The sequence below is a fragment of the Halobacteriovorax sp. genome (genome assembly GCF_048381875.1).
In the GTDB taxonomy this organism is placed as follows: Bacteria; Bdellovibrionota; Bacteriovoracia; order Bacteriovoracales; family Bacteriovoracaceae; genus Halobacteriovorax_A; species Halobacteriovorax_A vibrionivorans.
The window spans coordinates 829,299-886,969 of sequence record NZ_JBLXBP010000001.1 but is presented as its reverse complement, the minus strand read 5'-3'; the positions used below and the strand labels follow the sequence as shown (position 1 = coordinate 886,969).

Annotated in this window: 53 protein-coding genes (2 of these 53 cut by a window edge); 30 read left to right on the top strand and 23 right to left on the bottom strand. The window is 36.1% G+C overall.

The window, feature by feature from the left end; translation table 11 throughout:
- The 3 genes from ACN5L8_RS04115 to ACN5L8_RS04105 all read right to left on the bottom strand — a co-directional run.
- Window positions 1–354 carry the 5' portion of a hypothetical protein gene (locus ACN5L8_RS04115; protein ID WP_115363665.1) on the bottom strand. The gene continues 258 nt to the left of window position 1, outside the view, so only the first 354 of its 612 coding nucleotides appear in the window; the start codon lies at window positions 352–354; its stop codon lies beyond the left edge, outside the window.
- A 98-nt stretch (window positions 355–452) separates the two neighbouring features.
- Window positions 453–1,796 carry a tetratricopeptide repeat protein gene (locus tag ACN5L8_RS04110; protein ID WP_120405114.1) on the bottom strand — a complete coding sequence of 448 codons (1,344 nt, stop codon included), beginning with the start codon at window positions 1,794–1,796 and terminating at the stop codon, window positions 453–455.
- Window positions 1,789–2,226 (bottom strand): hypothetical protein, encoded by a 438-nt coding sequence (locus ACN5L8_RS04105; RefSeq protein ID WP_115363660.1) that lies wholly within the window; start codon window positions 2,224–2,226, stop codon window positions 1,789–1,791. The genes ACN5L8_RS04110 and ACN5L8_RS04105 overlap by 8 nt, the downstream gene beginning before the upstream one ends.
- 192 nt (window positions 2,227–2,418) lie before the next feature.
- Between ACN5L8_RS04105 and ACN5L8_RS04100 the strand changes: the two genes are divergently transcribed.
- Entirely contained in the window at window positions 2,419–2,676 is a 258-nt protein-coding gene (locus tag ACN5L8_RS04100; RefSeq protein ID WP_199506668.1) for a hypothetical protein, read from the top strand.
- A 38-nt stretch (window positions 2,677–2,714) separates the two neighbouring features.
- Here ACN5L8_RS04100 and hisS read toward each other — a convergent pair whose 3' ends face one another.
- Window positions 2,715–4,058 (bottom strand): histidine--tRNA ligase, encoded by a 1,344-nt coding sequence (hisS, locus tag ACN5L8_RS04095; RefSeq protein WP_419172377.1) that lies wholly within the window; start codon window positions 4,056–4,058, stop codon window positions 2,715–2,717.
- Between the two features lie 104 nt (window positions 4,059–4,162).
- On the opposite strand from hisS, the gene ACN5L8_RS04090 reads away from it, so the two are divergent.
- From ACN5L8_RS04090 to ACN5L8_RS04060, 7 genes are all read left to right on the top strand, one after another.
- The gene (locus ACN5L8_RS04090) at window positions 4,163–5,122 is read left to right on the top strand and encodes a M23 family metallopeptidase (RefSeq protein ID WP_419172376.1); all 960 of its coding nucleotides are present in this window, start codon (window positions 4,163–4,165) and stop codon (window positions 5,120–5,122) included.
- Complete coding sequence (locus tag ACN5L8_RS04085; RefSeq protein ID WP_115363654.1) at window positions 5,122–6,336, top strand: DNA recombination protein RmuC; 1,215 nt, start codon at window positions 5,122–5,124, stop codon at window positions 6,334–6,336. Before ACN5L8_RS04090 ends, ACN5L8_RS04085 begins: the two co-directional genes overlap by 1 nt.
- 244 nt (window positions 6,337–6,580) lie before the next feature.
- Window positions 6,581–7,045: a hypothetical protein gene (locus ACN5L8_RS04080; RefSeq protein WP_115363652.1), complete on the top strand. Its 465-nt coding sequence runs from the start codon at window positions 6,581–6,583 to the stop codon at window positions 7,043–7,045.
- A gap of 139 nt (window positions 7,046–7,184) precedes the next feature.
- The gene (locus tag ACN5L8_RS04075) at window positions 7,185–8,603 is read left to right on the top strand and encodes a hypothetical protein (protein ID WP_419172375.1); all 1,419 of its coding nucleotides are present in this window, start codon (window positions 7,185–7,187) and stop codon (window positions 8,601–8,603) included.
- A gap of 28 nt (window positions 8,604–8,631) precedes the next feature.
- A complete protein-coding gene (locus ACN5L8_RS04070) occupies window positions 8,632–11,469 on the top strand; it encodes a hypothetical protein (RefSeq protein WP_419172374.1) in 2,838 nt (945 codons plus the stop codon).
- A complete protein-coding gene (locus ACN5L8_RS04065) occupies window positions 11,470–11,916 on the top strand; it encodes a hypothetical protein (RefSeq protein ID WP_115363646.1) in 447 nt (148 codons plus the stop codon).
- Between the two features lies 1 nt (window position 11,917).
- On the top strand, window positions 11,918–12,892 hold the full coding sequence (locus ACN5L8_RS04060; RefSeq protein WP_158536924.1) for a PilW family protein: 975 nt from the start codon (window positions 11,918–11,920) through the stop codon (window positions 12,890–12,892).
- On the opposite strand, the gene ACN5L8_RS04055 is transcribed toward ACN5L8_RS04060, so the two are convergent.
- Together ACN5L8_RS04055 and ACN5L8_RS04050 are read right to left on the bottom strand one after the other, a co-directional pair.
- Complete coding sequence (locus ACN5L8_RS04055; RefSeq protein WP_115363642.1) at window positions 12,889–13,140, bottom strand: BolA/IbaG family iron-sulfur metabolism protein; 252 nt, start codon at window positions 13,138–13,140, stop codon at window positions 12,889–12,891. The two genes, ACN5L8_RS04060 and ACN5L8_RS04055, sit on opposite strands and share 4 nt — an antisense overlap.
- A 13-nt stretch (window positions 13,141–13,153) precedes the next feature.
- Complete coding sequence (locus ACN5L8_RS04050) at window positions 13,154–13,552, bottom strand: hypothetical protein (protein ID WP_334678291.1); 399 nt, start codon at window positions 13,550–13,552, stop codon at window positions 13,154–13,156.
- 111 nt (window positions 13,553–13,663) lie between these two features.
- On the opposite strand from ACN5L8_RS04050, the gene ACN5L8_RS04045 reads away from it, so the two are divergent.
- Window positions 13,664–16,564: a helicase C-terminal domain-containing protein gene (locus ACN5L8_RS04045; protein ID WP_419172373.1), complete on the top strand. Its 2,901-nt coding sequence runs from the start codon at window positions 13,664–13,666 to the stop codon at window positions 16,562–16,564.
- Window positions 16,565–16,570: 6 nt separating this feature from the next.
- Here ACN5L8_RS04045 and ACN5L8_RS04040 read toward each other — a convergent pair whose 3' ends face one another.
- Window positions 16,571–17,311, bottom strand: coding sequence for a hypothetical protein (locus tag ACN5L8_RS04040; protein ID WP_419168321.1), 741 nt, complete (start codon window positions 17,309–17,311; stop codon window positions 16,571–16,573).
- Window positions 17,312–17,356: 45 nt separating this feature from the next.
- Here ACN5L8_RS04040 and ACN5L8_RS04035 point away from each other — a divergent pair, with 45 nt between their 5' ends.
- From ACN5L8_RS04035 to ACN5L8_RS03970, 14 genes are all read left to right on the top strand, one after another.
- On the top strand, window positions 17,357–17,863 hold the full coding sequence (locus ACN5L8_RS04035) for a potassium channel family protein (RefSeq protein ID WP_419172372.1): 507 nt from the start codon (window positions 17,357–17,359) through the stop codon (window positions 17,861–17,863).
- The gene (locus ACN5L8_RS04030) at window positions 17,860–18,213 is read left to right on the top strand and encodes a SirB2 family protein (RefSeq protein ID WP_115363632.1); all 354 of its coding nucleotides are present in this window, start codon (window positions 17,860–17,862) and stop codon (window positions 18,211–18,213) included. The genes ACN5L8_RS04035 and ACN5L8_RS04030 overlap by 4 nt, the downstream gene beginning before the upstream one ends.
- A gap of 16 nt (window positions 18,214–18,229) precedes the next feature.
- Window positions 18,230–19,540 (top strand): MATE family efflux transporter, encoded by a 1,311-nt coding sequence (locus ACN5L8_RS04025; protein ID WP_419172371.1) that lies wholly within the window; start codon window positions 18,230–18,232, stop codon window positions 19,538–19,540.
- On the top strand, window positions 19,537–20,199 hold the full coding sequence (locus ACN5L8_RS04020) for a class I SAM-dependent methyltransferase (protein WP_115363628.1): 663 nt from the start codon (window positions 19,537–19,539) through the stop codon (window positions 20,197–20,199). The genes ACN5L8_RS04025 and ACN5L8_RS04020 overlap by 4 nt, the downstream gene beginning before the upstream one ends.
- Window positions 20,200–20,211: 12 nt before the next feature.
- Complete coding sequence (locus ACN5L8_RS04015) at window positions 20,212–20,694, top strand: YchJ family protein (RefSeq protein WP_115363626.1); 483 nt, start codon at window positions 20,212–20,214, stop codon at window positions 20,692–20,694.
- A gap of 172 nt (window positions 20,695–20,866) precedes the next feature.
- Entirely contained in the window at window positions 20,867–22,210 is a 1,344-nt protein-coding gene (locus ACN5L8_RS04010; RefSeq protein ID WP_120405106.1) for a Na(+)-translocating NADH-quinone reductase subunit A, read from the top strand.
- Window positions 22,210–23,415 carry an NADH:ubiquinone reductase (Na(+)-transporting) subunit B gene (locus ACN5L8_RS04005; RefSeq protein WP_120405105.1) on the top strand — a complete coding sequence of 402 codons (1,206 nt, stop codon included), beginning with the start codon at window positions 22,210–22,212 and terminating at the stop codon, window positions 23,413–23,415. Before ACN5L8_RS04010 ends, ACN5L8_RS04005 begins: the two co-directional genes overlap by 1 nt.
- Window positions 23,416–23,425: 10 nt before the next feature.
- Window positions 23,426–24,199 (top strand): Na(+)-translocating NADH-quinone reductase subunit C, encoded by a 774-nt coding sequence (locus ACN5L8_RS04000; RefSeq protein WP_419168323.1) that lies wholly within the window; start codon window positions 23,426–23,428, stop codon window positions 24,197–24,199.
- Window positions 24,199–24,816, top strand: a complete 618-nt coding sequence (locus tag ACN5L8_RS03995) for an NADH:ubiquinone reductase (Na(+)-transporting) subunit D (RefSeq protein ID WP_115363618.1) — start codon at window positions 24,199–24,201, stop codon at window positions 24,814–24,816. The genes ACN5L8_RS04000 and ACN5L8_RS03995 overlap by 1 nt, the downstream gene beginning before the upstream one ends.
- Before the next feature lie 13 nt (window positions 24,817–24,829).
- Window positions 24,830–25,441 (top strand): NADH:ubiquinone reductase (Na(+)-transporting) subunit E, encoded by a 612-nt coding sequence (gene nqrE, locus ACN5L8_RS03990; RefSeq protein WP_115363617.1) that lies wholly within the window; start codon window positions 24,830–24,832, stop codon window positions 25,439–25,441.
- Between the two features lie 25 nt (window positions 25,442–25,466).
- Complete coding sequence (gene nqrF, locus ACN5L8_RS03985) at window positions 25,467–26,693, top strand: NADH:ubiquinone reductase (Na(+)-transporting) subunit F (RefSeq protein ID WP_115363615.1); 1,227 nt, start codon at window positions 25,467–25,469, stop codon at window positions 26,691–26,693.
- Window positions 26,694–27,299: 606 nt separating this feature from the next.
- A complete protein-coding gene (locus ACN5L8_RS03980) occupies window positions 27,300–28,580 on the top strand; it encodes a sensor histidine kinase (RefSeq protein ID WP_158536923.1) in 1,281 nt (426 codons plus the stop codon).
- A 53-nt stretch (window positions 28,581–28,633) separates the two neighbouring features.
- The gene (locus tag ACN5L8_RS03975; RefSeq protein WP_115363611.1) at window positions 28,634–29,494 is read left to right on the top strand and encodes a hypothetical protein; all 861 of its coding nucleotides are present in this window, start codon (window positions 28,634–28,636) and stop codon (window positions 29,492–29,494) included.
- 74 nt (window positions 29,495–29,568) lie between these two features.
- Entirely contained in the window at window positions 29,569–30,963 is a 1,395-nt protein-coding gene (locus ACN5L8_RS03970; RefSeq protein WP_115363609.1) for a sensor histidine kinase, read from the top strand.
- 62 nt (window positions 30,964–31,025) lie between these two features.
- Here ACN5L8_RS03970 and ACN5L8_RS03965 read toward each other — a convergent pair whose 3' ends face one another.
- Complete coding sequence (locus ACN5L8_RS03965; RefSeq protein WP_120405101.1) at window positions 31,026–31,652, bottom strand: iron-containing redox enzyme family protein; 627 nt, start codon at window positions 31,650–31,652, stop codon at window positions 31,026–31,028.
- Window positions 31,627–32,313 (bottom strand): hypothetical protein, encoded by a 687-nt coding sequence (locus ACN5L8_RS03960; RefSeq protein WP_419168324.1) that lies wholly within the window; start codon window positions 32,311–32,313, stop codon window positions 31,627–31,629. Before ACN5L8_RS03960 ends, ACN5L8_RS03965 begins: the two co-directional genes overlap by 26 nt.
- Window positions 32,314–32,488: 175 nt before the next feature.
- Between ACN5L8_RS03960 and ACN5L8_RS03955 the strand changes: the two genes are divergently transcribed.
- Together ACN5L8_RS03955 and ACN5L8_RS03950 are read left to right on the top strand one after the other, a co-directional pair.
- Window positions 32,489–33,871, top strand: coding sequence for a sensor histidine kinase (locus ACN5L8_RS03955; protein WP_419172370.1), 1,383 nt, complete (start codon window positions 32,489–32,491; stop codon window positions 33,869–33,871).
- Between the two features lie 54 nt (window positions 33,872–33,925).
- A complete protein-coding gene (locus tag ACN5L8_RS03950; RefSeq protein WP_115363601.1) occupies window positions 33,926–35,680 on the top strand; it encodes a DEAD/DEAH box helicase in 1,755 nt (584 codons plus the stop codon).
- On the opposite strand, the gene ACN5L8_RS03945 is transcribed toward ACN5L8_RS03950, so the two are convergent.
- Window positions 35,675–36,283, bottom strand: coding sequence for a hypothetical protein (locus tag ACN5L8_RS03945; RefSeq protein ID WP_115363600.1), 609 nt, complete (start codon window positions 36,281–36,283; stop codon window positions 35,675–35,677). The two genes, ACN5L8_RS03950 and ACN5L8_RS03945, sit on opposite strands and share 6 nt — an antisense overlap.
- 73 nt (window positions 36,284–36,356) lie before the next feature.
- Between ACN5L8_RS03945 and ACN5L8_RS03940 the strand changes: the two genes are divergently transcribed.
- The 4 genes from ACN5L8_RS03940 (at window position 36,357) to ACN5L8_RS03925 (ending at window position 41,238) form a co-directional block, all read left to right on the top strand.
- Complete coding sequence (locus ACN5L8_RS03940) at window positions 36,357–38,597, top strand: toprim domain-containing protein (RefSeq protein ID WP_419172369.1); 2,241 nt, start codon at window positions 36,357–36,359, stop codon at window positions 38,595–38,597.
- A gap of 25 nt (window positions 38,598–38,622) precedes the next feature.
- Entirely contained in the window at window positions 38,623–40,089 is a 1,467-nt protein-coding gene (locus ACN5L8_RS03935) for a DNA gyrase subunit A (RefSeq protein WP_115363596.1), read from the top strand.
- A 300-nt stretch (window positions 40,090–40,389) separates the two neighbouring features.
- Window positions 40,390–40,800, top strand: a complete 411-nt coding sequence (locus ACN5L8_RS03930; protein ID WP_115363751.1) for an integration host factor subunit alpha — start codon at window positions 40,390–40,392, stop codon at window positions 40,798–40,800.
- Between the two features lie 3 nt (window positions 40,801–40,803).
- The gene (locus ACN5L8_RS03925) at window positions 40,804–41,238 is read left to right on the top strand and encodes a MerR family transcriptional regulator (protein WP_115363594.1); all 435 of its coding nucleotides are present in this window, start codon (window positions 40,804–40,806) and stop codon (window positions 41,236–41,238) included.
- Here ACN5L8_RS03925 and ACN5L8_RS03920 read toward each other — a convergent pair.
- From ACN5L8_RS03920 to ACN5L8_RS03860, 13 genes are all read right to left on the bottom strand, one after another.
- Window positions 41,197–42,186, bottom strand: coding sequence for a polyprenyl synthetase family protein (locus ACN5L8_RS03920; protein ID WP_419172368.1), 990 nt, complete (start codon window positions 42,184–42,186; stop codon window positions 41,197–41,199). The two genes, ACN5L8_RS03925 and ACN5L8_RS03920, sit on opposite strands and share 42 nt — an antisense overlap.
- A 48-nt stretch (window positions 42,187–42,234) precedes the next feature.
- Window positions 42,235–43,176: a type II secretion system protein GspN gene (gene gspN, locus ACN5L8_RS03915; protein WP_419172367.1), complete on the bottom strand. Its 942-nt coding sequence runs from the start codon at window positions 43,174–43,176 to the stop codon at window positions 42,235–42,237.
- Window positions 43,176–43,793 (bottom strand): hypothetical protein, encoded by a 618-nt coding sequence (locus tag ACN5L8_RS03910; RefSeq protein ID WP_419172366.1) that lies wholly within the window; start codon window positions 43,791–43,793, stop codon window positions 43,176–43,178. The genes gspN and ACN5L8_RS03910 overlap by 1 nt, the downstream gene beginning before the upstream one ends.
- Before the next feature lie 3 nt (window positions 43,794–43,796).
- Complete coding sequence (gene pilM / locus ACN5L8_RS03905) at window positions 43,797–45,374, bottom strand: pilus assembly protein PilM (RefSeq protein WP_419172365.1); 1,578 nt, start codon at window positions 45,372–45,374, stop codon at window positions 43,797–43,799.
- Between the two features lie 77 nt (window positions 45,375–45,451).
- Window positions 45,452–46,822, bottom strand: a complete 1,371-nt coding sequence (locus ACN5L8_RS03900; RefSeq protein ID WP_412473540.1) for a hypothetical protein — start codon at window positions 46,820–46,822, stop codon at window positions 45,452–45,454.
- Window positions 46,806–47,720, bottom strand: coding sequence for a PulJ/GspJ family protein (locus ACN5L8_RS03895; protein ID WP_419172364.1), 915 nt, complete (start codon window positions 47,718–47,720; stop codon window positions 46,806–46,808). The genes ACN5L8_RS03900 and ACN5L8_RS03895 overlap by 17 nt, the downstream gene beginning before the upstream one ends.
- A 10-nt stretch (window positions 47,721–47,730) precedes the next feature.
- Complete coding sequence (locus tag ACN5L8_RS03890) at window positions 47,731–48,243, bottom strand: type IV pilus modification PilV family protein (protein WP_115363580.1); 513 nt, start codon at window positions 48,241–48,243, stop codon at window positions 47,731–47,733.
- Window positions 48,228–48,902: a pilus assembly FimT family protein gene (locus ACN5L8_RS03885; RefSeq protein WP_419172363.1), complete on the bottom strand. Its 675-nt coding sequence runs from the start codon at window positions 48,900–48,902 to the stop codon at window positions 48,228–48,230. The genes ACN5L8_RS03890 and ACN5L8_RS03885 overlap by 16 nt, the downstream gene beginning before the upstream one ends.
- Window positions 48,903–48,912: 10 nt before the next feature.
- A complete protein-coding gene (gene gspG / locus ACN5L8_RS03880) occupies window positions 48,913–49,380 on the bottom strand; it encodes a type II secretion system major pseudopilin GspG (protein ID WP_419172362.1) in 468 nt (155 codons plus the stop codon).
- A 45-nt stretch (window positions 49,381–49,425) separates the two neighbouring features.
- Window positions 49,426–50,634, bottom strand: coding sequence for a type II secretion system inner membrane protein GspF (gene gspF / locus ACN5L8_RS03875; protein ID WP_115363574.1), 1,209 nt, complete (start codon window positions 50,632–50,634; stop codon window positions 49,426–49,428).
- A 3-nt stretch (window positions 50,635–50,637) separates the two neighbouring features.
- Window positions 50,638–52,371 (bottom strand): GspE/PulE family protein, encoded by a 1,734-nt coding sequence (locus tag ACN5L8_RS03870; protein ID WP_419172361.1) that lies wholly within the window; start codon window positions 52,369–52,371, stop codon window positions 50,638–50,640.
- 24 nt (window positions 52,372–52,395) lie between these two features.
- Window positions 52,396–54,795 (bottom strand): type II secretion system secretin GspD, encoded by a 2,400-nt coding sequence (gene gspD, locus ACN5L8_RS03865; protein ID WP_419172360.1) that lies wholly within the window; start codon window positions 54,793–54,795, stop codon window positions 52,396–52,398.
- A gap of 16 nt (window positions 54,796–54,811) precedes the next feature.
- Complete coding sequence (locus tag ACN5L8_RS03860) at window positions 54,812–56,284, bottom strand: hypothetical protein (protein WP_419172359.1); 1,473 nt, start codon at window positions 56,282–56,284, stop codon at window positions 54,812–54,814.
- Window positions 56,285–56,526: 242 nt separating this feature from the next.
- On the opposite strand from ACN5L8_RS03860, the gene ACN5L8_RS03855 reads away from it, so the two are divergent.
- Window positions 56,527–57,671, top strand: partial view of an acyl-CoA dehydrogenase family protein gene (locus ACN5L8_RS03855; protein WP_158536922.1) — the 5' portion only. Its footprint extends 622 nt past the window's final position; the window shows 1,145 of its 1,767 coding nt (coding positions 1–1,145); its start codon is at window positions 56,527–56,529; its stop codon lies off the right edge, out of view.

Here is a 57,671-nt window from a genome sequence, read left to right as displayed (position 1 = left end):
TTCATTAAGATCATTACGATCGTAGCGACTTAAATTTGCCATTACTGTTGCTTGAACATTTCCTGTTACGTATTGGCAAGAACGAGCAATTGCATAAAGCTCATTGTGATCATTTTGATCAAAACGTGAAAGAAGTCTCATTGAATTGTTAATACAACCTAAGTCCAGTTGTCTTGTACACGCATCGTAAATTCTTCTTAGTTCATAATTAGATGAACATTCTCTTTCGTTACCTGAACACAATTTTTCAACACATGCAGATTGTGTATAGTTCGGTATTTGTGGTGCTCTAAATTGTGCCATTGTGCTTGTTAGATAAACAATGGCCACTAGCAATATAACTGCTCTAAACATAATAAACCCCTCCCTAATATTTCCCATTTTTATATAATTTAAGAAAAATTCTGCAAAGGAATTTATTTTTCAAAAGTGCGTAAGTGACTGGAATTTCGTTAAGCGTTATAAAATTTATTCAGACGAGACTTCATATGGGGATAGATTTTGATGGCCTGCTCATACCACTCCTGAATACTCTCTTCTTTACGATTCATATCGACAGAGCGTTTAATGATAATTTCAAATAATTCTTCTGATTTGAATCCACTATTTAATGTGTCGATGGCCATCTTTAAAGACTGGGAAGCAGTAGAGTCTTTATCTGCGACGAGGGCATCCATGAGTGGAGCATTCTCATACTTTGGAAATTTTTCTTTTTGCTTAACTTGCACGAATTTGGTGGTCTTATTATCTGGTGTTTGAGTCAGGATAATAATCATTTTTTCTAAAATTGCAGGCTTTGTTGCGCAAATGATTGAAGCTTCCTCAATTAGCTTTAATGCCTTTAAGTATTTCTTATTTTTTTGTAAGTCTTGAATAGATGATTTATCAAATTCAATTTTTTCAAGTTCACATCGAGCATAGATGACAATGGCCGCAGAAATGGCATCTTTGATTTCATCTGAAGGCTCATTTACTTTCTTATAAGCATCATAATAATTTAAAATTAATTCATGCTTACCAGCTGCAACTGCAACCATTGATAAGTCTTTCAACATATCAGGTGAAATAGGGTAGTCCGCATGTAGTTTAAGTGAATACTGCAAGGCCATATAGTAATTTTTCTGATGTTTATAAGTTTTAAAAAATAGCTTTAGAGTATTAAAGTCTTTTGGGTTTATTGTATAAGACTTCTCAAGTGCTTTAAGGGACTCTTCAAAATTCTTATCTTTGAAATGACAAAGTCCTTCCAGATAATATGTTTCATATGGCCCTTTTGATAACTCTCTGGCCTTCTCTACAATCTCAAAAACTTTTGCATGATCTTTTCCTACTTGTTCATAAGCGGCATTGATAAGTTTTCGATAATCACTTGGAGATGACTTCATCTCGTATAACTTATCCATTAAGGCTTTTATACTATCTACAGTGAATGGGATCGGTAAAACGAGATCCACTTGTTGTTGAGCAATTTTTGAAATCGCATCAATGGAATCATTTTGAGTCAGTAGAATGAAGCTGTTGTTGATTCGATTTGGTTGAAGCTTTAAGTGCTTCTTTAAAACGTCGTTATAGCGACCTTGATCAAGTACTTCGTAGCTAAAAACAAGATTGGGCTCAAAAGAGTCGAGCTCTTTTAGGGCATCATGAAAAGTCTTAGCAAAACGTACATTCTTACGTTCAATACCAAGTGACTTGAATGCATTCTCGTATGCAACACGGGCATTACCGAGAGACTCAACCACTAAGACTTCTAAGTCTTTAAAGAATGTTTGTTTTCTTGGATCTTCGTTACTCATCGACTGGTACTTTCCTAAATTTATCTAATAAATTATTTGTCTTCTCTAATCGATTCAAAATTACATTTTCAATCTTCTCGTGCATCTCCTTACTCTCTTCCAGAACTTTAAAAGTTACGTGGTTCTGCTCGTCGTTATATGCACCAATATCCATGACTTCACTTGTTAGTTTTATGGCCTGCTCATGCTTTGTTAGATCGGCTGAATTGGCCTTTGTTACAAGTGAATTTTGGACAATATATAATTCAATCCTATGCCCTAAGGCACAGCTATTTTTCGGTAATAAAGCCGTTAGTTTTTGCGGAGACACAAGCATAACAAGATGACACTTATTTATCTCAAGCACACTAGTGTGACTGGTAAGGTTCTTAATTACTAAAATGAACCTGTTGCTTTTTTGGCTTGCAATTTTAAACACTTGCTTTTCCATCTCTAAAGACTATCTTAAGGAAGGATTTTATGCAAAATGACGTATTTTACCCAGTTATTTAGGATAGTTAAGCCTAATTTTCGGCAATTATAGGAGGCGATCGGTTTTTTTTATTGACGTAATAAATGCTAGGTACTTAAAATTACTATATTACATATTTTTCTACTAAAACAACTAAACAAGAGGTTTAAAATGGCTAAAAAGAAAAAAGCAGCAACTAAGAAGAAAGCAGCTCCAAAGAAAAAAGCAGCTAAGAAATCAACTAAGAAAAAGGAAATGCTACTAGTTGGTTCAAAAACTAAAGAAGCACTAAAGGGTAAAGGATACAACGTATCTTCAGACGCTCTTGAAGCAATGAACGAGTACGTATACTGGCTAGTTGATCAAGCTCAAAAGAGATGTACAGCTAACGGTAGAAAGACAATTCGTCCATACGATATCCTAGGATAATCAAACGAATTCATTTCGTTAGAAATAAAGAAGCCTCGCTATGCGAGGCTTTCTTGTTTCTCTTGACCTGTTTCCATGTCTTTTATTTTTAAAATTCTTTGTTCTTTTTCCTGATCCCCATAGAAGATTACATTCTTAACCCCACGCTTGTTGGCGTAAGTCATCTGCTTCTTCATCTTGGCCGAAGTAGGGTAGATCTCAATTGAACGGCCTTGTGCTCTAAAATTGCGAGCAATTTGGAGGTATTCTTTTTGGTCGTCATCACTCATATTGATGATCATAAAATCTACGCTTGCGCTGATATCTTCAAAGAGTCCACGATCAAGCATGACATCATAAATTCTTTCAGCTCCAAATGAGATTCCAACACCTGAGAGCTTCTCTTTTTGACCAAACATACTCGTTAGATCGTCATAGCGTCCACCGCCACCGATACTTCCCATTGAACCATCAACAAGTTTTACTTCAAAAATGCAACCTGTGTAGTAATCAAGTCCTCTTGCTAGAGTCGGATCAAAGACAAGGTTTTCAATTCCTAGCTCACGCACATTTGAGAGAACGAATTCAAGTTCTTCAAGGCCAAGTTTTCCAACTTCGTCTTCTCCTAGAAATTCTTTGATTGTTGAAAGCTTCTCATCAGAGCTTCCTTCTAAGGTAAGAAGTGTTGAGAGTCTTGCTACTTGCTCTTCACTAAAGTCGCGTTTTAAAAGTTCTTCTCCAACTTTCTCAGCTCCAATCTTATCGAGCTTATCAATGGCAATTGTCATATCGGTAAGCTTATCGCTGACGCCGAGAACACTAGCAATACCTTGAAGGATCTTTCTGTTATTGATGATGATTTCAACACCATCAAGCTTTAGGTCGTTAAAAACATCGTGATAGACTTCAACTAGGGAAACTTCACTTAGAAGTGATTCTGTTCCAATAATATCTCCATCACATTGATAGAATTCGCGATAACGGCCTTTTTGAGGACGATCCGCGCGCCAGACTGGCTGAATTTGATAGCGTTTAAATGGGAGGTCCAGTTCATTTAAATTGGCACACACATAGCGAGCAAATGGGATGGTAAGGTCATAGCGCAGACCGCGATCACACATCTTTGCTGAAATTGCTCCAAGGTTTTTCTCTTTTAAATCTTCTGGTTTTACCTTCTTTAGAAAGTCTCCTGAGTTTAGGACGCGAAAAAGAAGCTTATCTCCTTCTTCTCCATATTTACCAGTGAGGACGTTCAGGTTCTCAACGGCAGGTGTCTCTAGCGGCATAAAACCATGTGATTGAAACCTTTTTTTAATTGTATCAAATATATAATTTCGTCTTGATGATTCAAGTGGACCAAAGTCACGTGTCCCTTTTGCATTTTGTGGCCTAATCGTCGCCATTTAATTACCCCTTCGAAATAAATATATTTGTTTATACCCTTATTTTTAGCACTTTTAAAGCAATAGGCCTTTAAAAATCGCAACTTATTTGCCATAATTTCCTTATGAGACACAATACAACATTTTTCCTATTTTCATTTCTACTCTTTCTCTGTTCATGTGCAGGCCTTAAGCCTCTACCAAAGCTTGGAACTTATGACGTTGAACAACGTATAGCCTACCCAGGTAAGGTGAATAAGATTATTTTAGACCTGCCAAGTCTCGGGGAAGAATTTCATATTCTCTGTGGAGATAAGAGGCTTTCTCACGAAATTAAAAATGGAAAAATAACGGCATTCTATGCTCCGAGATATTGGTACTTTGAAACAAAAGATGGTGAGAAAACAGATGCGCCAAGTAATGTTCATTGCTACTTAAAGTCTAAGGTCTACGGAAGTGAAGTTCAGTATCACTTTACGACATTTAATATAAGGCCATTTGATTATAAGAAATCTTATATCAAGGTGGCAAAAAAGCACGTTGATCTTTCTCCTGAAGCGGTTGAGCGCTGGAAAAGAGAAGTGAAACTACAAAGTGAAGCTTATGCAAGTGCTGTTACAGATCGTTCATTAACAGATAAAGAATTTATTCGCCCGCTAAATAGTAAGATCACTGCTGTTTATGGTAATCGCCGTGTATTTAACGATAAGAAAAATAGCTGGCATTCTGGTACGGATATGCGAGCAAGAAGGCCAACGCCAATCAAAGCATCAAACGATGGGAAAGTAATCCTTGTTGAAGATCTCTTCTTTAATGGAAAGGCGGTCTTTATTGATCACGGTGCTGGTGTCATCACAATGTATTGCCACTTGTCAGAATTTAAAGTTAAAACTGGCGATACAGTTAAACGTGGTCAAATTATAGCTTTAAGTGGTAATACTGGACGCTCGAGTGCTCCACATCTTCATTGGGGAGTGAGAGTGCAAGGTAATTGGGTCGATGGCCTACAATTTTTAAAAGAGCAAAAGAAGCAGTTGAATCCACAGGCATATAAAATGCCTAGTGGAAAAGAAGGAATGAATTAATGGCCTTAACGATAGTAGTTATTGTTCTTCAAATTGTAATTATTGGATTCCTCTTTTTAATTTTTAAAAAAGAGCAAGTTGTTAACTTTGACGAAGTTAATAATTTAATTCGTTCTCAAAAGAATGAAATGACGGATACTTTATTCAAAAATAATAATCAGCTAGCAGAAAATTTCTCTAATCTAAGAGAGCTTGTTGCTGAAAGATTAATGGAGACAAAAGGTGCTCTAAATAAGGATCTCTTCACTTTTAAAGATCAGCTTGGAAAAGATCTTGAGGCGAAGTTTGATAAAACGAATAAGTCAATCCAAGATAAACTGCAAAATATTGATAATAAAGTTCAAGAAAACCTCAACGAGAATTTCAAGAAGACTAATGAAACCTTTACAGGAATTATTGCTCGTCTTGCTAAAATTGATGAGGCGCAAAAGAAAATCGAATCACTTTCGACAAATGTTGTAAGCCTTCAAGAAGTTCTAACTGATAAAAAATCACGTGGGATCTTTGGTGAGGTTCAGCTAACTTCACTTTTAAAGTCAGTATTTGGTGAGGGTGATAAGTATTATAAGCTTCAGTACAAATTAAGTAATGACAAGCTCGTGGATGCAATGGTTGATCTTCCTGATCCAATTGGAAAGCTTTGTGTGGATTCAAAGTTTCCATTAGAAAACTTCAAAAGAATGTTTGAAGGATCATTGGAAGAGAAGGCGAGTGCACGTAAAGAATTCGTACGAAATGTAAAAAAACATATCGATGATATTTCAAGTAAATATATTATTAAGGGTGAGACTGCTGAGCAGGCCGTTCTCTTTCTTCCGGCCGAGGCCATCTTTGCTGAAATTCACGCATATCATGAAGATATTATTTCTTATTCTCAAAAGCATAATGTTTGGATCGCATCACCAACAACTTTCATGGCAACTTTAACAACTGTTCAAAGTGTAATGATGAATATGGAGCGTTCAAAGTATATGTCTATTCTTCACGAAGAAATCAATAAATTAGGTAAAGACTTTAATCTCTATGAGAAGAGATGGACTGATCTAACAAAGCATCTTGCAACAGTTACTAAAGACGTTAATAATATCAATATAACTACAGGTAAAATCTCTAAGAGATTCCAAAAAATTATGGAAGTAGAGATTGATAAGGCACAGTTGGCCAACGTGGCAGAAGTTGAATTTACTAGTCAGGAACCGTCAAATGACTTATAATAGTCTTTGATTCTTATAAAATTTTATCTATCGAAGGAATATATATGAGTTTAGAAGTATTTGTTGCATTGTGTTTAGTAGGGTTTTGGGCACTTTTACCAGCATCTCTAGCGATCGCATGTAAAGACTTTGATGATGCGATGATGGATGATCATCACTAAGAAACAGGTTAACTTTTTCCATGTTTCAATAACTTAAGTGAGCTCCTATAATAAATTAAACACTTATTATAGGAGTCTCATAAATGGCAAAAAATCGCCGACGCCTCAAGCAAATCTGGATTAACCCAGAATTTCAAAAACACTTTCTCGTTAAATTTGGATTTTTAAATCTTATCTCGTGTGGACTTTTTGTTGCCACAATTTTGTCGTTTCTTGTAAATGTCAGAGAGATGGCAGAGGAGAGTGGCTTCTTTCAAAGTGCTGCCTTTCAAGGCTTTTGGGATGTTCAAGTTCAAATCATAAGCTTTTCTCTTCTTATTGCAGTCTTAGTTTCTTTCTTTCTATTTCTATATTTAGGTTTAACAATGTCCCACAAGATTGCGGGCCCTTTATATCGTTTAAACAATCACTTTAAGAAGCTTGCTAAGTCTGAAGAGGATGAAGAACATTTCCTAGAGAAAGTAACATTTCGAAAGGGGGATTACTTCAGAGAGATCGAGGATTCTTTTAATGATTTAGTCGATAAGCAGAACTCATCACATGAGTAATGCCAAGAAAAGTTCTCATGTATTTTTAGTAAGATACGTTGGGACCAAATTGAGTTGAAGTAAAATCAGTAAGTTGTAAGTAGTTTAAAAACCTATGTTAATCTAAAGAAAATTACTTGCAAATAAGGGGATCTCAGAAGTGTTAGTACTTATATTTTTAACAATCTTTAGTAGTCATCAACTCTTTGCTCAAGGAATTTCTGTCATTCCAAATAACACGGCCCTTGGAGTTAGGCTAAACCAAGTGGGAAATGTTATTAAGAAGAACTCGTGTGATCAATTTCGCTCAAAACATTTGAATATTACGCTAACTCCTACTTGTTATGGTGCAAACCTGAGACATGCTAAGAGTACGATTGATCCTCGTGGTGGTGATATTAGAATGAATGTGAAGTTATCAAATGGTGGACAACACTTTGAGAGTAATACGGTCTTCTCTCCCCAGGTAACTTGGCCAAATACATATGGGCAATCATGTACGTGGAATGCTGAATCAAATGATGTTAATTGTTTAATAAAAAGTGGAAACTCTTCACGTGATGTTAAATATAAATGTGCTTACAAGAGGGCAAAGTTCTTTTTAAACGATGCTCTTGATTGTCGTCGTCAAGGAGACCCTCTAGCTCAAGCAGCTCTTAATTCAAATATTAAATGTAAATTCTTCTATAATTGGAAGGGAACTGGCTACGCTGCCAAGTCTTCATATACGAAAAAGCCTGGGCTTGCCAATTGTGGTATCCGAGGTAAGGAAGCAATGGATGTTTCAACTGAAATTGTATCAGGTGCACAGGAAGATACTGAAAGTGAAATTCATGAAGGTGAAGTCAATGTTTCAATTGCGCAATTAAGTATTCCAAAAAGAGTTGGAGCACGTGACCTAAGTAGCGGCCGTGTAATTTTCTCTGGCTCTTCTAGTGATGTACGTGTGGAATTTTTTCAACATAATGAAAAAGAAGATAAGTGGGTTAAGCTCGACTATAAGGGAAGTATTGGCCTTAATGACTTTGAAGACTGCCTAAATGTAAAAGCGGCGTTTCTTGGAAGAAATCAATTCTGTGGCTCTTATTATTCACCACTAATGTTATTCTTCGATGCGAATCTCCCTGACTTCTTAGGAAGAAGTTCATTTCCACTAATAAATGATGTACCAGTCGTAAACTGGGTAGAGCCTAATTCGAAAGGTTATTTCCTTGCCATTGATCGAAACGGTGATGGAAAAATTAATAGTGCCCTTGAGTTATTCGGTGATCAAAATACATATGAAAATGGCTTTAGAGCTTTAGCTAAGTATGATTCTAATAATGACGGTGTAATCGATATTAATGACGAAGTATATTCAAATTTAATTCTATGGAATGATCTCAATGGTAACGGGATCAGTGAAAGTTCTGAAATGACGACATTACCAAAGAAAGGTGTTACTTCAATAAACTTAGAATATAAAAGAGGACATATCGCTTTTGAAGGGCGAGCAGAGGCTAGAGAGAAGTCGACTTTTACGACTGAAGATGGACGCATTGGAAGCGTTTACGATATTTGGTTTTCTCCAGCAATATAGTAATTGAATTGATTAAAAATGGATTTTTATGAAGTTGTTAAGAAATGAACGCGGTGGTGCTGCTCTAGCATTTATAATTTTTGCTTCGGTGGCCGCAGCGTATCTCACAATGAACCTAAATCAGGTTCTCGACGTTGTCTCAAAAAAGAAAAAAGATGGCCGCATTAATGCTGAAATGGATACCTTTACTCGCGGTATTATTTCATACACGACTCATGCTTTAAAAAATCGTTGGTGTATGGACGATAAGTGGGCCAGAAGCGAAAGCTGTTCTGGAGATATGCATGAAGTAATTAGTAATAAATTAAATCTTGAAAGGCTCCTATGGTCTAGCGCTTCTCTAACTGCGATTAAGCAAGCCTATAAAAATGAATATAATAAAGAAATTGGCTTTGAACCTGCTCTTGATGAGGTCTCGACAACAATAAGTATAAAGTCTCTAGGGGAGTTAAGTCAGTCCCATCCAATTAACCTTTCTCTAACTAATACGCTTAGAAATTGTATGGATGAAGTTTCAATTTCTTTAAAGAAAGCTGAAAATAGTGCTCTTTATAAATCAGGGGATGATCGCTATATCGAAATCTTTGTTGAAGCAAAGATGAAGAATATCGATAGATGCTCCGATTATAATAGTAGGCCCTACGGGAGAAGTTTAGTTGGTCTATTTCCAAGAACCCTAAACCAATTTGCAATCATTAAAGGTGGGGATCTAGACTTATCTAAATATACTGGATCAGAAAGCTCTAAAGGTTTAAATATTCACGCACCAATTTATGTTGATAATGACCTTATTCTACCGTCGAGCTCTTATGCACCAGTTGGGATTTATTCCAATATTCATTTAGGAAGAGGTGCTGTCAAAAGTGGTTCTGGTAATTTTGTACCAAAGAGTTTTGGTGGACAGGATGATCAACTTTATTCGACTTATGCTAATGTAAAAACGATAAAACGTGGCGTTGTCTTTGAAGACGAAGTCGATGAGGGGATTGCCGCCTTATTTGGTAATGAATATTATGTTGATACAAGTCTGGCAAAGAAGTGTGATATTTGGCGCGAGCTAGAAGAGAACTTATCTGAAACTAGAGATTCTAGATTATTTGGTAAATTAAGTGGTAGTGGATTTAGTGTCGGACTTTCAAAAACAAATCTTCCGATATCAAATGAATTTAAAGAATATGCCTTCCCAAGTGAATTAGTTAGCTCAACGAAGGGCTATACTGTTATTTTAAAAAATGACAAAAATACAGTCTCTTATATAGATGTAGGTAAATCCGAAAAGCCAATCATGAAAATGGACGTTTCTGTTCCTGCAAATGGCGAAACAGCAGAGTTATTACTAGCACGTGATACAGAGTTCAAAATTAACTTAAACTCTAGCATTAACTTTATTAAATCTAAGGAAGTTCTTACTAAAGAAACAGTAACAGATGAAGAATTTGATGACACTTATAAGGAAAATGACTTTCAAAGAGTTGTGAGAAATATTTCAAGTAAATGTAGTGACCTCAACTCTAAAGATCCTAAGGTAAGATCAGATAAATGTAGCCTTGTTGATTCTAATTTTAATGAATCAAAAAGTAGTAGTTGTGCAAGTGTATACAACGATAATCCTGGTGCTAAGGCCAGCTGCGAGTCTCGTGTTAACGCAATCGAGACTGCTTCTAACGAATATGCTGAAATGAAGGATGAATCACTTGAAGAAATTGAAGAGTATTTAAAAAAACAGCCTAGTATTGATTTTAGTCTTTCGGCCTCAACAACAAATATCACAAACTTTAAAGTTGATATAAGTAATAAGGATCAACTCAATAGTGATGCGTATAAGAATATATCTGATATTACATTGTCGTTAACAGCTTTTGATTTTGCCATTGAGAATAGTTCTAATTACACAACAGGCCGACGTAATAATGATGCCCATAAACCAGGGCCTAATGAATTAGGTAATCCAAACCTCATTAATATAAAACTCATTCGAAATAAAGAAGGAGTGGTGGAATCTATTAAGTATACAAATGCCGAAGATGAAGAGCTTAAGGGATGGACAATGTTAAAGCGCGATAATGGATTTAATGAACCTCCTCGCAAGCCGATGCCGGGACTCTTTGAAAAACTTAGTAAGGAATTATTTATGCCTGAAGATGGGTTAAGTATTTCTGAAAGTAAAGAGTTAAAAGAAAAGTGTTCTGGCATACCTGTTAATGACAATTATTCTTGGGATATCTCTTTTACAAAGAATACGCTGCATTCTTGGATGTATGATGTTGGTGGAAATGGAATTACATTGACTGAGACGATGGAAATGCAAGATCGTTACTTATTTAATCAAAGTAATATGTATCCAGGTGATGCTGGTGGGATACCTAATCAATCGGTCACTAAGAAATGTATTATTCCAAGTGATGTGAGTTTTATCTTTGGTTTCTACGCTTGTCTTGAGCTAGAGATTGAACCTCGTTCAACGCCTTTAACTTTTGTGGGAACACTACTAGTAAATGAGTTAGAAATTTCAAGTGGTGCTCTTACCAGTGGTGTGAATTTCTATAGTATTTGGCACCCGGCCGCTATCGAAAAACTAAGAGAATATAAATGGCTTGCTCGTCGAGATGAAAATGGAGAGTTATTAGAATGTGATTCTAATATTACTGTTTGGAATAAAAATATCTCAAGACAAGAGCAATATGATTTAAGAACTTGCTCCCCAATTCATTTTGTCTTAGAGGGGCCAAATAATTATAACTGGACGACAGTTGATCCAGAAATAGGGCTTCCTGAAAGTGGGGGACTTGTCACAAAATCAAAAATACCAAATCGTTACCGCCGATTTAATATCCAAACATATTGGGTTGAAACTGGGAGTTTATAGTTGAAGTTGGATAATAAAGGTTTATCTTTAGCAGAGATTGTTGTCACAGCAGGCCTACTAGGTGTTCTAATATATGCCTTTGTTGGTGGACAAAATATTTTTAGAAGTGCAAATAAGAAATCGAGAAGTCAGGTCGTTCAACATAATCTTGTTAATTCTTTGTATCGTAAAATATCATCAAATAGTGCTGTTTTTCAGGTTAATATGAATAGTGATGAATTCTTATCAATGACAAGTGTACAAGACCTCAATGAAAAGCTTCCTCTTGCTTGGAATGATAAATTAGTAACATCTGTTGAAGAGTGTCCTAGTTGTCCAGGCCGTATGGGCTATATTTTAACACCACACCCGACATATCGTGGGCTTTTAAAGCTTGTTATTCGCGTAACACATAAGTCTTATATTGAAGGCTTTAAGGATTATGAATTTGTTATTTCAGGGGAATAGAATGTTTAAATTTATAAAAAAGAGTAATGGTTTCTCCCTTGTCGAATTATTGGTTGCTTCAGGACTTGCAGGAGTAGTCTTATTGTCAGCAACGTCATTCTTTAGTCGTTATAAAAGAGATAATAAAAAAGTAACAGAAGAGATTTTAGAAACAATTAATTTAACGCAATTTGAACAAGTCTTAAGTAAGGACCTATCTCTTGCAAAATTCTCTCTGGGCTCACTTGAGTTAATGGATGATAACGATAGGAACTTCTTCGATTTTTATTTTGATGTTACTTGTGAAGAAAATTGTCAAAGAGAGTTCGTTCTTAAAACTCCATCGGGAGTAGGCTCATTTTCTCGCCCCATTTATTTTCTTATTCAAGACCCGTTCTTTTCTAAAGAAGTTATTTTAAATCCAAGTGAAGCTTATAACTCAAGTACAGAGTTTCAAAGTTTAAACTTTAATAATAATTTGAATAATAAATTATATCAGCCTTCTTTACCTGATGAGCAACAAGATATTATATGGAGAAAGGGGGCGCTGATTTATGCCTATGCAAACCTTCCTGTTCGTAAAGATAGTAGTGAGCCAGGAAAGAATGCACCTACTAAATATAATTATCTTGGTTGGGTGAAGTCAAAAGGTGCATCTAAATTAGAAAAAGAAGATATTGAGCCTGATTTATTTATAAATTGGGATGTGAGATCGATGAATTATTATAATAGTGAAGATGACTTTTTAAGAAATATTCCCTTTGTATATGGGCTTGCAAACTCTGTGTATGTAGCAAGAGCTCGAATCATTCGTTACCGTTTAAAAGCTTATAAAGATAATGACCAAGTACTTGGCCGTTTATATCGCGGTGTAAAGCGCTCAGATGGAACTTATAGAGAGTTTGTTATTGGAGACGGTTTTAAAGAGTTAAGCTTCTCTCGTAAAGATGTCTCGTTACCATTCATTAATGTTCGATTTGATGTTGTAGAAAACTAAATCAAACCTTGGTTTTGGGCCTGCTCAACAGTTAGTGTTTTAAGCTGTACAGCGTGAAGGTCCTCACTTAGTTTTTGCTTTAGAATATCCATAACCATACGGTGTTGTGCTAGAAGCATCTTTCCTTTGAATTCATCACTAATAATTGTGATTCCAAGATGATCACCACCACCAGTTAAGTCATAAACTTGAACTTGTGAGTCTTTGATATTTTCTTCGATTATTGTTTTTACTTGTTCAAATAACATTTAGTGAATCCTCTTAATTTATAACTGGTTTAGCAGCAGCATAGAAGCTCGTTATAAAAGTTAGGATACGAAATGCTAATGTCGTAATTCCTAGGTAACGATGCTTTGGAATGAATGAGCGATCTCCTGCAAGAACCTTTCTACCTGAGATGATCATTGCGAAATAGAGTACAACACTCGATACTGCAAAGAATAAGTGTATTTTTAAAGCAGTTTGTGATTGAAAGACTTCCAGGGCCTTATCTATCGCACTGCGATTTAATTCAATTTGTAAAATTAGTAGGATATCCCAGATAATTGCGCTCGACATAATTTTAATATGCTTTTTGCGTTTCTTACTCTGCGTCACCCCGTAAACCATAAGAGCTAGGATGATAAATGACTGAATTTGAAAAAAAGTCGCTGAAGACATGTAATGGCCTTATAAAAATACCCAATTAATAATATATACCTAGAATATGACATAAAAAGTTGATTATCAATATGATTCAACAGTGCTAACTTATCTTTAGAGGAAGATGATATGAGCGAAGACAATAACACACTGGGTAAATGGGCATTATTAGATATTGAGACATCGGGCGCTGATGCAAGCGTTGATGAGATCATTGATGTTGGATTTCTTCAATTTGAAGGAACAAAACTTATTCATAAGTATGAATCACTATGCCGTCCAGAATTTGAAATTTCTAAATTTATTCAAAAGCTAACGGGAATCGATAATAAGATGCTTAAGAAAGCACCAATGCTTGATGATGTAATTGGTGAGGTTCTTGAATTAGATGGCCATGATATTTTGGCCCACAATGCTGACTTTGAAGCGGGGTTTCTTGATCATCATTTTGAAACTTTGGACTTCAGAGAAGGACATCGCTGGCAAGACTCTCTTTATTTCTTATCATTACTATTTCCACATATGTCTTCTCTTAAACTTGAAAACTTTATTGTGGGAATGGGACTTGCGGATAAAGAACTACATCGCGGTTTACAAGACTCTATCGATCTATTGAAAGTTGTTATTGTGGCAACTCTTATGACGAAAAAAGATGCTGGAAAGTATAATTTCATGATGTCTTTAATGCATAAGTATTCGTTAGATAAATATTGGTTCTTTAAATTCCTAAGTCTTTATGAAGAAGATGTTTTAGAGATTGCAAATCAAATTGATTTTGATCCTATTCCACATATTGAAACAGCTCTTGAATGGGCATATCCAAAGACTTTAGAGGATAAGCAAGAATATCATCAAAACTTTGATATGACCTTTAATGGTGCCAATGTAAAAGAGATATTTAGTAATGAAGAAAAAGTCTCAAAATTATTTAATGGTTATCGTTATCGAAAGTCACAAGAAGACTTGGCCTTAAAAGTTGGGCAGTCTTTTAAAAATCATATTCATTCAATGGTTCAAGCCCCTACTGGAACAGGTAAGACTTTGGGCTACTTAGTACCATCTGCATTATTTGCTTTAAGTGAACAAAAGCAGGTCCTCGTTGCAACAGGAACAAAGACACTTCAGGCCCAGGCCATGAATAAAGACGTTCCAGCACTTCATAAGCTCTTAGGTGTCTCACCAAAGGACTTAAAGATTCGCCAACTTGTTGGCTCTAGTAACCACTTTTGCGAGTTACTTTTTACACAAAGACAAAATGAGACAGATTTATTCACTGACACAAAAGACTTCAAAGAAAAATTTAGTGATATTTATTTTGAATCACTTTTCTTTCATAATTCAAATAGTGCACTTGAGCATATGATCTCTCGAAATGATCTTCCTTTCGTTTTGAAAATGAAATTAGAAGACTTTTCACAAGCAGAAAAAGACTTGGCCGTAGATTATAGGGCCTGCTCAAATAAGCAATGTCCATACTATGCAAATTGTACATATATTCGTGGACTTCGAGATGCAAAAGAAGCAGACATCATTGTGGGAAATCACGCCTTGATGTTTTCTTGGACAAAGTCATTTCCACGTCCTCCATACGTCGTTGTAGATGAGGCACATAAGATTGAAGGTGAGGCAACAAAGGCATTCTCTGCTGAAGTAGGGCAGTCTGATCTTGAAAGCCTACAAAAACAATTACAAAACCTACAAGGTCTTGGTTCTCTCTTTTATTTAATTGGAAACCTTATTGAAGGTAATCAGGAAGAAGAGATCTCGGCACTTCGTATGCTTTCAATTGATAGTGCAACTATGTTACGTGATCATTTATTTGAATTACCTGATAAGTTTGAAATGATCTTTAAAAAGATGCCTCGCTATACAGATAAATTCTGGAATGAGCTTCCAATGATTATGCCAACAGAAAAAGAAGGCCTAAGGCTGAGTGTTTTCCATCATCTTGAAAGTATTTACCATCTTCTTAAATCAATTTATGAGAAGGTCTATCCTTATACTGTTCGTTGGCAAGCAAGTGATATGCAAGGGCCACCTGAGATTACAGCGTGGACTCGCTTTGAATCTTTTGTCGGAACACTTGAAGATATTATGAATGCCCTAGCGCTTCTTTTAAAAATTGAAACGTCAACGCAGCCGTATTCTCTTTCAATGAAATATCATGAGCAGCAAGGATTTCTTTTAACGGCCGGCCCAATTAATACGGGGAAAATACTTCACGATCAACTTCTTCAGACATCTTCTTCAGTTGTCTATACTTCAGCAACATTAGGCAATGAACATGGAGATCAAGGAAGTCGTGGTATGGAGTGGTCCACAGGTTATCTCTACAGTGAGCCAGAAAGACGCTTTCGTTCAGGATTATTTCTTCCTTCTGTATACGACTATAAGAATAAGACTCGTGTCTTCTTATGCGATGATACGCCATCTTTATATGATAAGGATTTTGTAAAAATAGTTTGTGATCGTCTGGTACCATTTATTGAAGATATTGGTGGTAGAACGCTTCTACTTTTCTCTGCTCGTGCCAGGTTTGAAAAAGCTGTCGAGTATATGTTGGATAAGTTTGAAGGTAAACTTCCTGTCTTTGTTCAAGGTATGGGCGCCAATGTCGTTGAAGAGTTTAAGGATTCTGGAAATGGAATTCTAATTGGAATGGAGTCTTTTGGTGAGGGGATTGATGTACCTGGTGACGCTTTAAGATTTGTCTTTATTGATAAAATTCCAGACCTTTCAATGGATCAGGTTATTCGATTAAGACGTGATTATTACGATACAAATATTGGTAATGAATTTGAAGATTATTATCTAGCACACCGTACGCGTAATCTTCATCAAAAGCTTGGTCGACTCCTGAGAACTGAGAATGATGCAGGAGCAGTTGTTGTTATTGATTCACGAATTAAAAAGTGGAAGAATTCAACGATGGCAAAGCTTACAAAGCAAATGGAGCCTTATCAAATTAATCGTACGAACTTTAAACAAGCGCTAGAAGCTTCTAAAGAATTCGTCCAAACATTAGAATAGGCTAGCTTAAATCGTATCCAGATTATTGAGATACTTAATTGTGATATTTGTGCCTTTATTATCCTTAATAATGTAGGGAATTGTTTGGTGTTGGGATAACCAGATATTTAACATCTCTGGAGTTTCTTTCAATTCTTTTGGATCATTAGATTCAATTTTCTCAAATAGCTTATACTGAACGGCCGTAACGGTACTGCCGTCAATTTTGATATTTTCTGAAGTCTGGGCAACTCTTTCAACAACAATATTATTATTGATAATCGGTCCAGAGTACGTCCATTGATTATTTGTCGAAAAGAAAGAGTAATAATTCTTTCCTACGGAATCAAACTTTTTTGACCATAAGAAAAGCATTGAGCAACAACTTAGGGGAGTTGTGACAAAGAACTTCGGCGAGGTTGCAATTGATTCAGTCTTAACGATATCACCACATTCAAATTGATACTTAAGTTCACTATTGGAGTGATCAAAGAGAAAGATTTCTTTTGAAACTTGTTCACCAAGTGACTTCACAATATTAACTTTTATGGGAGTGTATTCCTTATCAACTGTATAGGCGACATGGACCTTTAAAAGTTCCCCAGTCATTACACGCGCTAGCATTTCACCTTCAAAATAGATCTGATGGAATTTTGGCCTGCGATAGACTTCAAATGTTTCTTCAGCATAAAGGTTATCTTTACGGTAGTAGTTGTACGCACCGCGATATATCTTTTCACCCTTATTACTATTCCCAAAGTAGCTCATATTCAATATTATATGTTAAATCCTAAATTTATAATAGAGGTCAATTTGCGCTCAAGTATCAACATATTCTTTGAACGATTTATCTACTTGTTCAAGACTGTTCCTTTCTGGGTTATTACTTTCCTAGGTAATAGTGGTGTTTTAATTTTTGCCTATACTTTCTTTCATTTCGAAAACGGTCATAATCCTAACGTGACAACTATTAGTGACTCAATTTGGTGGGCATTTACTACTATCACAACTGTTGGATATGGAGATGTTACACCTGTGACATTTTCGGGAAGGGTGGTTGCAGTTTTTCTAATGATTCTTGGAACAGGATTATTTGCTACATATACTGCCATCTTCGCCAATGTTATGCTTGGAAGAGAATTTCTAACTATTGGCCACCGCGTAAAGGTGTTAAAGAAAAATGTTGAGGGAATGCAAACAAGCTTACACCGTGAAGATTTAATGATAGAAAGAGAATTAGCTAGAATCAATAAGACTTTAAACTGTATTAACGACAGACTGACAAGTTTAGAAGAAGAGAATAATGGAGAAGAAGAATGAGTTATGAATTTTACAAAGTACTTCACGTTTTTATGTTAGTACTAATGGTTGCAGCTTTTGCACCGCAATTTGTTGGCCCTCAAGGTAATAACTCGAAGTTGCTAAAAATAACTTCAGGTATTGCAAGTTTCCTACTATTTGTAGGTGGTATGGGGCTTTTAGCTCGTATTGGTGTAAGCCACGGTGAAGGTTGGCCAATGTGGGTAAAAGTAAAAGTTGGTTTATGGGTAGCTGTTTCAGCACTTGGACCAATTTTAGCTAAGAGAATGAAGAATAATAGACTTGCTGGTCTAGGTCTTATCTTAGCGCTTATCTTTGTTGCAATTTTTTCTGCTGTAACAAAGTACTAATCAAGTAATTCAATCTATGAATCGAGATTGGTTATCTTATAAGGGCCTATGGGCCCTTTCTTTGCCTTCTATTCTAGCATCAATGCTAGAGCCCTTAAGTTCAATTGTTGATACGGCCTTAGTTGGAAATTATGATACACAGATGCTTGCGGCAATGGCCGTAGGAGTATCAATCATTTCATCATTAACTTGGATGTTTAACTTCTTAGTTCATGCTCCAATTCAAGCAATTTCACAAAAGCTTGGCCAAAAAGACTTTCCTCGAGTGGTCTCTCTTATTAAAGTTACTTTCTTAATTGCTCTGGCCTTAGGACTTATTTTAAGTATTTTTCTTGCACCATTTAGAGATAATATTTACCAATTTCTTTCAGTAGACCCTAAACTTTATAAACAATGTGATGAGTACTTCTTAACTCGAATATATGGCCATACATTTATCCTACTTTTTATGTCGTCACTATCCATACTAAGAGGCATGGCCGAGGTCAGAACAGTTCTCTTTATTATTGGCTTCACAACACTTACTAATATTATTCTATCCTACTTAGGTCTTTATATCTTTGATGGTGGACTGGCATCAGTTGCAGCAGCTACTATTATTGCAAATGCACTTGGTCTTCTTATTGCCCTTTTCCTCGTTCTTAATCAGAAGTCTTTAAAAGGCCTTTTTATTAAAAGCAAGATTGCTCTAGAAGACGCATTTCATATGGGCAAGAATTCATTGAATGTATTTATGCGCTCAGCTTTCTTAACCACAAGTTTCTTTCTTGCTACAAAAGTTGCAAGTTCAATCTCAATTAAGGCGCTTGCTGCCCATCAAGTGATATTGAATTTATGGCTTTTTGCATCTTTTTTTACCGATGGAATTGCTACATCGGGAAATATTATTGGTGGTAGTTTGTATGGAAATAAGGGACATGAGAATCTTAAAGAAATCTTTAGAAAACTCTTAGTAATGGGTGCTGTTGTTGGAGTTATTTTTTGCATCCTTTTCTTAACAGCTAACCGCTTTCTCATTGGACTATTTACTTATGATCAGTCGATTTATGAGATGATTAAAGGGGTCATTGTTTTCTTGGCCATCGTCCAAATCCCTGCTTCCATTGCGTATGTCTATGACGGACTGGTGTTTGGAATTAATCGCTTTGATTTCTTAGGCAAGCATATGGTCATTGCTTTCTTTACTTGTTTTCTGCCTCTTATTTATTTAAGTTTTACTTATCAGTCGTTTCTATTGCTATGGTCAGCTATTTTTTCTGTAGGAATTTATCGATTGATATCAAATGCCTATTTAATTAATAAAACACTAAAAGTGAGTGAGTTGTGAAAGAGTTGGGAGCTAAAGGCTTTTCCAAAGATTATTGGGACGTAAATTACGAAGATGCCGATGATATGGATGGTATTGGAAATGCCAAAGAGCACGTTGGTTATATTAAGTATCTATTTGGTATGGAGTATATTGATATCAGTTCAATAATTGATCTCGGCTTTGGCCTGGGACACTTATTTGAGGCACTTCTCGATGAGTTTAAACCATATAAGGCCCATGGAATTGAACCCAGCGAACATGCTTACAATATTGTTAAGAAGCGTGACATCAATAAAATTCCATCAACAAAGTTTAAACTAGAAAAAACAGATTTAGTTTCATGGTGTGAACGCAATAAAGACAAAAAGAAGTCCTTTGATTTGGCCGTTTGTACTTCTGTTTTTCAATACCTCACAGATGAAGAGCTAGAGTATTGTTTGCCAATTTTAGCAAATCGAGCAAAGTATCTTTATTTGACTGTACCTACCGATAAAGAACTTGATCGCCAAATAGAAGATCTTGAGTTCAAAGATGAATATGCCATAAGACGAAGTCGTACAAAGTATCAAAAGATGCTCAAGCCGCACTTCACATTTATTTCTAGTCGACTACTAGAAAGCAAGGTATATTTTGATGAAACAAACACTAATTTTACCGACTTATTATATCGATTTTAAATGGAGTTTATTATGAGTTGTCCATGTGGACTTGGAGAGAGTTTAGAAAAATGTTGTTTACCAATTATTAAAGGTGAAACAAAAGCAAAGACGGCCGCACTTCTAATGCGCGCACGTTATTCTTCTTACACAACTGGGGATATCGACTTTATTGTTGATTCAACGCACCCAGATCATCGTGAAGATATGGATGTAAACGAAATTAAGGCTTGGTCATCACAATCTGAGTGGAAAGGACTTGAAATAGTCGACACTGCAGAAGGAACAGAAAGAGATGATTGGGGAATGGTTGAGTTTAAAGCAACTTTTGGCCTAGGTGGACAAGACCATGTGCATTATGAGCGTTCTGAGTTCGTAAAAATTGACGGAGATTGGTTCTTCGTAGACGGAGAGCCCATTGTAGCGCAGGTTAAAAGAGATGGAGCTAAAGTTGGACGAAATGATCCATGTCCATGTGGCTCAGGAAAGAAATACAAGAAGTGTTGCGGTAAATAAATCGTAACTAAATAGCCTTCGTTTTGACGCATAATGGTCTCGTAATAAAGGCCAATCTTAATGGTTAAACTAGTTAAAATTAGGGTTACAACTTTATGTATTTCTGTTAAAAAATTAATAATTTCAAATTTTATTTTATTGTTAACAAACCAAAATAACGGGATTTGTCGCTATGATTCACATTAAGAGAGGATTGGATCTTCCTATCAGTGGGAAGCCATCACAAAAGATTGAGGCAGGACCTCAAGTGACTAAAGTTGCCCTTACTGGACCAGATTATGTTGGAATGAAACCAACAATGATTGTTCAAGTTGGCGACGAAGTAAAGAAAGGACAAGCGTTATTTTCTTGTAAGAAAGTTGAAGGTGTACTTTACACAGCACCAATCAGCGGTAAGGTTATTGAAATTAACCGTGGGGCAAGAAGAGCGTTTGAAACTTTAGTAATTGAAGTTTCAGGTAATGAGCAAGTTACTTTTGAAAACTACAAAGGAACAGGAGTTAAGGATTTAACTAGAGAAGACGTTCAGTCTCTTTTAGTTGAGTCGGGACTGTGGCCAACATTTAAAACAAGGCCATTTTCAAAAGCTCCAGATCTTGGATCAGAGCCAAGTTCTATTTTCATTACAGCTATGGATACAAATCCACTTGCTGCTGATCCTGCAGTTGTTATCGCACAAGCAGGTGAAGACTTCACAAACGGTATTGAAATTATCTCAAAACTTACTGATGGAAAGACTTATGTTTGTAAGGCAGCTGGAAGTAATATTCCAAAACCTTCTACGACAAAAGTTGAAACAAAGGAATTTGCTGGTGTTCACCCTGCAGGTAATGCAGGTACTCACATTCACTTTGTAGATCCTGTAAGTAATAAAAAGACGGTATGGTCAATTAATTATCAAGATGTAATTGCTATCGGTAAGCTTTTTACAACAGGTGAGCTTTCAACAGAGAGAATTATCTCTATTGCAGGGCCAGCTTCTGTAAACCCAACTCTTGTAAAGACAATCCCAGGAGCTCACTTAGGTGAAGTAACTTCAGGTAAAGTTGGACAAGGTGAGGTAAGAGTTGTTTCAGGTTCAGTTTTCAGTGGACGTGCAATGGCCGGTTCATTTGCTTATCTTGGTCGTTTTCATAACCAAATTACTCTTCTAGCTGAAGGGCGTGAAAGAGAGTTCTTAGGATGGCACAAGCCAGGTCTTAATAAATTCTCTGTTAAGCGTACATTCCTTCACTGGTTAAAGCCGGGGCAAGTTTTCAATTTCACAACTGCAACTCATGGTTCTGATAGAGCGATGGTTCCGGTTGGATCATTTGAAAAAGTAATGCCTCTAGATATGCTTCCAACTCAACTTCTAAGAGCACTTGTAACGAAAGACAATGACTACGCTATCGAGCTTGGTTGTCTTGAACTAGACGAAGAAGATCTAGCTCTTTGTACTTTCGTAAGCCCTGGTAAAGTTGATTTCGGACCAGCTCTAAGAGAAAGTTTAACTATTATTGAGAAAGAAGGATAATTACAATGTTGCGCAAACTTCTAGATTCTCAACATGATAACTTCGCTAAAGGCGGGAAGTTCGAAAAATTTTATGCTGTTTATGAAATGATCGATACATTCCTTTATACTCCAGGTGGAGTCGCTAAAGGTTCAGTTCATGTTAGAGATGCACTTGATTTAAAAAGATTAATGATCACAGTTGCTATCGCTCTTATGCCTGCGGTATTTATGGCAATGTACAACACAGGTCTTCAAGCAAACTCTGCTCTTGCAGCTGCTGGAATGACTCCTGAAGGTTGGCGTGCTGATATCATCATGGCACTTGGTGCAGGTTTCTCACCAGAGAGCTTACTAGCTAACTTCTTACACGGATTCTTATACTTCTTCCCAATCTTTCTAGTAACTCAAATTGCTGGTGGTTTCTGGGAAGCATTATTTGCAATCGTTAGAGGACATGAAATTAATGAAGGTTTCCTTGTTACAGGTCTTCTTTTCCCTCTAACTCTTCCTCCAACAATTCCATTATGGCAGGTTGCTGTAGGTATCTCTTTCGGTGTTCTAATCGGTAAAGAGGTATTTGGTGGTACAGGGAAAAACTTCCTAAACCCAGCTCTTACTGCTCGTGCTTTCCTTTTCTTTGCTTACCCTGCACAAATTTCAGGGGATGCGGTTTGGACTGCAGTTGACGGATTTACTGGAGCAACAGCTCTTTCACAAGCTGCTCTTGGTGGAGTTGAAGCAATAACTGTTTCAATGAAAGATGCTTTCTTAGGATTCATTCCAGGTTCAATGGGTGAGACATCAGCTCTTGCTTGTTTAATCGGTGCTGCAATTCTAATCATTGCAGGAATTGGTTCTTGGAGAATCATGCTTTCAATGACACTTGCTGCTGTTGCAACATCAGGTCTTTTAAATATTATCGGATCTGATACAAATATGATGTTCTCTGTAACTCCACTTTGGCACTTAGTGATTGGTGGTTTTGCATTTGGTACAGTATTTATGGCAACAGATCCAGTATCTGCTTCTATGACGACAAAAGGACATTGGTTCTATGGTGCTTTAATCGGTTTCATGGTTATCCTTGTTCGTGTTATTAACCCAGCTTTCCCAGAAGGTACTATGCTTGCAATCCTTTTCGGAAACTGTTTTGCACCATTAATTGATTACTTTATTATTCAAGGTAATATCAAGAAACGTGCAAATGGATACAAGACGGTATAAGGGGGCAGTGATGAGTAATGATAGTACTGCAAAAACTCTGATCGTAGCAACAATCCTATGTGTTGTATGTTCAGTTGTCGTATCTTGGTCAGCGGTTTCATTAAGACCACTTCAAGAAGAAAACAAAGCTTTAGATATTAAGAAGAACCTTCTTATGACTGCTGGGATTGTTGAATCAACAGCTCAGAAGAAAGAGATTGAAGAAGCTTATAAGCAAATCGAAGCTAAACTTGTTGATCTTAAAACTGGTGAGTACGTAACAGATATTAAGCCATCTGAATACGATGCAAACAAAGCGGCTAAAGATCCAAAAAGAAATTACAAGATTCCTTCAGAAGAAGATCTTGGAAATATTAAGGTTCGTGCAAAATACGGAAAAGTATACTTTGTAAAAGACGGTGAAGAAACGAAGTCAGTAGTTTTCCCAATTCACGGTAAAGGTCTTTGGTCAACAATGTACGGTTTCCTAGTTCTTGAAACAGACCTAAATACTGTAAAAGGTATTGGATTCTACGCTCACGGTGAAACTCCAGGTCTTGGTGGTGAAATTGATAATCCTCAGTGGAGAGCAGTTTGGCCAGGTAAGAAGATCTTTGGTGAAAATGGAAATCCTCAAATTCAAGTTATCAAAGGTGAAGCACGCGATGCTAGCAAATTTGATATCGACGGTCTTTCAGGTGCAACTCTTACAGCTAATGGTGTAACAGGAACTGTTCGCTACTGGATGGGGGACGACGCATACGGACCATTTATTGATAAATATACTCAAGGTGGGGGTGAATAATGAAATTAAAAGAAACAGTTCTTAACCCATTATTTGAAAATAACCCAATTGCTCTTCAGATTCTTGGTATTTGTTCGGCCCTAGCCGTAACAACTAAAATGGAATCAGTTGCAGTTATGTGTTTGGCCGTTACATTAGTTTGTGCATTTGCAAACTTATTTGTATCGCTAATTAGAAATCACGTTCCAAGTGCAATTCGTATCATCGTTATGATGACGATCATTGCTTCACTTGTAATTGTTACTGACCAGCTTTTAAAAGCTTATGTTTATGATGTTGCAAAGTCGATGTCAGTTTACATTGGTCTAATTATTACTAACTGTATCGTTATGGGACGTGCAGAAGCATATGCAATGAAGAACCCACCAATCATGTCATTCTTTGATGGTATTGGTAACGGTATTGGTTATTCAATTGTATTAGTATTTGTTGGATTCTTTAGAGAGCTTCTTGGTTCAGGAAAGCTATTTGGAGTTTCTATTTTAGCAACAACTGGAGAAGGTGGTTGGTACCAAACTAATGGTATGGCACTTCTTGCACCATCTGCGTTCTTCTTAATTGGTTTTTTCATCTGGGGTCTACGTACTTGGAAGAAAGATCAAATAGAAGAAATGTAAGGGTAGGTGAAATATGTTAGAACATTATCTTAGTCTATTTATAAAAGCAGTATTTATTGAAAACTTAGCTCTAGCTTTCTTCCTAGGTATGTGTACATTCCTAGCGGTATCAAAGAAAGTTAAGACTTCACTAGGTCTTGGTGTTGCGGTTGTTGTTGTTCAAACAATTACAATTCCAGTCAATAACTTACTTTATAATTACTTATTAAAAGACAATGCACTTGCTTGGGCAGGTATGCCAGGAACTGATTTATCATTCCTAGGACTTATCTGTTACATCGGTGTTATTGCGGCAATGGTACAAATCCTGGAAATGTTCCTTGATAAGTACATGCCTGCTCTTTATAACGCTCTTGGGATCTTCCTTCCACTTATTACTGTAAACTGTGCCATCCTTGGTGGTTCATTATTTATGGTGGAAAGAGATTACACATTTGGAGAGTCTGTTGTTTTCGGTCTAGGTTCAGGATTTGGTTGGGCCTTAGCGATTGCAGCTCTTGCAGGTATTAGAGAGAAAATGAAGTACAGTGATGTTCCAGACGGACTTAAAGGTCTAGGGATTACTTTTATCACTGTAGGTCTTATGGCCCTTGGTTTCTTAAGTTTCTCTGGGATCCAACTTTAACGGTAAGTAATAAAAAGGAAATATTATGAATGCAATTATTCTTGGTGTTTTAATGTTTACCGTTGTGGTTCTGGCCCTTGTCTTAGTTATTCTTTTTGCTAAGTCAAAGCTAGTATCAAGCGGAGATGTTAAACTAACGATCAACGGTGAGAAAGTTGTTCAAATCCCTGCTGGAGGGAAGCTACTTAATGCTCTTGCTGATCAAAAATTATTTGTTTCTTCTGCCTGTGGTGGTGGGGGAACTTGTGGCCAGTGTACAGTTCACGTTCACTCAGGTGGCGGTGAAATCCTAGAAACTGAAATGTCACATATCTCAAAGAAAGAAGCTCGTGAAGGTCTAAGACTTGCATGTCAGGTTAGTATTAAAACTGATATGGAAGTTGAAGTTGAAGAGTCTGTCTTTGGTGTTAAGAAGTGGGAATGTACGGTTAGATCAAACCACAACGTTGCTACTTTCATTAAAGAATTCGTTCTTGAACTACCTGAAGGTGAATCAGTTCCATTTAGAGCTGGTGGTTATATTCAAATTGAAAGACCTCCGGGACTTTCTATTGATTATAAAGACTTCGATATTGAAGAAGAGTACCGTGGGGATTGGGATCAATTCAATCTATGGCAATACAACTCAACAGTAAACGAAGAGACAATTAGAGCCTACTCGATGGCAAATTACCCTGAAGAGAAGGGAATCATTATGCTTAACGTGCGTATTGCTTCTCCTCCTCCAAGAGCTCCTAAGGGAACTCCTCCAGGGAAGATGTCTTCATATATCTTTAGCTGTAAGCCAGGTGATAAAGTTACTATCTCTGGTCCATTTGGTGAGTTCTTTGCTCGTGATACAGATAAAGAAATGGTTTTCGTTGGTGGTGGAGCTGGTATGGCGCCAATGCGTTCACATATCTTTGACCAACTTAAGAGAATCAAAACTGATCGTAAGATGACTTTCTGGTACGGTGCACGTTCTAAGAGAGAAATGTTCTATGTTGAAGACTTTGACGGCCTACAAGCTGAAAATGATAACTTCAAGTGGCACGTTGCTTTATCAGATGCTCTACCAGAAGATAATTGGGATGGATACACAGGCTTTATTCACCAAGTATTACATGATGAATACCTGAGCAAGCACCCAGCTCCTGAAGATTGTGAGTACTACTTATGTGGTCCTCCAATTATGAACAAGTGTGTTATCGATATGCTTCTTGACCTTGGGGTTGAGCGCGACGACATCATGCTCGACGATTTTGGTGGTTAACTGCGGCATCTTCGCAAAGCGAAGATATGACGCAGTTAGGGCACCCATCGCCTGAAATGAAATTAAACTTCAACAAGCCAGCTTTTAAGCTGGCTTTGTTGTCTCAAGCGCAAAGGGAAGCATCCGCAAAATTGTCCGCCCAAAGGCGGGCTATTGTTTGCGGTGCTAGCTCCCCCTCTCTTCAGCTAGAAAATTGGAGCGAGAGCGAGGGGGAAATACCCGAGCGGTTCGTCTCAGGAGTAATGGGAAAGTCTTCGTAATAAAATCCAAATCTTCTTAAACCGAAAGCCGCGCCTGCGGCTAGCCTGAATACTAGATCGTATTCAGTAAATTACATCCATCTCTGCTTCAAAACTGCCCTTTGGGGCACTTTTACCGCAGGATGTTCTGAGGTTTATCCCGGTCTTAGGTTTTTATGTCTAGGATGGACGGTATGTCCGCGAAGGCAGGAGCCGAGAGCGGACGCATGCCCAGGATGGACGGTAAAATCTTAAGTTAAGTTATCCTTTCTTAAATTGTTCATTTTTTTTAATATGCTATTTTTTAGAAATGGATAGCATGAGCTCGTTATACATAGTTTTATTATCCTTCTTACTACTATGTGTTGTGAGTGCTTACGTCATTGCATCTCTGGATCGAGAAACTAATTATTCACAGCTGAAATTGGCCCTAAATATTAACTTCTTCCTTTATGCAATTAGGTTTGTTTTTGCTGAAAGTAGAGAGATGGATATTATCCTCTTTAGTCTAAAGGTTGTTCCTCTTTATTATCTTAGTAATTTCTTTTTAGATAATCGTTTAAAGTATTATCGTAAGAGAATCTCTATCTTCTTTGTCTTAGGCCTTGTTGCCGGAGGCATCCTTTATCTCTTTAATACCAAAATAATGTACTATACACTTCCTATTGCCTTAGGGAGTTTCTCTCCCGGTATATATGCTCTTTATTTCTATGGAAAGAGACTTACGAATTTAGAAAATATTTTCTATTTTGGAATTTTTAGTGTTGCTGCCATTGTCACTCTTTCATTTTGTTTAAGCTATGAAGTTCCTGGCTCTGCTGTTTGGGGTTGGAGTGCTGGAGTATTAACTTTTATCTCCATTATGATGGGAGTGTTAGTTAAAACATTATCTAAGAAAGTAGAAGGTGATCACAAACTTCAAGAAGAACTAAAGCTTATTAATGCTATTTATAAGTCAGTAATTCACGATACTTCAAATGATTTAAACTTCCTCTCCTTAAGCCTTGCTAGAGCATTGCGAGATGAGAGTTTAAGCTATGTTAAACGGGCCTACGATCGACTTAGAGAGCTTATTAAGTTTAAAGAAGAAATGAGAAAGCAGTTTGATGGACAAGATAATTATTATGAACTCAATCCTGTCGATGTATTTAAGTGCGCTATCTCACGTTACGAAGAAGGTTTTCATGAGAAGAATGTGCAATTCATTACCACTGCACCAATAAAGAAAGAAGAAATATCCCTACCCATAAGCAAGGAGAGTCTTGTTAATTCTGTTTTGGGCAATTTATTATCTAATGCTCTTAAGTTTACTGACTCTGGTCTTAAGGTTTATTTTTCTATGGTGATAGACCATCATTTCATCTACTTCAGTATTATCGACTCCGGACAGGGGATACCTGAGGATATCGTAAAGTCAGTTCAAAGTTTTTCAAAAGTTCGCTCTAGTGCAGGGACAAATAAGGAGACGGGCAGTGGGATGGGGCTGAGTATAATATGCTACATCGTTAATCGAATTGGTGGTGAAGTTCAATTTTATAGATTGGAGCGCGGAACTAAAGTTGTGGTTAAGATTCCTTATACAAAAAGTCTTTCAAATCGACCAATTGATGACTTGGAGCAGGGTGATTTTATAAGTGCTCGCTATTAAGCCCTGATATCTTCTTACAGTAATAGTAATTTTAAGTTTTTCAAGGTGTAATTATGGATATGAAAGCACTACTTACTCTACTTATTACAACTTATGTGTTGGCCGCAAGTCCAGCTACGATTTCCCAATTTTCAAATTCTCTAGAAAAGAGCCATGGATTAAAACTTGGTCGGCTAGATGATGTTGCTCAAAAGGTGCGTATTCGTAAACCTAACTTCTTTGAAAAGTGGATGATGAATAAATCAGGGGCCGAAGCTACTTATAATGATAAGACCAATACAATTGTTCTAAGAGAGAAGAATTGGCGCGGTAGTCGAATTGTGGGGCTTTCAGACTTTCCAATGGGACAAAAGTATCAATTTACAATCTTAGCATCAACTGTCTTTCATGAAATGATGCATGCGGATTTTGATGTTTTAATTAAAAACTCAAATAGTCGTTCAGCAATTGCTCTTAAGAATGTTGAGAATTGGTTTCGTAAAAATATTAGAGGGGTAAACGCCCACGTTGCAGCCCACGAGTTCTTTGGTTATACGGCATCTGATATCATCACTGGTTTAAATATGGATATTCAGGATATTCTTATGAATCATGGTATCAATTATCAACAAGAAAGATGCTTTGGTAAAAAGGGCCTAAAGAGAATTAAAGATAGGCTATTTCCAAGTGGAGACATTCGTTTTGTTGATACAAAAAATGTTTCTCAATATTCATTAAAGCTTACTCCTCGTTCCGTTTTTATCAAAGGAAAGGGAATCGATCTTAAAGGCACGACTTTTCCAGACTCATATCGAGCAGGGATTTATGAGCATTTCATTGCTGAATATGGTGCTCCTAAATCATCAAAAGATCTATTAGACTTCTTAGAGAGAGAGTATGGTGATTTATTACGCCGCTGTTATCAAGATATTTAATTTGTTAAATGTAAGTTGCACGATCCGTTTTTTCAATGGAAAATATCTCTAAGTATTTTTGGAGAGTTTTTTAATTGGAAGTCAGTAATAAAGCGTTAAATGCATACTTTGATGGGATCAAGTCCATGGGGGATTCGGTTGACGAATTTCTGTGTGAAATTTCTATGCAGGATAAAAGCCTCACAGATGAAAAAGGACGAATTTCTTGGGAGGATTTCAAGCTAATTACAATTGCTTTTGCAAATCGTTACGAAAATTATACCGAGATTATTAACGAAACAGGTGTCGCAAATAAAGTTATCAAGCCTATTTTTGATACTATAACTTATTTTGTTAGCTATAGCTTATTATTTAATTTCTTCTTGAAGCTTTCATTTAAAATCTTTTATTCAAATGTTAAAGTGTCCTCAAGAAAAATCAGTTCAGACACCTTTCATTTAATATTTACTTTTGATCATTCTGATCAGATCTTTCATGAGTTTATCAATATGTATGTTGATCTATTTCGAACGGTTCCAATGAACTTCTTAGGAGCAAAAAGTCCTTCTAGAGTAAAGTTTAGAACTCTTGATAATAAAGTCATCTATACTGTTTCTAATCCAGTATTTGCTAAGTTTAGCTTACCAAATTTCTTTTATAATCTCTTCTTTACTAAGAGGAAGTATAAAGAGTTAATCTTGCAAAATATTGAATACTCTAATCAGTTGGAAGAACAAAATCTTGAATTGGAAAATTATCGAAAAAAATTAGAATCTTTAAATGCGGATCTAAATTTAAGTAATAGAACGTTAAATCATGATATAGCCAATAAGTTATTAAGTCTTGAGTTTGCAAAGAAAAAGATAAAAAGAGGGGATTATGAACAGGCCATAGATCGAATCGATCGTTTTTCAAAATCTGTTCTAGGTATAATTAATAATTCAAAAGGTCGAAGTTTTAAACATGATCAAATCTACGAATTTTCTGAGATTAATTTATACTCTCTCTTGTTAGACTCTGTTACTGAGTATGAAGATCTTGCTCATCAAAAAGGTATACGAATTATTCATGACTTTAAAATTGATGATAATTTAAAAATTTATACGAATAAAATAGCTCTTCAAAATAATCTAATCTCAAATATTATGTATAATGCAATTAAGTTTTCCAAAAAATATGGGAGTATAGTATTTTCAGCGGAAGTTCTTGAAGACCAATTATATCTAAGAATCATCGATTTTGGTGTTGGAATCCCACAAGAAAAAATTGATCTTATAAAGATGAATAGCGGTGCTATTGATTCAACAAAGGGGACTGAAGGGGAAGCTGGAACAGGTCATGGTATGAGTATTATTATGGATACTGCTGCTGCACTTGGTTTTAAAGTAAATATTTCTTCAAGTTTAGATAATGGTACATCTGTTGAGTTATCTAAAAATATTGCTCATGAGGATAATGATTATTCAAATATTCTTTTTTTAAAGAATTAGCTCTATATAGGCCATTCTTAAGTGTTTTTCTCGAAAGAATGACCTAGGTGTTTCTTGTATTTTTATGCTGCTTTTTCAAATCCAATATTTTTAGCTTCATTGCATTTTTTTAACATTGATAAATACCTCGTTTTTGTCATTTTTATATTCTCAATAATTAAATCTAAATTATCTAATTTCTCTACCGCTTGATATGCTTTTTCTACATGTTCAACATCTTCGTTCGAATGAATAAACATAAATCGCGTAGTAGGTTTTCCATGTATGGAGATGAGCTTATCAATGTATTCTTTAGGAACAGAAGCAGCAAAAGCTTCAAGAATAAGAACCCATCCAAGGACACTTTCTCCAGAATACTTTTGTGCAAGAAAAAACTGTGATTGATAAAAAAGCTTTGTTTCTTCAAATTCAATGAAGTTTTCTATTTTGAACCCAAGTCGTTTTAAATCACCCAATGCTAAATTCTCATGGCCAGCTTCTTCATCAGCATGTTCTAGCCATCTTTTTGCCATATCTGATTTTTTACTCTTTTCTGCACAAAAAAGAAGGATATCCTCAGAGCTTGAAGTATAAAAATATGTTTGTGCCAGCCAGTTTGCATATACTTCACGAGATTCTAAGTTCGCTGCCATAAAGAAATCGATCATTTCAGCAACTTCATTATCAACTAATTTTTTTAGCTTGCTCATAAATTTTCTCCTTGTCAGATAAACTCTTAATTTTTTCTTTGAAAGGCTGATAGAGGCTATTAATTGCTTTTGCTAGCTTTTCATCTTCTATATCTGGAACAGTTTTGTAGTTCATATGTAAAAAATCACAAAATAAACTTTTATATATAATATTTTGAATAATGATTTCACCATGGACCCGACCTTTTAAACTTGCTTGGTTTGTTTTTACAATAGGTGCGATCACATGTTCTGCTTGAAGATCACGAATGATATTCATAAGTACTTGCTTTAGGCCTTCATAAACATCAATTTCGAAATGGCCTTGTCTAAAATTAGGGTGGACAGTTAGAAGCTCAACACTCCATGTTTTTTGAAGTTCTAGTTGCGTAAGTGTCTCTAATACTTCATTTGGCATATTAGTGAAAAAAGAATGATGTCGGTAAGCTAACAAAGTATAATCGTACTTGCTCATTGCACAATATCCAATAGGTTTCATTTCGTGATAGAGCAAAATATGTATATCTTGTCTTAATAGTGAATCAGAGGGGAATACCTCATACTCTGTGAATATATTTTTCCATACATCCATATAAAGCTTAAATGCCTCATTTATGGAAAATGAGTTTACAGATGAGTTCATTATTTCATCTTTTAAAATAATGTTCATTGATATATTCATAAATTTTATTTTAGTAAGGAAAGGCTGGCCATAGGGATAATTATATTAGATCTTGAGTTTTCAATACTTTATACATAAAATAAACTTGTTTTATTTACTTTGGTGCGCCACTATTTTATGTGTATGTTTTACACATCAAACTGTCTATACTTACTTATATGGTAGATAAGAACACATGATGAACGATTTACAAATCTCAAGTGTCGTTGCAAATATTCTCATGGGCTCTCTTGAGAAATTCAATATTGAGAGAGACGAGTTCAACGAGCTCTACAGAGAACATTTTGGTAACAAACAAAAATATAGCAGTGTAAGTTTTCTTAATGAATACTTCGCAAAGCTACGCAAGAGTTATTCTGATGAAGAAATCGTTCGCATCATTGCTATAGAGGGAATTCATTCAGAAGAAATCGCATTATTTAAAAATCTCGTTTTTAGCTTCATTTCACATAAGAACCTATATCGTTTTCAATCGAGGCTAGTTCTTCCTTATCTATATAAAGGAATAAAGTTAAAGGTAGAGTTTCGAGATCGAAAGATCATATTAGAGCAAATAAATGAAACTCAAGAAAAAATTGATCCAATATTTTTTAAAGTATATCTCGAGGTTTATCGCAATTTTCCTGTAATCATTGGAAGAAAATCAGCAGTTATTTTATTTGAAGAAATTACATCTAATTCTTTAAAATTAGTTTTAAAGCCTGCATTAGGAAGTAATATCTTCTCTTCTTTTTTCCTATATATTCGTACTAGAAGTGCTCATTTTGGTGCAAGATCAAAGTACTTAAAATTAATTAATGAGCTAAAGGATGAAACAGACAGAAAAAACGAAGAGTTAAAGCGCTTAAACATGATGTTGGATCAATCTTTAAAAGAAAAGTCCGTTCTAGTTAGAGCGATGGGCCACGATGTAAATAACTCTATTTATGCCTCTCAGCTATTATGTCAAAGACTTGAGAAGAAGCTAGAAAATACAAAAGAACTAGAGTTAGTTAAGAAGCTTACAAACCATATTAATATTATTCAAACCATCTCAGCTAATACTTTAAAAAATGAAATGGATGAGGACCACATCTTAAATGAATATAGTTATGAAAAGGTTTCTGCCATTGTTCATGAATTAGAAGAGATCTATCAAGAGCAATTGACTAGAAAACAAATTCAGGTGAATTTTAAAATTGATGTGGAAGAAGAGATTATTCAAATCAATAAATCAGTCTTTTTATATAATATCTTATGTAACTACTTCTTTAATGCCATCAAATATTCTTCTGTTTATTCAGAAATTGATGTCGAAGTAAAGCAAGTAGGAGATTGTTTTTCTTTCAGCATTATTGATTATGGAAAAGGAATGAATGTTGAAACTGTGCAACAGATAGAAGGAACTTTAGGTGAAAAGGGATATGGCCAGGGGATGATCATTGCTAAGAACCTTCTTGCAAAAATGTATGGTGAAGTAAAAATTTCAAGTGAAGTAGGAAAGGGAACAACGATTACTTGTGTAGTCCCTCGTCTGCTATCAAAAAGCTCAATTTCTGGAGTTTCATTAAATCACTAAAGTAACTATCAATTGTAAATATGCATCGTCTTATTTCTTTGCTAAACTTAATTTATGAAATTTAAGCTCAGGGATTATCAGGTTGAAGCTGTAGAGCGTGTTATTTCACACTTTCGAAAAACCAAGGATCCATCTCTCATTGTACTTCCTACTGGTGCCGGAAAAAGTCTGGTGATTGCTGAACTTGCAAGAGTTGCTAAGGGAAGAGTCCTTGTATTGGCCCACGTAAAAGAGCTTGTTGAACAAAATCATGCTAAGTATGAATCCTATGATTTAAAAGCGGGGATCTTCTCTGCTTCAATGAAGAGAAAAGATTATAACGATAAAGTAATCTTTGGTTCAATTCAATCAGTGGCCAGAGCGGACGATAAATTTTTTAAAGACTTTTCTTTGATAATTATAGATGAATGTCATCGCATCTCTCTTGAGAAAGAAACTCAATACCAACAAGTTTTTGAAAAGATAAAGAAGGCCAATGAGAAGGTTTTCTTCTTGGGCCTAACTGCGACACCATATCGCTTGGGAATGGGGTGGATTTATAATTATCATTACCATGAAATCCTTCGAACAAATGAAGAACGATTCTTTAAGTTTTGCCTCTATGAGCTACCATTAAGTTATATGATTAAAAATGGTTATCTAACGAGGCCGATTAAGATTGATTCTCCTGTTGCTTGTTATGACTTTTCTAAGTTAGAAGTAAATGGAGATAATGGACGCTTTCTAACTCAAGAAATCGAGAAGATTTTAGAAGATTCCGCTCGAGTGACTCCTGGAATTGTGAAACATATTGTACAAGAAGCAAAAGATCGTCGTGGTGTTATGCTTTTTACCTCTACTGTAAAACATGCCAATGAAGTTCTTTCTCATTTACCTGAAAATGAAAGTGCTATCGTGACAGGAGAGACTCCTCAGGAAGATCGAGACTTATTAATTACTCATTTTAAAAATCAAGAAATTAAGTACCTGGTGAATGTCTCTGTTCTAACCACAGGCTTTGATGCCCCTCATGTGGATCTTATTGCAATTCTTCGTCCAACAGAGTCAATCAGTCTCTATCAACAAATCGTTGGAAGGGGCCTAAGACTTTTTGAAGGCAAGCAAGATTGCTTAATTTTAGACTATACAGGATTGGATCACGATATTTTCAAACCAGAAGTTGGGGAAGTAAAACCGAGTGGTGATACACAAGAGGTTCAAGTGATGTGTCCGGATTGTGGGCATGCAAATATCTTCTGGGGAAAAATGGATAGTGAGGGAAATATCACTGAACATTACGGCCGAAAATGTCAGGGAATACATCTTGATGAAGTAACAATGGACGTTCAAGAGTGTGGCTTTCTCTTTCGCTTTAAAAGCTGTGATAATTGCGGGCAAAGTAATGATATTAGTGCTCATATTTGTGTCCATTGTGAACATGAGTTGCGTGATGCAGATAAGAAGTTAAAAGAGGCCATGCAGCTTAAAGATGCTCATATAATGCGAGTAGAGGAGATGTTCTTTAAGCAATACCAAGGTAAGAAAGGACGATCTCTAGAAGTTAGTTATTTTGATGTAAATGGAGAGTCTTTAAAAGAGTATTTTCAGTTAAATACTCAGTCACAACGCATGGCCTTCTATCATGCTTTTGTGAAAAAACACCTCAAGCGAAGTGATTTGAAATATAAAGTTGATGATATTGAAAAAGTTATTCAAGATCGTATGTTCTTTAGAAAGCCCAAATTTGTAATTGCTCGTAAGAAGCAACGATTCTGGCAAGTTAGAGAAAAGATATTTTTAGAAGAAATAAATAGTAAACGCTATTTATAATCTGCGGGAAATACGAAATAGCTTCTGCATTGCTAGCTCTCCTAAAGTTTCGGAAAACATTTCAAAGAGTGTATCTGGTATTGATGACTTTTCTCCTTTCCAAAAACTTTTAGAAAAGAAGAGGCAACGTCCATCGCTTAATTGTCTAACATTTATTTCACCACGTAATCCTTTTAAGAATCCTTTATCAAAAGTGAAGGGATAGACACCCGGTTTTTTTATACGTGGAATCTTAAAAGTTAGAGACATTGGAAATGGCATTAATGTGTGATCAAGATAGAGATAGATTTGTTTTTTCTTCTCTGAATAGCCAGATAATTTAACCAGATCAATATATTCATTGAATTTCTCATAACGAGAAAGTTTTCGCAGTGCAGTCTTGCACTTGTTTGGATGGATGCCATATATTTGGTAATCTAAACTTTGTTTATTTCCTTCGGTCTTTACGATGGATTTACGATAAATTCTTTTTTTATCTACTAATATTTCCTTAATATCAGGGTTAATCCCTTTGAAATCAGAGGCATAGGCCTGATTTGAAAATACTAATAATTGGCAAAAAAGCGCTGTAATTATAAATGGTTGACGCGTTGTAACTTTCAAGGCCTTTAAGTTTCCCTTATTCTTTATACTGATTACATTATAGCACGAAGCTAAGATAGGGGAAAAGTTAAGGATGGGACGCAGCATTGAGTCAGTTAAAAGAAAAGGGAAGACGAAAGACGCAGTCATTGAGAGTAAAGATCAAAGATGGCACTGTCGAAATCGTATCACTCTCGTTTTCGGATCCAACGATATTGAAGACTTAGAGACTTATGTCTATGGTGATAAATCTGTTGATTTTCAGACAGTTAAGTTTCACCAGGCCAAGTCTAAAGCAATAGAAGAGTTACTAGATAATTGTATCGATGAGTATTATCGTGGCCACGTTACAGAGGTTCACACTTCATTAAGTGAAGATGGAAAGACGGTAACTGTTGCAGATAATGGAATCGGTTTTCCACTGGATAAGGTTAAACAGGTTTATTCTGAATTTAGAACAGGTTCTAAGTTTAAAGATGAAGAAACTGACGAAAAAGGTTTTCTTCACAGAACATTGGGACAAAATGGTCTTGGTGCAGCTGCTACATGTTTAACGGCCGATGAGTTCAATGTAACAATTAAACACTATAACTCTAAAAAAGAGCAGACAACGAAGTTTATCGATGGTGCTCTGAAGATAACACAAACAAAGCCTAAAAAGTTTAAAGGTGCTTCTGGGGTATCGATTCAGGTTACTCTTGCCAAGGAAGTTTATAAAGATAATAAAATTGATGAGGACCTTTTAAGAAAGCGTATTATCGACCTTGCTTATAATAATCCAGGTCTTGCTTTTTACTTTAACGGTGAAAAGTATCACTTCACTAAAGGACTATTTGAGCTTTCACAACGTATTGACGAAGAAAATGCTCATGACTTTGGTGTTCATTCATATGTTTATGAAACAGTAAATACAAAGAAGAAAAAGGTAAAGGGACGTATCGACATGTCTCTTTCATTCTGTATTGATAAAAGTAGTGAAGAGCGTGAAAGGTTTATTTCATTTGTAAACTCTACACCTACTTATGATGGTGGTTTCCACCATGATCGAGTTCGTCGTATCTTTATCAATGCCATAAAAGATAAGTTAGAGAGACAAGCTAAGAAAGAAAAAATCAAGCTAGTTGATAACGATGTTCTCTCAGGTCTTACTTTTGTCCTTGGTATTACAATGCCAAACCCAAGGTTTGAGTCGCAAACAAAGCGTAAGCTTGTACGTGATACACATCTTGAAAAGGCCCTTGAAGAATTCATGGGTAAGAATATTGATAAATTTATGAGAAAGAATAAGGACTATCTAGAAGTTGTTCTTGAAAGAGGTAAGTCTCGTCATAAGTACCAAGTTCTAAAAGAAGCCGCTAAGAAGGCCCGTAAGCAAAAAAGGCAAAGAGTTGAAAAACTTCTTGATGCCAACGAGAGAAAGAAGCGCGATCTTTGTACTCTTTTCATTTGTGAGGGAGATTCAGCAATTGGTGGTTTAAGATCTGCTCGTAATAAGCTTTATCAAGGAGGGATTGCCCTTCGAGGTAAGCCAATGAACGTTGCACAAGCAGGTATTAAAGATATTCTAAATAACCAAGAATTTTCAGATATTATGGCCTCAATTGGCCTGGCCCTAGGTCAAGAAGTTGAACCAAAGAAACTTCGTTATTCTAGTATTGTCTTCCTGGCCGACTCAGATGTTGATGGTGGCCATATTAATACACTCTTAACGAATTTCTTCTACCAGTTTTGGCCGGAGTTATTCGAGATGGGTGCTATTCAGATTGCAAAGGCACCTCTTTTTGAGGTTATCACTGATAAGAAGACACTTTATTTTGAGTCAGAGAAAGAATTAGATCAATTTAGAGATTCAGGTGAAGCTAAGATTAAAATGATTCACCGAAATAAAGGGCTAGGAGAGATGTCTCCTGAAGCTTGGAAGTACGTTCTCTCAAAAGATGAGTACACAAAGATAACAATTGATAATAATGCTAAAGCTAAAGAAATGTTAAATATCTGCTTTGGTAAAGACACAAACTTAAGAAAGGACCTTCTATTAGATGAAGCCGAGTCTGAGATCATGTCTGAAGTTATCGAAGAGCAAGAAAAGGCCCCTGCTAAGAAAAAGCCTGCTAAAAAAGCAGCAAAGAAAGTTGCCAAAAAAGTAGCCAAAAAAGTAGCCAAAAAAGTAGCAAAGAAGAACGCTGCAAAGAAAGTAGCGAAGAAGACGGCAAAAAAGAAAACTGCAAAAAAAGCAGCAAAGAAAACTGCTAAAAAGGCCAAGAAGAAAGCAAAGAAAGCAGTTGGTAAAAAAGCGGGCTCAAGCCTAGCAGATATGATTGATTATCTTGATTAAAAAAGTATTAGGAAGGAAATAAATAATGCAAGAAACTTATCTTCACTCACTTGAGTCTATTAATTTAGAAGATATTGTAAGAGATGAATACCGCACATATCAGATCTATACCTTAATGGATCGTGCCATCCCTTATCTACAAGACGGCCTAAAACCAGGACAGAGAAGGATTTTATATACTCTTTGGAAAAATCAATCAAAGGGGCTTTTAAAAGTATCAGCTGCAACGGGATTAGTTCTAACTCTTCACCCACACGGACCTGCATCGATTGAATCTGCCATTGTTAATATGGCACAAGATTATACGTTTTCAAATAATTACCCTCTTATCGATAAGAAAGGGTACTTCGGAGAACGTATGGAAACCGATCCAGCGGCCGGAAGGTATATTGAGTGTAAGTTAGGAAAGTTTTCTGAAATTCTTTTATTTGATGATATGAACCAAGTTGAAATGGTTCCTAATTATGATGAGAGAACAATGGAGCCAGTAGGGCTTCTACCAAAGCTTCCAATTATGCTACTTAATGGAGCAGAGGGAATTGGAACTGGTTTCTCTTCAATGATTCCAAGTTTTCACCATAAGGATGTTATCCGATCGATGATCCATTGTGTAGAAAAAGGAAAACCTCGTAAGATGAAGCCTTATGTGCACAATTATTCACTTCCAATTCATGAAGATAAGAAAACTGGAAAGCTAACCTTTGATATGTCTATCGAAGAAAAAGGCGGAAAGTTTTTTATTACTGAATTGCCACGTGGTTATGATGCAAAAAAGATCTATCGTCACTTAACGAAGTTTATCGATAGTGGTTTTATAAAAGACTTCGTTGATGCATCAGTTGATAACGAAATTAATATTGAATTACTTTTCAAAAAAGGCCAGGAAGTAACGCTAAAAGAGGTTACTGACACAATTGGAGTAACATCTTCACTATCTCCAAACTATACTCTTATTTCAGAAAGAGGAGTTAAGATCTTTGAGCGTGCTGAAGAGATTATTGAGATCTTTACGCAAGAAAGACTTAAGGTCGTTAAGCGTCGATATGAACTTCTTTGTGAAGATCTTAAAGATTCAATTACAAAAAATAATGAGATCATCAAATTTATTAAGAATAAAGAATACGAAAAGGCGACAAAGTCAAAAAACAGAAAGTCATTTGTTGAGTATCTAGAGAAGAAGAAATATGTCTACTCTGATTACCTTGCAGATATGCCTATTTATCGTATGACAAAAGATGAAGTAGAAAAGCGTAAGCTCATGGTTAAAGATGAAACGAAGAAGCTGGCCGAGTATACAAAAATCGCAAAGTCTCCTAAATTAATTGCCAAGAAGTTAATCGAAGAGCTAAACGATGTTGATACTAAGTTGACTGATTGGATCAAGAAAAAAGATCAAGAGAAGCAGAAGGTTCTAAAGAAAATTGCTAAGGATCAAGAAAAGCTTGGAAAGAAGAAGGCAAAGAAAAAGGCCGTTAAAAAGAAGTCTAAGTAATCATCTCGAAAATGAATAAAAAAAATCCCCAGCAAGAGTGCGGAACCTATGCTGGGGATTGTTCATGTCAATACGCCAATTTGACAAGAAGAAGTTGATATATACATATTACATAATAGTTGTTTAGTAGGACAACTTAAGAAATTCTTAAAGTAGGGAAATGATCGCTTTACTCTAAAAATGTCTAAGTTATTAAAATGAAATATATTTCCCATAAAATTTTTTTTGTGAAATATTCATAATTCTGCTAACCTATTAATATATATAGGTTCTTTTGATTCATGGAGGAATGCAATGAGCTTGACCAAAGCTGATATAGTTGAACGAGTTTACAAGGAAGCAGGGTTTTCTAAAAAGGAAGCTTCTGACCTAGTTGATCTAGTGTTTAAGGTAATTAAAGACACTTTAGCACGTGGTGAAAAGGTGAAAATTTCTGGTTTTGGAAATTTCTCAATTCGCGATAAGGCATCTCGTGTGGGGCGAAACCCTCAGACAGGTGAGGCGATGGAGATTTCTGCTAGACGTGTTCTTACGTTCAAACCATCTCAAGTACTAAAAGAAGACATCACTGGACGTTATGCTCATCGTATTGATGAAAAGGGTAAGGAAGATACTTCTATTGCTCCTAAAGAAGGTAAGCCACAAGCGCTTAGCTCTTTCTTAAATAATGATGATAGTAAAGATGATGAAAATGAATTCAATGGATTTTAATCAATGTTAGAGAACTTAGATATCCCACAAAAATCACTTTTTAAATTAGATGAAGTTTGTACAATCGTCGGTGTAAAGCCGTATGTATTAAGATTCTGGGAAAGTGAATTTGAAGAAGTTTCACCCCTTGTTTCATCGACTGGACAAAAGTTATTTGAACAAAAAGATATCCAAATTCTTGCAAAGATTAAGTCATTGCTTTTTGATAATAAATTATCAATTGATAAGGCCAAGCTAGTCCTAAATGGAAAGCTTGATCTAGAAAAAGCAACTAAGCCTAAGAAAGTTGTAGCAAGATCAAATAAGCCAATTAAAGCTGTAAAGTCTAAAATGGCAAACTTTGATATTGATCTCGATAAGCTTGAACAGGCACGTGGCATTCTGAAAGAATTGAACCTAAAGAGTCAAAGTATTCAACAAAGAAATAATTGGATCTAATGAGGCGGCTTGGGCCGTCTCTACATCCTCTTCATTCTTGAGTTGCGATAGATGAGAGATGATCGTCTCTTTACTATTTTCTATTATTGAGAGTATCTTCCCTAAGTATTGTCCATAGACAAATCTTAAGTTTTCACAGCCATATTTTTCGAAGAAATGTTTTTGATATTCTAAATTTCGTTTTAACTCATTAAAGCATTGAGTTTGTCTTGTAAGCCATGGGTTTACTGCTGATTCATGTTCACTAAGTTTCTCATCTTCTAGCTCACATAAATCATCTAGAAGTTGAAATGCAACTCCCATATGATGACCTAGTCGGTGAAGTGCTTTGGCCTTTTGAAATGTCGTATTCTCTGTTTGGAGATATGCTCCAACAATGGCCAGTTGAATGAGTCTGGCCGTTTTAAGTTTATGCGTAAGAACGAGATTCTCAAAACTCTCAGTCATTTGGTGATCAAGGTCTAAGGCCTGGCCAAGGATTAGTCCTTTTGCTCCTAGACACCAGTGAGCATAATTTAATATTTCATATTTATTATTACATTTAATTTTATTAATAAGATTAAAGCTTAATCCGTGGAGTGCATCTCCGGCCAATAAGGCCTGCCACTGACCAAATTTTGCGTGTGTCGAAAGCCTACCGCGACGATATTGGTCGTCATCCATGCATGGCATATCATCATGAATAAGTGTATATGTGTGATGGATTTCTAATGCGCACGAGAAGCTCTTAATTGAATTATGTGCATCTTTATTGTCTAAATTGATACCAAAGTCCATGGCCGTTGCATATGCCAGGAGAGGGCGAAATAGCTTACCAGCAGGAAGAAGAGAATAGTCATAAATTTCATGGAAAAAATTTTGATAACTATGTTTTTCTATTAGCTCTTTTAGGTCAGCTTCGATATGCTGCCTTGCGTTTTTAATGTCCAGATTATTCGTCGTTTGCATCGATTAAAGATGCTCTAATTTGTCTTAGTAGTCAACTAGAACTATGGACTATGGCTTTACGATAATTGGTGTTCCAGGGTTTCCAAGAGTACCGTTAATTCTCATATGATAGAAGCCTTGTTCGTCTGGTTGACCGTTTCCTAAAATAAGATTCAAAATAGCAAATTGTTCAATAAATTCTGGAGAGAACTTAACTTGTGCTTCAATCTCTAACTTCGATCTTTTAATATTGATTTTATCCAGGTCAATAATCCCACTGGCCTTAGCACGGATAGGTGAGTCTTGAGTTCCAAGAATAAGCTCTTTTATCTCAATTGGTCCACCATCAGATGATGCTTTTAAAGATAGGTTATTAATTGCTAAAGTTGGAATTTCAAAACTTTGAATGATCTGTGATGGTATAACTAAGTCTTTTGAACGTAGATATATATCGAGATCTTTAAGTGCTTTTAAATCAGTGCTAACAAGGGCCTCTATATCGATATTTCCATTGATTGAAACTGGACCCAGCATTGGCCTAAGTGATTCCAGATTAATTCTTGTCTCTTCTAATTTTAGATACTGAGTAGAGAAGTTATGAATTGATTTAATATTCAATGTACTATCAAAACCATTGATTTTATCGATTTTAGAAGAAAAGCTAATTCCAATAGGTGCGACACTTGGAAGACCAAGTGAAACGTTAGCAGATTTTATCGTTAGAGCATTTGGTGTACGTAAGCAGCGTCCAGAAACTTCAAGCCCTGATAACTCTAGGCCAGGTAAGAAGTAACTTAATTGTGCTTTCTTATAGAATATTGGACACTGGCGATTCTTTTTTAGGCCACTTTGTAATAGCCCATATATTTTATCTTCAAAAGAGAAGTTTGCTAAAAAGCCTATAATGACTGAAGAGAAGGAAAGGACAATAATAAGAAATATTGTTTTCTTATTAAGCTTATAAGTTTCTTCTTGTATATTATTTTCGTTCTTACTCATCGTTTCTTGCATTAATCGGCCTTCGTATAAAACTCAAAAGTAAACTTTCCTGAGACAAATTTTGTGTCTTTCGTACGCTCTAATTCTACTTCTGTAATAATTACTTTGAAGCGTCTATGTAATTCATTGAGTAGACCTACGAGGGCCTTATTTGTAAATTTGTTAATCATTAGATTTGTTTCGATTCGACTAATAGAGCCACCAAGGTTTGAACGACTAAAACCATCAACAGAGACTTGATTAGATTCGATATCAAAACGAGTTAGTGAGTTACTTAACATTTGTACAAAGTCCGGCTTTTCATAGATCTTCGCATCAGATATTATTCCACCTTCTTGAGTTTTAAGTTGAACATTTCCTTCCTTAAAATTAATGATTGAATCTTTAAGCTCCAGTCTTGTCGTTAATTCATTTTTTTGAATCGTTCTAAAAATAAAGACACCGGCCAAAAGTAGGATAGGGATAATAAGAGTTACAGCAGAAAAGAATTGATTGATAATTCTTTGTTCTGTTTCGGAAAATGCTCTTAATTGATCAGCTGTTGATTGAAAGAAGTTAGATGATCTTGCTTCTTCAATTTGCTTATCAATTGCAATATCAATTTCTTTAAATAAACTTTTATCACTCATATTCTATTTGCCTTTAAAGCTAATGATTACGCTACTTTGTTTTGACTCGTCTATATTTGCTTCGTTAACATTTAATTTTTTTAGAACCTTAATGAGTTGGTCGCGATCTCGTTGCGTCTTTGTGTTGAACTCAGCATAACCGTTATTGAGATCACCACGATACTTTGTTAATGAAACTTGAGTATTTCTTTTAATTGCTTCAGTTACTGTGTGAAGGTTTTTAAGTGCACTTGAAGTAGGGACACTTTCTAATACTTCTAAATCGATATTAATTGCCTTGTTCTTGCGCTCAACAATCTTTTGAAGTCTTTCTGGTCTTTTTCTTAAGTAAGCAGTTTGTTTTCTTGTTAAATTTAGATCACTTGTTTTAATGAGTTGTCTTATTTCACGGTTAGTTGTCTTTATGTCATTGTTTATAAAATAGAATGATTCAACGAGAAGGCCTGCAATTATAATGAGACAAACAATTGCAACACGATAAAAAGAAAAAATTGTATTTTCTAGTTTGATTCCATCTTTTAGGGCCGAGGCAAATTCTTTAGTAAAGAAATTCTTTGCTGGTTCTTTGAAAGCATTAGTCGCACCCATAGTGTAACCAAGCGTGAGGGCATTGTACTCGTGTGTTGATACCATCTTCTCAAGACCTGGTGACATAAATTGAGAAACACTAACTTTTAATCTTTCAGTAATATAATTATCAATATTTTTAATATTTGCACTTCCACCAGTGAGATAAATATGCTCAATATTTTGACCAGTCTTTACTCGATGGCCTAGAAGCCAACGATCAATTTGTGACAGTAGATCCTTAAATGTTTGATGCATCATCAGTGCGAAATCTTGTTGCTCTTTTGTAACACTATCAAGCTGAGACTTTGTTAAAAAGAAGCTATTTTCATGCTTGAAGATACGCGCTTCACTTGGCCCAATGTCATAAGTTTTAGAGATCGCCTCATCAATTGCGGCGCCTGCAACGTATGAAATATGGTGTGTATAAATAATTCCATTATAAACAAGATATGCCTTAGTTGTTTCGTGACCGATATCCAAGATACATACATTTGATTCGATTTTCTTTTCTTCAACGAAGCTTTGATAAACACTTAACTCGGAAGTTAGGTTAGAAGGTACTGTATGATAGGCTTGTAGAAAATTACGATATGTTGCAAAAACATTCTTTTCTGCAATTTGTACAATGGCTGAAAATTGCCCATTAATTTTCTTATAGAGATTCACAATATAGTGAGTATCAATAATATTAAAAGGAAGATCCTCTTCAAGTTGAAAAGGGATCATAAGCTCGGCATCTTTTTTATTCTTTGCTGGCAAATCAAGATAGCGATTTGTTAAGAACTCATTTGGTAATTGAGTGATAATTCTTCCATGGAAGTTTTGATCCTGGAGGTATCCAGAAATAATTCTTTGTTGTAACTCATGAATAGAGATATCAATTTCATTTGGCCCTCTAACATCTTCAAGTAGAATCTCTTCTAACTCTTCAATGATGAATTTCTTCTTTTGAACTCGGCCTTCAATAAATTTGATACTGTACGTACCACAGTCAATAACTAAAATGCTCATAAATTTATTTTACCAAATTTCAATAACTTTGCTGTTACTTTTTATAATGAAAATTTTGCCATGCAAAAGGAGGGAAGTTAGTATGTACGGATTTCTACAACTCTTGGCCTTAGAAGATAGTATTTACTTTCTTCATTTTGTTGCTGCTGACCTTGAGTAGTCTGGTTTGTTCCTTGGTTATTTACCTGGCCATTATTAGAGCCTTGATTGAGTGAACCAGTTTGTCCTTGTGAGTTTGTTGAAGGTGATTGAGGCTTGATTGGTAAGTCGATAAAAGCAGTCAACTTATAGGTAGAGTTTCCATAGGTGCCGATGGACTCAAGTTTAAATAATTTTCCACCAGTTCCAATAACAATGTCAGCATCTGCAAACTCTTTAATTCTCTTATCATACTCACTTGCATCGATGGCACCAATTCGTCCTGTAAGAAGAGCTTTAAAATCCTTTTCTGTTTTAAATGGTGTTGCCGTAATACCTGACTCTTCATCTCCGTCACGGTATTTAAAAAACTCTTCAAGTGCCACATCTGACATTTCTGGAAAGAGAACTTTTAATTGATTAAGAGTGATTTCATTGACGTTAATTACAGATACGTTGTGAATGCTAATACGGTCTTTAATTAAGTTTACGATTTCATCATCCCAGCCAGCTAGAGAGTAGAGCTCGTCTGTTGTCTCAAATGCTGCATGTTTTGCTTCAATTCCCTCATTTTGATAAGTTCTTTGAATATCGGCCTTCTCAGGCTCATCGTAATCATTTTCTCCAGATACGTAATATTTCAATTCTTTTACTAGTAACCTGGGATCTAAATTCGAGTAGTGTAGAGCGAATGTTTCACTATTTTCAATCTCTTCTCTAAAAGTTTTCTCAAGCATTTCAATAAAAGTTTTTTCCATAAACTCATGTGGCTTTAGTGACTGGCCACTTCCTTGTTGTGATGAGCTGCTCTGAGAAGAGCTATTGGCATTTTGATTGATTGGCTTAATAACTCTTAGTGTATTAGGGTTTAGAAAACCTGTAATCGACTTTAAGCTAACTGAAAGTGTCCCTTGAATGAATGATTCATCTTCAAACTCAGCAATCGCATTCTTTTGTAGGGCCGACATCTCTCCAGTTGTAGGAATTGGAATCATAAATGGCTGTGTCGCAATCGCTTCAATATCACTTTTTGAAATAGTATTTTGAAGAGAAGTATTATCTTCTAATTTATTCCATGCTTCACGATACACTTTTAGAATTGAAAGAGCATATTGTAGACCTGCTTCAGCATTTAGCTTTGCTTGGGCCTTATCAACTTGGTGCTCAATGCGAATTTTGTTAAGCTTTGTCTCATAAGTAAATTGTGCCAAGAGAACAGTCAAGATAGCAACCGCAGTTGTTACCATGATAATAGCAATACCGGAATTGTTCTTTAATATAATGTTAAAAGTGCTATTTTTTGACTTCATATTTCTCTTTTAAATCTTCTGTTGTATCAAACGTAGGCCATAGGACTCTTACTGTTCTTTCTATCTCAAATTCATCGCCATTTTTTGAAACGTAGTCGAGGTTCAGTTTTATTAGTCGTGGCGTATTTCTTAACTTATTTAATTCTTTTAATGATGCAACAAATTTCTCTTTTTCTGGACTATAAAACTCAAAGTAAAAATCCCTTAAGTTATTAATGACAGCGTACTCTTTTGCATCTTCCCAATCTAGCTCTGTATCATAGAGGTTTTGTGAAATTACTGTTCTAGTTAATGAGTAAGGAGCTTCTTTATTTTTTTCTTCTTCATCAATTCCTGATGTTTCAGTTGTTACAACGCGATATCGAACCCAAATCAAATTAGACTGCTTTGAGTTTTTTATAAGTCTTCGGTTTGCAGAAGTCATAAAAATTAGCGAACCTTTCTCTTCATTGATAAGAATAGGGATCGGAATATTACTAGATGATAAATTATCAAAGTTCTTATTTTGATAGAGGTGAGAAGTCATCTCTGGAGGATTCGTGTTCTGAGTTTGAGACTGACTCTGGCCTTGAGTTTGTGTACCAGGCTGTCCACTTCCAAGTTGTGAGCCTGAAGTACTTGAGCGCTGGCTTTGCTGATATGTCTTAGCAAATAATTTATTATCTTCTGACTTTTGTGATTCAAAATATAGAGGAGAGTGGATTAACTCGAGGTCTCTTTGAATTCGCATAAGACCAATTTCTAATTGAAGTCTTTCTCTGTCTTCTGAAGTTATTCGATCGTTTGTTGTAGCACTACTATCGACAATTTGATAAATGGCCGTCATGAGAAATGAAAGAATAGCAATAGCAATTAAGACTTCGATTAATGTGAAGCCAGCTTTATTTGCTAATATCATTTTATCTCTTTTATAAACCATTTATTTGAACTTTATATTTTTCGTTTGAGATCCAAGTACTTAATGAAAATGACTCTTCAGTCGTTTCGTCTTTTACTGTTACACGAACCTGCCAAATTAGTTTTTCTAAATTATCTTTAACAACTGAAAAAATTTGTTTTTGAATAGAGTTGTTACTGTCATCTCCATCTTCAGGAGTTTCTTGACCTGTAATTTTTTCGTAATCGGGAACAATAAACTTATTCCATTCTACGCTGTAGCTAATATTTTCGTTTTCTTCAAACTTTCCTGTTTCAGCTTTTAAAGTTAGACTTTCTTTAAGCTCTGGTGGGTAGGCCACGATTTCATTGACCTTTTTAACAGCGTATTCACGCAGAGTGATCTCTGAGCGCATCTCTATTGAGTCTGTAATATTTAGACCTTGTGCTGTGATATATGCAGTAATGAATACAGCAAATATAGCAAGTCCTATAAGAACTTCAATTAATGTGAAACCAGAGTTGTTTTTTAGTTGCTTAACCATTCGTCATACAATTCGTTTGCTTTTTCAATTAACTTCTCAACATAGTCTTCGTTTCCAAAGTTGACACCTTCAAGTGCTACATACTCTCTATTAATTACTTGAGAGTATGGCTCGGTTGAAAGAGCAACCATTTCTTCTTCTGTTGCTAAGATAATTATAACAGAATCTTTTTCACCTGTCGGGTAAAAGTAGACGAAAGGTTTTCCCGTTGTATGGAGTTTTTGTGTAAGAGTGCTTCCAACGGCGACAATTTTAACTGCACCACTTGGCGTAAAGTCATCGGCGTTAAACTCTGGTAGAGGTGTGAAGCGTCCAGATGACTTCATCTCTTCTTGCTCTTCTTCAGTTAAATCATCAAAGTTTCTTGTGCCCTCTATGTCGATAACAAAGTCATTACTTTGGGCAATTTCAAGAGTTGGTCTCTGATCAAGTTCTTCTAAAGGAAAACCAAGACGAATAAACTTATTTTGAAGGCTTGCTTCATCACTAGAGAAGCGAATAATTCGTTCAATATTATTGACTGTTTCATCGAGATTGCGGCGACTGGAAAAAGAGGTTCCCACAACCATGTAGAGCAGTAAAGATGCTAAGGCCATTGATACCAGAATTTCAATTAATGTAAAACCTGATTGTCGATGGCCTCTATGCATGATTACCATTAATCTTTAATTACTTTCTATCTCTTAGGTATAGATCTTTAGCGAAACCTTCTCCGCCTTCTTCATTATCATTACCATAAGACATAATATTGTACGTCTTTCCATCAGAAGTATAAACGTATTCCATATCCCATGGATCTAGTGGAATTTCATCTGCATCAATAAATCCATTTGGTGGGTAGTTACGACACTCACGTCCTCCTGAAGGCTTTGATATAAGAGCTTCTAGACCTTGTTCTGTAGTAGGGTAGAAGTTACACTTTCTTCTAAAGTCTTTTAGAAGTGACTCAAGTGACTTCATCTGGATGTTAGCTGATTTAACACGTCCTTCTTCTAATGAATCAAAAACTTTACCCGCAATAAATGTCCCCATTAATGAGATAAGTGTTAATGCAATTAGAATTTCAATTAGCGTCATACCTGCTTGGTTTTTTAAAGCCTGAACTTTAAAAAAGTTTTTAAAATTGTAATCTTTCAAAATAAATCTCCTTAAATATCTTCTCTTCCTAAAATCAAGTTAAGCTTAGTTGATTGAGTTCAGCTCCATCATTGGAACAACTACCGACATTACAATAAATGCAACGGCACCACCCATTCCCACCATCATAATCGGTTCTAAAACAGATGTTAACCCACTTAGCTTAGATTCTACCTGATCTTCGTAGTTTTCCGCAATAATGTTAAGCATTGGCTCAAGTTCTCCTGATTTCTCTCCTAAGCTGATCATGTGTGTCACCATAATAGGAAAGTGTCCAGATTGTGCCAAAGGCGCTGCCATTGAAGAACCTTCAGATATATTAACACGTGCACTCTCAATTGCATCCTGCATGTGGACATTGCCGATTAGATTTTTGACAATTTTCATGGCAGCAAGAATTGGAACACCCGAATTCAATAGAGTTGATAGAGTTGAGGCAAAACGTGAAACGTTTACCATTGTTATAAGTTGACCAAAGATTGGTAGCTTTAAAGTTAATGAGTCCCAACGTGAACGGCCTTTCTTTGTATTGATATAGCGTTTAAATAACCAGAAGGCACCGAAGAGACCAACGATAACGGCCCACCAGTATTGTTGAAGAAAGCTTGAGAGCCAAATTGAAATCTGTGTTGGTAGGGGTAGCTCTTTTTTCATTGAGACAAAGATTTTTGTAATCTTTGGAATAACGAGAACTAGAATGACACCCATAACGGTTGCACCAACAATAAGCATAATTATTGGGTACATCATGGCACCCTTCACTTTATTTTTTAATTTAACTTGCGCTTCTGTAAATTCAGCAAGACGTAGTAGAACGATGTCTAAAGTTCCTGATTGTTCACCGGCTTCAACCATGTTGACATAGATATGGTCAAAAACTTTAGGGTAATCAGCAAGGGCGGCCGCAAGGGAAGAACCCTCGTTAACCTTTTGTCGTATTTCCGAAAGTATAACCTTAAGTTTTGGGTTTTCACATTGCTCGATTAAAGCATTAAATGATTCAACAATTTGAATTCTTGCCTTAATAAGCGTTGCTAATTGTCTTGTCATTAATGAGAGATCATTAATAGAGATAGTGCTACCAAAGTTGATTTCAAAAGATGCTTTTGATCCCGATTTATGCTCTTTTATTGATGTGAGCATAATACCTTGAGCGCGAATTTTTGCCTTTGCGGCCAATTCATTTTCGGCCGTAATATTGCCTTTTTTCTCGCTACCTGTACGATCAATACCTTTATAATCAAAAATGGCCATGTATTACTCTTTTGTTTCTTCTTCTGTTTCAATATTAATGGCACGATTCATTTCAGAGATAGAAGTGATACCTCTAAGAACCTTCTCAATGGCGTCATCGCGAAGTGTCTTCATTCCAGCTCTTTGTGCCGCACGTTTAATCTTTCCAGAAGGTGCAGAGTTAATAATCATCGTTCTGATCTCGTCGTTAATCATAAGAAGCTCTGCAACGACTGTCATTCCAGAGTATCCTTTGTTATCACAACTTGGACAACCTACGGATTCATAGACAGTATGACCTTCTGGGATTGCATCAATTCCTAAAACTTCTAGATCAAATTTAGATATATCTTTTGGCCTTTTACACTCATTACAAAGTGTACGAATAAGTCTTTGTGCCAGTGCCCCTGATAGAGAAGAGGCGATCATAAATGGCTGCACACCCATGTCAATTAGACGGTTTGGAACAGAGGATGCATCGTTGGTGTGAATTGTTGATAGAACAAAGTGACCTGTAATCGATGCTTGAATTGCCATTTCCGCTGTTTCATAATCCCTCGTTTCCCCAACCATGATAACATCAGGGTTTTGACGAAGAATAGCACGAAGTGCTTTAGCAAATGATAATTCAATTTTGTGATTTACCTGAATTTGTGAAATACCTGGTACTTCATATTCCACCGGGTCTTCAACTGTAATGATCATACGATCAGGAGTGTTGATACGACTTAGCATTGCAAAGAGAGTTGTGGACTTACCATGACCAGTTGGCCCTGATACGTAAACAATTCCATCTTTTCTTTGTGATAGGGCATCGAGATTATCTAGAACCTTCCCGTGGAAGCCTAGGTGATCAAGTTGAAGAATATTATTATCCTTTTCTAGAATCCTCATAACAATACGTTCACCATTTTGAACTGGTACTGTTGAAAGACGGATATCAATATCTTTACCGGCCATCTTAATTGGAATACGGCCATCTTGAGGTAGACGCTTTTCAGCAATATCTAGTTTTGCCATAACCTTAATACGTGAGGCAACAGCAGAGTGAGTTTTTAGAGGTTGTCTTAAAACTTCCGTCATAACTCGGTTGATACGAAAACGATAAATCGACTCTTTTTCATAAGGTTCAATATGAATATCTGTTGCACGCTCTTTAACAGCTCTAAAGATAATAGAGTTAACAAAGCGTATAACAGGGGCCTCGTCAGCTCCAGCATCAAGGATATCAATTGGCCCATCTAGGTCGAGAGTTTCATCAAACTCGTCTTCAAGAGATTGAACCATATTCTTATTAGCTTTCTCATAAACTCTGTTGATTGCATCATTAACTTTTAAAGGCTGAGCAACTGAGACATGAATATCTTTTTTAAAGATTTCTCTTAAATCATTGATGGCATCAAAGTTAAAAGGGTCGGTGATAATAATTGAAACAAAGCGTGGTGTTTCTAGTACAGGAATTAACTCCTGGCTTTTAGCATAGTTAATCGGAATATTAGTAATGAGTTCAGGGTCAATCGTATCAACATCAATTTCAGTTTCATAAGGAATATCAATTTGATGACAGATTACTTTTGTGATGTCATGCGGATGAATGTAATTCTTCTTTAAGAGAATTTCTCCAATTAGCATTCCCGATTCTTGTTGAATATCCAGGGCCTCGTCAAGTTGTTCACGAGTGAGGGAAGTGTGCTTAATTAAAAGCTCACCAATCTTCTCTTTTCCCTGTTCAAATGTTTCTAGCACTTGGTTTCTCATATACTGTGTATGCCTTTATAACTCTTACTTACTAATGATAACGTCTTTATTACTTGTTTTAATTCTTACTTCATTGTCTTTTTGTGAAGCAGCTTTTTTAGACTTTACCTTCTGAACGATATCATCATAATTTGGTGTATCAACAGGAGCGCTACTGTTTAAGTCCATCTCCTGATTTTGAACACCTTTCTTATTCTGATCTTTGTAGTAACGGTTACGACTTTCATCATAAAGTGGACCGTCTTGTTGCTTCTTGGCCTTATTGTAAAGTCCTTTGGCCGTTGATTTAAACGGATCGTTTTCACCATGGTATTTCTTCAGGTGAGAGGCACGACGATTTAAATTTTCCTTAACAGTTTCAGCAACATCTTGCTGGTAGTTATCTAAAATACTCGGTGTTAAGAAAAATAACATATTAAGTTTTTCAGTCTGTGTACTTGTATTCTTAAATAGCCAGCCTAGGACAGGGATATCACCAAGTAGTGGAACTTTTGAAACAGAGTCAACTGTCTTGTCTCGCATTAAACCACTCATGGCAATTGTGTCACGATCTCTTACTGTAACTGTTGTAACTGCACTTCTAACAACTGTACCAACACCGACGTTTTGAACACCTGATGGAAGGGCACGGCTAGAGAAGTCTTCTAGGTTCTGATCAATCTTAAGTTTGATATAACGAGTAACCTTATTAATTTGTGGTGTAATCTTAAGTTTAAGAGTTACGTTTTGTGTTTCAAGTGATGTCGTTGTCGACCCATTTGAAGCTTGTGTCTCTTTAGGCACAGGGATCTTCTCACCAACTTCAAATACACCTTCTGTATTATCTTGAACGAGTAGTTGAGGAGTCGAGAGAACATTTGTGTCACCGTGACTTGCAATCGCTGAGATCAGTGCGTTCACTGAATCGATCTTAACAGTTTGCCCACCAACATCAACTTCAACTTCGTTTCCGATACCAATACCTGCAAATAGTCCACCGATTGATTGCCATGAACCTGAAAGTAGTTGAGTTAGTGTACTTCCTGAAGAACCTTGCAGTGAACCAGCTCTATCAGCAGCACCTGTTCCGTAGGCTCCAACAATTGATACACCTAAGTCTCTTGACTTAGAAATATTTGTTTCCATAATTAGGCCTTCAACAAAGACTTGGTCTTTAGGTTGGTCTAGTTTCTTGATTACTTTTTCAAGTGTTAGCCAATCAGTAGGAGAGGCAGTAACAACAAGAGCGTTATTTGATTTGTCTGCTGTAATTCTAACTTCAGCATTGAATAATTCGTTCTCATCATCGTTACTTGCTGCTCTCGAGAAGCGTGATCGTCTCGTCGTTCTCGATGTTCTAGAACTTCCTGAGCTACTAACTAGTTCAGAAAGTGTCTTAGACATATCCTCGGCATCACCGTGGTAGAGGTAGTAAACATGGATTTGCTCATTATTTGAAGCGACTAGCTCAACATCAAGTTTATTAATTAACTCTTTTAATCTCTTTGCACCACTTGAGTTGGCCATGGCGATAATAGAATTTGTTCTTGGCTCAGCAGTAAGCTTTGAAATACTTTGTCCTCCGCCATCATTACTACGACGTGCGGTCTTCTTTGATGTGTCATCCTTGAGGATTTTATCGAGAAGCTTTGCAATTTCTGAGGCAGAAGTATTTTTAACAGGTATAATTTGAAGCGTTTCTTCGTGTCCAGGAACATCGATGAACTTAATTAAGCTCATAAGACGATTAATATTAGAACCTGTATCTTGAATGATAATTGTATTTGTTTGTTTAATTTCAATAATACGCCCATAACGAGACATAAATGGCCTAAATGAACGAGAGACCTCAGTCGAGTCAATATTCTTTAGGGCGATAATCTTCATTAAGTAATTTTCAGTTTCTGGAACGTAGTTTCCCGTGTAGATCTTTGTTGGGATATAACGAATATCTCTTGCTTGAACAATCTTATAGAATGCACCAGATTTAACCATTGTTAAACCATTCATATTAAGAGCTGCTAGGTATGCCTTCCATGCATCTCCAACTGTAATTGGAGTAGGTGCAGAGATTGAAATCTTTCCTTTAAGGTCTTTGTCGATAATAAGATTGAGACCAGTAAGCTTTTGCATATGCTTTGTCAGATCTTGTAGGGATGTATCTTCAAAGTCAAAGCTAGTAACAATTTCAGGACCAAAAGCTGTTTCTGGATTTAGGTTTACATAGGCATCATCAGTTTTCTTTGGTTGATCAGCAGTTCTTCCAAAGGCATCACTTCCTGAAGTCGCTGTACTTGTGTTAAGTAAGTTTGCTGCAGATGGTCTGTCGCTGCTATCGCGATTAACTTTCGTCTTTGACTTAAACTGTCTAAACTGCGCTTCTGCATATGGTGTAGACAGGCAGAGTAGTGAAAGTGCTGAAAGATTTAAAAATAGTTTCTTCATCCGTGATCCCTATGATTTAATCAACAAAGTTATAATTAAAGCTTTGGTGAACGCCATTGCGTTTGATACCTAATTCGTAATAGTCCGTAGACTTAATTTTTCCAAACATTCCCATAATCTGGTTCATGTTATTTATTTTTGCGCCGTTGATTTCGCAAATAATGTCATCATTTTGAACATTCAGGTAAGAGTAGATTGACCCTGGCTTTACCTGTGTCATTTTAAAACAAAGTGAACCGTCTGGGTTCTTAATTGTAATGGCCTTAGCTTGAGTCAAAACATCACCAATATTACTTAGTAGTTGATCTCTTAATTGCTTCTTGATCTTAAAATTATTACCTTCAACTTTAATATCTTTATTGAATTCAGGCATCACATCCTTTGCTCGACTAGGAGGAAGGATCTTTGTTTTTGTTTTACGTGCAAAACGTCTCGCACGATCATCTACATTTTCAATATATTCACATTCACCTGAGCGAAGGTTTTTAAAGATAACCTTTTGACGTGAAATATTTCCAATCTCTGCAATATTATCAATCTTACTTCCAATCCTAACGTTTAAACGCTTTCCTCGGTTTGTGATACTTGCAACAGACTTTTTATTATTTTGTAGAACAACTGTGTTAATTAGTTTCAAGCCAAGCTTTGATTCCGCTTCGGCGCTACGACAAACTTTTATAATATTGCGTGGCTTCTTGGGCTTATCTTCAACTTTTTCGTTCTTATCCTCTTGGATATTGAAAGGATTATAATTTCTTATATTAGCAATAGGACGATTGTACTCATATGTTTGTGGACGACTAAATGTTGTCTGAATTGAAGAGCCTTCACCTTTATCTTTTAAATAGAGAGCGGCCATCTTTCCAACTTGATAGAGTAGGACGAAGCTAATGGCCAAGATAAAGTAACGATGTACCTGTGGACGATTCTCTGAACTAAGTAAGTTTGGTAGAAAGTATTGTGGTCCACTTAGTTGTTGCTTGCCTTTCTTTCCTGTTACATTAGCTGTTGAGAGCTCATCTCTTTTTGATTTGATACGATCAAGCATACGTTGCATTACGTTGTACTTATTTGCATCTTCATCTTCTTCTATTTCATCAACTTCAAGCTCATCGTCGTCTTCAGAGTCATGAGAATCATTATTCTTTTTTAATTTATTTTTTAATTTGCTTAAGAAGCCAGCACTTTGCTCATCATCTGCTGATAGGTCATCAATATAGACTTCTAACGTTGGATCTTCCACCGCTGGGGGAGTTGGAGGAGTATCCTCTTCTTCGACTTCTAGATGATCTTCACCATCAAGTTCCTCATACTCTTCTTCGTACTCTTCATTATCGAAGTCTGCTTCTACTTCTTCCTCATCTTCATATTCTTCGTATTCATCAGATGGAGGTGTGTCAGGAAGATTTTCACTAGTGTACTCAGCATCATCCTGATCCTTCGACAGTTTCGATTTAATTTTTGAAAAGAATCCTTTCTTTTTCGTCATTCAATTTCTTCTTGAAAGTTTTTATATTTTAATACCTTATAGTATTTTAAGGTTGTTTACCCAAAGCATCAACCATTGATATATCTGGTAAGATTTTTCTTAAGGAAAGCAGAGCGTTGTGCTCGGATAATCATAATATCTGTTTACTTTGCGTATTTGACAATTGTCGTGCTAAAATGTCAGGGAATTCTAGTCAATCAATACTCTAATATAGTTAGAAGGATTTAAAAAAGGACTTAATGATGAGTGAAGAGAAACAAATGATGGACTCCATTGTTGGAGACCTGTTCTTTGGTGAAGTTAAAGAAGAAAACGTTTTTCCATTTCCAGGTTTTACTGAAGAGCAGCAAGACTTTGGTCGCGAAATGGTTAACGCTGTTAGTAAATTCTGTGAAGATGCACTAGACTGCGAAAAAATGGATGAAGAGTCCGTTATTCCTGATGAAGTTATGAAAGGGCTAGCTGAACTAGGTCTTTTTGGTATGGGTGTTAACGAAGATCTAGGTGGTCTTGGTTTAGATTACACTCTATATAGTCGTGTTTTTGCTGAAGTTGCTGCATTTGACGGCGCTGTTGCAACAATGATTGGTGCACACCAGTCAATTGGTTATCGCGCACTTCTTAACGAAGGAACAGAAGAGCAAAAAGCAAAGTGGCTTCCACAACTTGCTACAGGTGAAAAGTTAGCATCATTTTGTCTAACTGAGCCAGGGTCTGGTTCTGATGCTTATTCTATTAAGACTAAGGCCGTTGATAATGGTGATGGTACTTATACATTAACTGGACAAAAACTTTGGATTACAAATGCTGGAACAGCAGAGTTCTACTCAGTATTTGCTAAAACTGATCATGAAATTGATGGAGAAACAAAAGAGAAAATCTCTTGTTTCATCGTTGAAAAAGGTATGGAAGGTGTCTCTTTTGGTGAAAAAGAGAAGAAGATGGGGATCAGGGCCTCGGAAACTCGCGCTGTATACTTTGATAAAGTAATTGTTCCAAAAGAAAATATCATTGGTGAGCTTGGAAAAGGTTTCAAGATTGCTATGAACGTTCTTAACTCAGGACGTCTATCACTTGGTGCAGGTTGTGTCGGTGGTATGAAGACTCTACTAAAAATGGCAACTGAGCACGCTAAAGGGCGTAAGCAATTTGGTGCACCAATTGCTGAGTTTGGTTTAATCCAAGATAAACTTGCTCTTATGGCAGCAAGAATTTATGCAACTGAATCAATCGTTTACATGACAACTGGAAATATGTGTAAAGGTCTTAAGGATTATTACTTAGAGACAGCTGTTTGTAAGGTTTATGGTTCTGAAGCACTATGGGAAGTATGTGATCAAGCAATGCAAATTGCGGCCGGTAACGGTTATATGAAAGAGTATCCTTA

Coding starts and splice junctions, on each gene's coding strand:
- ACN5L8_RS03955 (WP_419172370.1), top strand. CDS start 32,489: ATGATGAACGATTTACAAATCTCAAGTGTCGTTGCAAATATTCTCATG.
- ACN5L8_RS03940 (WP_419172369.1), top strand. CDS start 36,357: ATGGGACGCAGCATTGAGTCAGTTAAAAGAAAAGGGAAGACGAAAGAC.
- hisS (WP_419172377.1), bottom strand. CDS start 4,058: ATGGCGACGATTAGGCCACAAAATGCAAAAGGGACACGTGACTTTGGT.
- ACN5L8_RS04110 (WP_120405114.1), bottom strand. CDS start 1,796: ATGAGTAACGAAGATCCAAGAAAACAAACATTCTTTAAAGACTTAGAA.
- nqrF (WP_115363615.1), top strand. CDS start 25,467: ATGAATGCAATTATTCTTGGTGTTTTAATGTTTACCGTTGTGGTTCTG.
- ACN5L8_RS03910 (WP_419172366.1), bottom strand. CDS start 43,793: ATGAGTGATAAAAGTTTATTTAAAGAAATTGATATTGCAATTGATAAG.
- ACN5L8_RS03895 (WP_419172364.1), bottom strand. CDS start 47,720: ATGATATTAGCAAATAAAGCTGGCTTCACATTAATCGAAGTCTTAATT.
- ACN5L8_RS04055 (WP_115363642.1), bottom strand. CDS start 13,140: ATGTTATTTGAACAAGTAAAAACAATAATCGAAGAAAATATCAAAGAC.
- ACN5L8_RS03870 (WP_419172361.1), bottom strand. CDS start 52,371: ATGAGAAACCAAGTGCTAGAAACATTTGAACAGGGAAAAGAGAAGATT.
- ACN5L8_RS03965 (WP_120405101.1), bottom strand. CDS start 31,652: ATGAGCAAGCTAAAAAAATTAGTTGATAATGAAGTTGCTGAAATGATC.
- gspF (WP_115363574.1), bottom strand. CDS start 50,634: ATGGCCATTTTTGATTATAAAGGTATTGATCGTACAGGTAGCGAGAAA.
- ACN5L8_RS03900 (WP_412473540.1), bottom strand. CDS start 46,822: ATGAAGTCAAAAAATAGCACTTTTAACATTATATTAAAGAACAATTCC.
- ACN5L8_RS04045 (WP_419172373.1), top strand. CDS start 13,664: ATGAGCGAAGACAATAACACACTGGGTAAATGGGCATTATTAGATATT.
- ACN5L8_RS03860 (WP_419172359.1), bottom strand. CDS start 56,284: ATGACGAAAAAGAAAGGATTCTTTTCAAAAATTAAATCGAAACTGTCG.
- ACN5L8_RS04030 (WP_115363632.1), top strand. CDS start 17,860: ATGAGTTATGAATTTTACAAAGTACTTCACGTTTTTATGTTAGTACTA.
- ACN5L8_RS04070 (WP_419172374.1), top strand. CDS start 8,632: ATGAAGTTGTTAAGAAATGAACGCGGTGGTGCTGCTCTAGCATTTATA.
- ACN5L8_RS04025 (WP_419172371.1), top strand. CDS start 18,230: ATGAATCGAGATTGGTTATCTTATAAGGGCCTATGGGCCCTTTCTTTG.
- ACN5L8_RS03935 (WP_115363596.1), top strand. CDS start 38,623: ATGCAAGAAACTTATCTTCACTCACTTGAGTCTATTAATTTAGAAGAT.
- ACN5L8_RS03920 (WP_419172368.1), bottom strand. CDS start 42,186: ATGCAAACGACGAATAATCTGGACATTAAAAACGCAAGGCAGCATATC.
- ACN5L8_RS04105 (WP_115363660.1), bottom strand. CDS start 2,226: ATGGAAAAGCAAGTGTTTAAAATTGCAAGCCAAAAAAGCAACAGGTTC.
- ACN5L8_RS04050 (WP_334678291.1), bottom strand. CDS start 13,552: ATGTCTTCAGCGACTTTTTTTCAAATTCAGTCATTTATCATCCTAGCT.
- nqrE (WP_115363617.1), top strand. CDS start 24,830: ATGTTAGAACATTATCTTAGTCTATTTATAAAAGCAGTATTTATTGAA.
- ACN5L8_RS03975 (WP_115363611.1), top strand. CDS start 28,634: ATGGATATGAAAGCACTACTTACTCTACTTATTACAACTTATGTGTTG.
- ACN5L8_RS03890 (WP_115363580.1), bottom strand. CDS start 48,243: ATGGTTAAGCAACTAAAAAACAACTCTGGTTTCACATTAATTGAAGTT.
- gspD (WP_419172360.1), bottom strand. CDS start 54,795: ATGAAGAAACTATTTTTAAATCTTTCAGCACTTTCACTACTCTGCCTG.
- ACN5L8_RS04085 (WP_115363654.1), top strand. CDS start 5,122: ATGGCCTTAACGATAGTAGTTATTGTTCTTCAAATTGTAATTATTGGA.
- ACN5L8_RS04015 (WP_115363626.1), top strand. CDS start 20,212: ATGAGTTGTCCATGTGGACTTGGAGAGAGTTTAGAAAAATGTTGTTTA.
- ACN5L8_RS04000 (WP_419168323.1), top strand. CDS start 23,426: ATGAGTAATGATAGTACTGCAAAAACTCTGATCGTAGCAACAATCCTA.
- ACN5L8_RS04010 (WP_120405106.1), top strand. CDS start 20,867: ATGATTCACATTAAGAGAGGATTGGATCTTCCTATCAGTGGGAAGCCA.
- ACN5L8_RS04100 (WP_199506668.1), top strand. CDS start 2,419: ATGGCTAAAAAGAAAAAAGCAGCAACTAAGAAGAAAGCAGCTCCAAAG.
- ACN5L8_RS04040 (WP_419168321.1), bottom strand. CDS start 17,311: ATGAGCTACTTTGGGAATAGTAATAAGGGTGAAAAGATATATCGCGGT.
- ACN5L8_RS04060 (WP_158536924.1), top strand. CDS start 11,918: ATGTTTAAATTTATAAAAAAGAGTAATGGTTTCTCCCTTGTCGAATTA.
- ACN5L8_RS04080 (WP_115363652.1), top strand. CDS start 6,581: ATGGCAAAAAATCGCCGACGCCTCAAGCAAATCTGGATTAACCCAGAA.
- gspN (WP_419172367.1), bottom strand. CDS start 43,176: ATGCAAGAAACGATGAGTAAGAACGAAAATAATATACAAGAAGAAACT.
- ACN5L8_RS04090 (WP_419172376.1), top strand. CDS start 4,163: ATGAGACACAATACAACATTTTTCCTATTTTCATTTCTACTCTTTCTC.
- pilM (WP_419172365.1), bottom strand. CDS start 45,374: ATGAGCATTTTAGTTATTGACTGTGGTACGTACAGTATCAAATTTATT.
- ACN5L8_RS03960 (WP_419168324.1), bottom strand. CDS start 32,313: ATGAATATATCAATGAACATTATTTTAAAAGATGAAATAATGAACTCA.
- ACN5L8_RS03950 (WP_115363601.1), top strand. CDS start 33,926: ATGAAATTTAAGCTCAGGGATTATCAGGTTGAAGCTGTAGAGCGTGTT.
- ACN5L8_RS03995 (WP_115363618.1), top strand. CDS start 24,199: ATGAAATTAAAAGAAACAGTTCTTAACCCATTATTTGAAAATAACCCA.
- ACN5L8_RS03885 (WP_419172363.1), bottom strand. CDS start 48,902: ATGGTAATCATGCATAGAGGCCATCGACAATCAGGTTTTACATTAATT.
- ACN5L8_RS03925 (WP_115363594.1), top strand. CDS start 40,804: ATGTTAGAGAACTTAGATATCCCACAAAAATCACTTTTTAAATTAGAT.